Origin of the sequence: Catellatospora bangladeshensis, assembly GCF_016862575.1 — a bacterium.
Lineage (GTDB): Bacteria > Actinomycetota > Actinomycetes > Mycobacteriales > Micromonosporaceae > Catellatospora > Catellatospora bangladeshensis.
The window spans coordinates 55,634-113,127 of sequence record NZ_BONF01000038.1; the positions used below are offsets into that span (position 1 = coordinate 55,634).

Sequence of the window (57,494 nt, forward strand, 5' to 3'; positions counted from 1 at the left end):
ACGCCCGGTCCGGGGCCGTGGCACGCGTGGTACGCCGAGCGGCGGCTGGCCGCGTACCTGCGGCTCTCCGTGGACCGCGGCGCGCTGGAGCAGGCCGATATCGCCCGCGTCGAGCGGGTGATCGCAGGCGTGGACCGGGTCGGCGGTGACGAGGCGCCCGCGCGCATCCACGGCGACCTGTGGACGGGCAACCTGCTGTGGGGTGCCGACGGGCGCTGCTGGCTGGTGGACCCGGCGGCGCACGGCGGCCACCGCGAGACCGACCTGGCCTACCTGGGCCTGTGGGGCGGGGCGCCGCACCTGGAGCGGATCCTGTCGGCGTACGCCGAGGCCTGGCCCCCCGCCGACGGCTGGCGCGAGCGCACCCCGCTGCACCAGCTCTCCATGTACCTCCTGCACACGGCCCTCTTCGGCGCCGCCTTCGCCCCCGGCGTCCGCGACACCACCGCCGCCTGCCTCCCCCTCATCACCTGACCCGTGCAGGCAGCAGTTTCGGGGAAAGTGCGGCTTCCGGGAGGCCGGTAGGTGCAGTTTCCCCGAAACTGCCGAGCCGCCTCTAGAGGCGGGGGTCGGTGGGTTCGGATTCGCTCGCGAGGATCGCGAAGACGAGTTCGTGTACGCGCCAGAGCGGCCCGTCGCGGCCGACCGTGTCCAGGGCGGCGAGGCCCAGGCCGTGCTCGCGCAGGGCGAGCGCGCGCTTGCGGCCGAGCTTGCGCTGGCGGAGGCGGGCGAGCTGGTCCGGCTCGGTGTAGGAGGGCCCGTAGATGATGCGCAGGTACTCCCGGCCGCGGCACTTCACGCCGGGCTGCACCAGGCCTTTCGCGCCGCGCACGGAGAGCCCGGCGTACGGCTTCACCACCATGCCCTCGCCGCCCGCGCCGGTCAGCGCGAGCCACCAGTCCGTCGCCTCGGCGATCGCGCCGTCGGAGGCGTCCCCGGTCAGGTCGAGCACCAGGCGGCGGGTCGGGGTGAACGCCGCCGGATCGGCCGCGACCAGCCGGTCGGCCACGGACAGGTGCCAGCCGTGGTCGGCGTCGGTGAACGACCGGCCCTCCGCCGCGAGCACCGCGAACGGGGCGAGCGTGATCCCGTCGACCCCTTCGACGGGGGCGACGTACCGGCGGTAGGCGTCGGTGAAGGCGTGCACGTCACGCAGGACGCCGCCGAGCCGCTCACGCTGGGCGGCCACGTCCAGCCCGCGGGCGGCGGCCACGTCGAGCACCTCCAGGGCGGCGGGCAGTGCGGCCCGGCCGGCGGCGCCGACCGCGGCGTACTGGTGGATCAGCGGCTGCGCCTTGGCCGACCAGGGCAGCAGCTCGCAGTCGAGCAGCAGCCAGTCGGTGTCCAGCTCGTCCCACAGCCCGGCCGCGGTGACCGCGGCGCGCACCTTGGCCAGCAGCTGCTCGGTGCGGTCCGGGTCGAAGAAGGGCCGCCCGGTGCGCGTGTAGATCACGCCGGTGGCGCCGTCGTCGACGAAGCGCTTGGCGGCGACGGCCGCGTCCTTGCAGACCAGCACGACCGCGCGGGAACCCATGTGCTTCTCCTCGCAGACCACCCGGTCCACCCCGGCGGCGCGCAGGTCGGCCAGCGCCTCGGCCGGGTGCTCCAGGTAGCCGTCCACGGCCGAGGTCGAGGACGGGGCCATGGTCGGCGGCAGCCAGAGCAGCCAGCGCGGGTCGACCGCGAACCGGCTCATCACCTCCAGCGCCGCCGCGGAGTGCTCGGCGGGCACGGTAACGGTGCCGTACGGCGTCTGCACGTGCCGGCGCCCGGTGACCTCGGACAGCCACAGCGCCCCCGCCGCACGATCGGGCACCGGGGCGGCCCGCAGCGGGCGGGCCGGCTCGTAGTACCGCTCGGTGGCGGTGACCTCGACCAGCTCCCGCTCGGGGTAGCGCAGCGCGGTCAGCTTGCCGCCGAACACGGCTCCGGTGTCCAGGCAGATGGTGTTGTTGACCCACTCCGGGACGACCGTGGGCGTGTGACCGTAGACGACCATGGCACGGCCGCGGTACTCCTGCGCCCACGGGTAGCGCACGGGCAGGCCGAACTCGTCGGTCTCGCCGGTGGTGTCGCCGTACATGGCGAAGGAGCGCACCCGGCCCGACGCCCGGCCGTGGTAGGCCTCCTTCAGCCCGGCGTGCGCGACCACCAGCCGGCCGCCGTCCAGCACGTAGTGGCTGATCAGGCCGTCCAGGAACGGAGCCAGGCCGTCGACCGGGTCGGCCGCCAGCTGCGCGACGGTCTCGGCGAGACCGTGGGTGAGCTGCACCTGCCGCCCGCGCAGGTGGCGCAGCAGCTTGTTCTCGTGGTTGCCGGCCACGCACAGCGCCCGGCCTCCCGCGATCATGTTCATGACCAGGCGCAGCACGCCGGGCGAGTCCGGCCCGCGGTCCACCAGGTCGCCGACGAACACGGCGGTACGCCCCGCGGGGTGGCTCGCGTCCACCGCCCGCCCGGACGCGTCCCGGGTCAGCTCCCAGCCGAGCGCGGTGAGCAGCCGCTCCAGCTCGGCCCGGCAGCCGTGCACGTCGCCGACCAGGTCGAACGGGCCGGTCAGCTCGGTGCGGTCGTTGAACAGCTTCTCGTAGCGCAGCTCGACGGCGTCGGGATCCTTCACCACGTACACCTTGCGGAAGCCCTCGCGGGCCAGCCGGTTCAGTGAGTGCCGCAGGTCGCGGTGCTGGCGGCGCAGCACCTCGCGGCCGAACGCCCGGTCGGGCCGGGCCTGCGTGCGCTCCCAGCACAGCGGCTCGGGCGTGTCCACGACGATCGCCACCGGCAGGACGTCGTGCGCTTTGGCGACCTCGACCAGGGCGGTGCGGGCGTGCTGCTGCACGTTCGTCGCGTCGACCACGGTGAGCCGCCCGGCCCGCAGCCGCTTGCCCGCGACCAGGTGCAGCACCTCGAAGGCGTCCTTCGTGACCGACTGGTCGTTCTCGTCGTCGGCGAGCAGCCCCCGGAACGCGTCACTGGACAGCACCTGGGTGGGCAGGAAGTGCCGGCGCGCGAAGGTGGACTTGCCCGATCCGGAGATGCCGACCAGCACGACCAGCGACAGCTCGGGCAGCGTGACGACGGTGGGATCACCAGCCCGGCCCGTCCGCTCGGCGAAGGTGCCGGCGGCGGCCGGCTCGGTCGTGGTGGGTTCGTCGTGCTCGGTCATGCGGGCACCTCCTCGGCGACGGCGGTCTCGGTCTTCGTGAACAGGGCCAGCTGGGTCGGCGGGCCGACCTCGGGATCGGCGTCGCCGACGTCGCGCAGCGCATACGCGTAGCCGTAGTCGGCGGCGACCCGGTCGCACCAGGCGGTGAACTCGGCGCGGGTCCACTCGAAGCGGTGGTCGTCGTGCCGGTGGCCGCCCTCGGCCAGGCCCTCGTAGCGCACGTTGTACTCGACGTTGGGCGTGGTCACCACGACCGCGCCCGGCTTGGCGTCGCCGAACACCGCGGCGCACAGCGCGGGCAGCCGGGGTGCGTCCAGGTGCTCGATGACCTCCATCAGCACGGCGGCGTCGTACCCGCGCAGCCGCTCGTCGACGTAGGTCAGCGCGGACTGGATCAGCTTGATCCGGGCGCGCTGCCGGTCGGGCAGCCGCTTGAGCCGCAGCCGCCGCTCGGCGATCTCCAGCACCTTCGGCGACACGTCCGCGCCGACGATCTCGGTGTAGCGCCGGTCCCGGATCAGGTCACCCAGCAGCGCGCCCCCGCCGCAGCCCAGGTCGAGGACCCGGGTCGCGCCGGTGTCGGCCAGCGCGGCGAGCACGGCGGCGCGCCGGCGTACGTTCAGCGGCTTGGTCTTCTCCACCGCGGGGCCCTCGGCGACGGAGTCGTCGGCGGGCGCCTCCTCCAGCGGAGCCAGCGCCGCGTCCGCCTTCGCGGCCAGCGCCCGGCTGTGCGCCAGGTAGCGCCGGATGATCAGCGCCCGTTCCGGGTGCCCGGCCAGCCAGCCGTCGCCGGCGCGCAGCAGCTTCTCGATCTCGTCGGGCGCGACCCAGTAGTGCTTGGCGTCGTCCAGCACGGGCAGCAGCACGTAGAGGTGGTTCAGCGCGTCGGCCAGGCGCAGCTCGCCGGTGAGCGTCAGGTCGACGTAACGGCTGTCGCCCCACTCCGGAAACGCCGGGTCGAGTGGCAGCACGGTGCCCCGCACCGTCCAGCCGAGCGGCGTGAACAGGCGCTCGGCCAGCTTCAGCCCGCCCTTGGCGCGCAGCGACGGCACGCCGATCTCCAGCGGGATCGCGGTCGCGGCCAGCTCGGGCCGGTCCTTGGAGACACCGCGCGCGGCGGTGCGGAAGACGCGGTTCAGCGCGGCGGCGAGCAGGCTGGACGCCGCGTACGGCCGGTCGTTGACGTACTGGTTGAGCTGCTGCCCGTCGGCGCGGGTGTCGGCCAGCCGTTGCGGGTCGATCTCGACGAGCAGCGCGGCGGTGCAGCGCTGCTCGCTCGCCTCCGGGTACAGCACGGTGGCCGTACCGCTGCTGAGGTCGAAGGTGTGCACCCGGTCCGGGTGCTTCACCAGCAGGAAGCCGAGGTCGGTGGCGGGACGGTGCGTGGTCGAGAGGGTCAGCAACACGGCCGGGATCCTGCCAGGTGGCCAGGGACCGCGCATGCCGTTAACGGCGCGGTAGGTTCGTAAGGTGACCTCCGCGCACCCTGGACTGATCGACCGGTACGGCCGTCGCGCCGTCGATCTGCGGGTCTCGCTGACGGATCGGTGCAACCTGCGCTGTTCGTACTGTATGCCCCCGGAAGGCCTCCCCTGGCTGCCGAAGGCCGAGATCCTCACCGACGGCGAGGTGCTCCGGCTGATCACGATCGCGGTGACCCGGCTCGGCGTCGAGGAGGTGCGCTTCACCGGCGGGGAGCCGCTGCTGCGCCCCGGCATCGTGGACATCGTGGCCGGTTCGGCGGCGCTGTCGCCCCGGCCCCGGCTCTCGGTCACCACGAACGGCATCGGCCTGGCCCGCCTCGCCGTGCCGCTGCGCGACGCCGGGCTGGACCGGGTCAACGTCTCGCTGGACACCATCGACCCGGAGCGCTTCGCCGCGATCGCGCTGCGCCGCCGCTTCCAGGACGTGATCGACGGGCTGTCCGGCGCCGCCGCGGCCGGGCTGACCCCGGTGAAGCTCAACGCGGTGCTGCTGCGCGGCGTGAACGACGACGAGGCCCCCGCGCTGCTGCGATTCGCCCTTAAGCACGGGTACGAGCTGCGTTTCATCGAGCAGATGCCGCTGGACGCCCAGCACGGGTGGAGCCGCGACAAGATGGTCACCGCGGACGAGATCCTGGCGTCGCTGACCACGGAGTTCGACCTCACCCCCGACCCCGCCGAGCGGGGCGGCGCACCGGCCGAGACGTGGCTGGTCGACGGTGGTCCGGCGAAGGTCGGCGTGATCGCCTCGGTGACCCGGCCGTTCTGCGGCGACTGCGACCGGACCCGGCTGACCGCCGACGGGCAGGTGCGCAACTGCCTGTTCGCCCGGGGCGAGACCGACCTGCGCGGGCTGCTGCGCGGCGGGGCCGAGGACGAGGAGATCGCGCAGCGCTGGCGGGACGCGATGTGGGGCAAGATGCCCGGTCACGGCATCGACAACCCGCGCTTCCTGCAGCCCACCCGGCCCATGTCCGCCATCGGGGGATGAACGTGATCACGATCCGCTACTACGCGGGCGCGCGCGCCGCAGCCGGGGTCGGCGAGGAGCGCCTGCCCGCGGGGCTGGACCTGACCCAGCTGGTCAAGGAGCTGAGCACCGCGCACGGGGACCGGCTGGGGCGGGTGCTCCTTTCAGCCAGCTTTCTGGTTGACGGGCTAGCCTGGCACGACCGCCGCGCGCCCATTCCGTCCGGCGCGACCGTGGACGTGCTTCCGCCCTTCGCCGGCGGGTGAAAGGACACCCCGTGCTGCAAGCAGTGCTGTTCCTCAGCATGGTGCTGGTCGTCGTCGGCCCGATCCACTGGTATCTGTGGAAGCGGCTGGTCAAGGACACCACCACCACGCGGCGCGGGCGCCGGATCGGCACCGCGGCGATCGTCGCGCTGGCGGTGGCGCTGCTGGCGGCGTTCATCGTGCCCCGGGTGATCGGCGCGAAGGCGTCCTGGATCATCCCGCTGGTCGGCTACATGTGGCTGGCCGTGCTGTTCTACCTGCTGGTCGTCCTGCTCGTGCTGGAGATCCCCCGGCTGGTCGCCAACCGCATCTGGGCCCGCGGCCCGATGCGGGCGGTTGCTCCGGACGCGGTCGGCACCGCACAGGCCGAGCCGGTGCGCGTAGCGGCCACCTCCGCGGAGGCCGCCCTGGCCGAGCCGGGCCTGCCTGAGGCAGCCGCGCGACCGGCGGACGGTCCGCCCGCGAACGGCCCCCTTCCCCCGGCTGCCGGGCCGGTCGATCCGTCGCGGCGGCTGCTCATCGCCCGCGGGGCGGCGATCTTCGCGGGGCTGACCGCGGTCGGCATCACCGGGTACGGCGTCCGGACGGCACTCGGTGACCCGGTGCTGAAGCGGGTGCAGATCCCGCTCGCGAAGCTGCCGCGCGGCCTGGACGGCTACAAGATCGCCCTGGTCAGCGACATCCACCTGGGCCCGCTGACCGGCGTCGAGCACAGCCGCCGCATCGTGCGCTCGATCAACGGCATGAACGCCGACCTGATCGCGGTGGTCGGCGACCTGGTCGACGGCAGCGTCGCCGAGCTGGCCGACGAGGCGGCGCCGCTGCGTGAGCTGAGCTCCCGCGACGGGGCCTACTTCGTCACCGGCAACCACGAGTACTTCTCCGGCGCCGAGGAGTGGCTGGTCGAGGTGGACCGGCTCGGCATGCGGCCGCTGCAGAACGAGCGGCTGGAGATCCGCGGCCTGACCCTGGCCGGCGTCAACGACCTGAGCGGCGGCGACCTGGGCGAGGGCGGGCCGGACTTCGGCAAGGCGCTGGACGGCCGCGACCCGGCCAAGCCCGTCGTGCTGCTCGCGCACCAGCCGATCCAGGCGTTCGAGGCGGCGAAGCACGGCGTCGACCTGCAGCTGTCGGGGCACACCCACGGCGGGCAGATGGTGCCGTTCAACCTGATCGCGGGGCTACAGCAGCCGGTGATCTCCGGCCTCGGCGAGGTGGACGGCACGCAGGTGTACGTCACCAACGGCGCCGGCTTCTGGGGCCCGCCGGTGCGGGTCGGCGCGCCGCCGGACATCACCCTGATCGAGCTGCGTTCGCAGGCCTGACCTGCGGCGCCGCGCGCGGTCGCGGTGCCGCGTGAGGTAACAACTCTCACTGAAGCGCGTGGCGGTTGCCAATGGACCCGCCACACATGTCAGGATGCGACGTGCCCCCCGTCTGGACCGCTGATCTGCATATCCACTCGCGGTATTCGCGTGCGTGCAGCAAGGACCTCGAGCTGCCCACGCTGGCGTGGTGGGCGCGGCGCAAGGGCGTGGCACTGCTCGGCACCGGCGACGTCACCCACCCGGCCTGGTACGAGCACCTGCGCGAGCAGCTGCGCGAGGCCGAGCCCGGCCTGTACCGGCTGTCCCCCGAAGCGGAGCGGGACGTGGCGCAGCGGCTGCCCGCCCGGCTGGCCGCGGGCGAGCCCGCCCGGTTCATGCTCAGCGCGGAGATCTCCACGATCTACAAGCGCGGCGAGCGCACCCGCAAGGTGCACCACCTGATCTACCTGCCCGACCTGGAGGCCGCGCAGCGCTTCCGCGACCGGCTGGGCCGGGTCGGCAACCTGGCCAGCGACGGCCGCCCGATCCTGGGCCTGGACTCGCGGGACCTGCTGGAGATCACCCTGGAGGCGAGCCCGGACGCGTACCTGGTCCCGGCGCACATCTGGACGCCCTGGTTCTCGGCGCTGGGCTCCAAGTCGGGCTTCGACGCGATCGCCGACTGCTACGCCGACCTGGCCGGGCACATCACGGCCGTGGAGACCGGCCTGTCCAGCGACCCCGCAATGAACCACCGGGTGTCCAGCCTGGATGGATACGCCCTGGTCTCGAACTCCGACGCCCACTCGCCGCAGGCGCTGGCCCGGGAGGCCACCCGCTTCGACTGCGCGCTGGACTACCACGCGCTCAAGGCCGCGCTGGCGGGCGCGCCGGGCCTGGCCGGGACGATCGAGTTCTTCCCCGAGGAAGGCAAGTACCACGGCGACGGGCACCGCGACTGCGGCGTGAACTGGACCCCCGCCCAGTCGAAGGCCACCGGCGGGATCTGCCCGGTGTGCCACCGGCCGCTGACCATCGGCGTGCTGGCCCGGGTCGAGGCGCTGGCCGACCGGCCCGAGGGCGCGCCCGCGCCGAACGCCCGCCCGGTCACCCACCTGGTGCAGCTGCCGGAGATCGTCGGCGAGCTGGAGGGCGTCGGCCCGAAGACCCGCACCGTCGAGGGCAGGGTGAACGCCCTGGTCGCGGCGCTGGGCTCGGAGCTGGACATCCTCCTGGACGCCCCGCTGGACGAGGTGACCGCCGCCGGCGGCGAGCTGCTGGGCGAGGCCCTGCGCCGCCTGCGCGCCGGCCGGGTGACCCGGGTGCCCGGCTACGACGGCGAGTACGGCGTGATCCGCCTGTTCGAGCCGGCCGAGCTGCGCCCGGCCGCCGCCGCGGACACCCTGTTCGACCTGCCCGCGCCGGTCGCGCCCACCGCACCGCGCAAGCCGCGTGCGCCGAAGGCAGCCCCGAGCAAGCCCGCGGTACGCCGTACCAAGCCGGTCTCCGCGCCGCCGCTGCCGCCGCCGCCCTCGCCGCACGAGCCGTTCGAGCCGATGCTGGCCGGGATGGAGGAGGTCGGCACCGGCCTGCTGGACCGCCTCGACGCGATGCAGCGGGTGGCCGCGTCCGCGCCGGGCGGCCCGCTGCTGATCGTGGCCGGTCCGGGCACCGGCAAGACCCGCACGCTGACCCACCGCCTGGCGTACCTGTGCGCCGAGATGAACGTCTACCCCGAGGACTGCCTGGCCATCACGTTCACCCGGCGGGCCGCCGAGGAGCTGCGGCACCGGCTGGGCGGCCTGCTCGGGCCGGTCGCCGAGGACGTCACCGTAGCCACGTTCCACTCGCTGGCGCTGTCGGTACTGCGCGAGCAGGAGCCCGACCTGGTGGTCACCGACGAGCCGGGCGGCGAGGGGGTCGCGCTGGACGAGCTGATCCCGCGCCTGGTCGCGCTGCTCAAGGCGCAGCCGTCGCTGGCGGACAAGCTGCGCTCGCGCTGGCCGTGGGTGTTCGTCGACGAGTACCAGGACGTTGACGCCGACCAGTACGCGCTGCTGCGGCTGCTGGTGCCCAGCGACGGCAACCTGTGCGCGATCGGCGACCCGGACCAGGCGATCTACTCGTTCCGGGGCGCGGACGTCTCGTTCTTCCTCCAGTTCTCCCGCGACTTCGTCGACGCCCGGGTGGTGCGCCTGACCCGCAACTACCGCTCGTCGGCGCCGATCCTGGCCGCCGCGACGCAGGCCATCGCGCCCAGCTCGCTGGTGCCGGGGCGGCGGCTGGACCCGGCCAAGGTCGACCTGGAGGCGCCGCTCATCGGCGTCTACCCGGCGAGCAGCCCGGCCGACGAGGCGGCGTTCATCGCCCGCAAGGTCGACGAGCTGGTCGGCGGCGTGTCCCACCGCACCCGCGCGGACGTACGCGGGGTGACCGGCACGACGGTGTCCTTCTCCGACATCGCGGTGCTCTACCGCACCGACGCGCAGGCCGCGGCGATCGTGGACGCGCTGTCCCGGGCCGGGGTGCCGGTGCAGAAGCGCTCGCACGACCGGCTGCGCAGCCGGGCCGGGGTCAACACGCTGCTCGCGGAGCTGCGCCTCGCGAACGGGCTGACCGGCTCGGTCGCGGCCCGGCTGAAGCTGACCGCGAAGGTGCTCATCGAGCGCCCGGCCCTGGGCGGCGGCTCGCCCGAGCCGGACGAGGTCTGGGCCGCGGTCGACCTGCTCACCCCGCTGGCCCTGCGCTGCGGCCAGGACCTGCAGCGTTTCCTGGGCGAGGTGGCCACCGGCGCGGAGGTCGACGCGCTCGACCCGCGGGCCGAGGCCGTCACCCTGCTCACCCTGCACGCCGCGAAGGGCCTGGAGTTCCCGGTCGTCTTCCTGGCCGGGTGCGAGGACGGGCTGCTGCCGCTGCGGCTGCCCGGCTCGGCGCCCACCGAGGCCGAGGTGGCCGAGGAGCGGCGGCTGTTCTTCGTCGGGCTGACCCGGGCGCAGCGGCGGCTCTACCTGAGCCACGCCGCCCGGCGGGTGCGCTACGGCAGCGAGCGCGACTGCCGCCCGACCCCGTTCCTGGCGCCGGTCGACGCCGGGCTGCTGGAGCAGCTCGGCGACCAGGCTCCACGTCGACCCCGTGACCAGCAACTACGCCTGATCTGACGAATCGTGGGACCCGAACGGCTGAGTTCGGTGACATGACAGTGACACCGACGGGGGCGGCGGCGCTGAGTAGGACAAGAGTGTCCCCAGCGTCACAAGGAGCGTCCCTTGTCGGTCAAGCTTGTCGCGGTCGACCCCGTCACGCTGGTGCGCCTCGGGTACAGCGCCGCCTGCGCGTCCCATCCCGATATCGACCTGGTGGGCCAGGCCGCGACCGGCGAGGAGACGATCAACCTCATCAGCGACCTGGATCCGGACGTGGTCACCATCGACGCGTCCATCCCGGGCCAGGGTGGCCTGCAGCTCGCGGCCGAGCTGCGCACGCAGCGCCCGCAGCTGGGCCTGGTGCTGACCGGCCCCGCCGAGGACGGCCTGCTGCTGCAGGCCCTGCAGGCCGGGCTCTCGGCGTACCTGCCGCGCACCGCGCCGGTCGAGCTGCTGCTGTCCGCGGTGCGCCACGCGGCGGTGGCTCCGGCCTCGTTCACCGCGCCGAACCTGGCCGAGGCGATGGCCCGCCGGCGCACCCGTTCCACCACCCTCAGCCCGCGCGAGGAGCAGATCCTGCGGCAGCTGCACGACGGCGGCAGCCTGGCCGCGATCGCGTCGCGCATGCGGCTGACCGAGTCGACGGTGCGCACCTACGTCGCCCGGCTCTACGACAAGCTCGGTGTGCACAACCGGACCCAGGCCCTGCAGGCCGCGGCCCGGCTGTACCTGATCTGACCCTCGGCCCGGATACGGCTGAAGCTCCGTTCACGCCTGCCGGAGCGGCGCGAACGGAGCTTCGACCAGCCGTGTCAGCGGGCCGCGAAGTTCTCGACGATCTTGACCGCGCCCGGTCCGATCACCACGATGAACACCGCCGGGAACAGGCAGAGGATCAGCGGGAAGATGATCTTCACGGGAAGCTTGCGGGCCTGCTCCTCGGCGCGCTGGCGGCGCTTGATCCGCATCTGCCGGGCCTGCTCGCGCAGCACGCCTGCGATCGGGATACCCAGCTCACCCGCCTGCACCAGCGACGTCGCGATGGTTTTCAGCTCGGGCACGCTGGTGCGGGCGGCCAGGTCGCGCAGCGCCTCGGCGCGGCGCCGGCCCATCTGCATCTCCTGCAGCACCCGCGCGAACTCCCGCGACAGTGCACCCGGCATCGTCTGGGCCACCTGTACGAGCGCCGAGTCGAAGCCCAGACCCGCCTCCACGGAGAGCGTGAGCAGGTCGAGCGCGTCCGGCAGCTGACGGCGGATCTCCTGCTGGCGGCGCAGAGCCCGGTCGTAGACCGCGATGAACGGCACCCAGAACCCGAACGCGGCGGCGAGCACCACAGTGAGCACGAGCGTCGTGCCGGCGAAGTCCAGCACGAACCCGAACGCGCCGCCGACGAAGGCGAAGAGCAGCAGCGAGATGCCCTGCATCTCCATGATCCGCTCTGGCGGCCAGGCCACCGGGTTGCCCGCCAGGTCCAGCCAGACCTGCAGCCGCGCCGTCGCGCCCCGCGGGGTCAGCACCCGGCCGAGCGCGGAGACCTGCCGCGCGGCGGGCTTGAGCCGGTCGCCGAGGCTCTCCTCGGCGACCGCCGCGCTGCCGGGGGCATACACGGTGTCGATGGTCTCCAGTGCCTTGGCCACGCCGGCGCGGCCCACGCTCGCCGAGGCCAGCGTGACCACGGCGACCAGGATGGCCAGGAAGATCGCGCCGATCCCGACGTTGAGGAGGATCTGCTGGTTCACGGTCACACCTCGATTCGGATCATCCGCGACAGCCAGAAGCCGCCGACCGAGATCAGGACAACCCCGACGATGCTCATCATGATGCCGAGCGGGTGGGTGTACAGCGGGCGGATGTAGTCCCCACGCAGGAAGATCATGAACAGCGCCAGCCCGATCGGCAGCCCCAGCAGCACCCACGCGCTGAGCCGGCCCTCGGCCGACAGCGAGCGGACCTCGCGGTACAGCTCCTCGCGCTCACGCATGGACTCGACCGTGGTGGTCAGCACCTCGGCGAGATTGCCGCCGACCTCGCGCTGCACGCGGACCGCCACCACCGCCCACGACAGCTCTTGGCTGCGCATCCGGGTGGCGACGCGGTCCAGTGCATCCTCGATGTCGACACCCAGCCGGGTCTCGCCGAGCGCCCGGCCGAACTCCGCGGCGATGGGGTTCGGCAGCTCCCGGGACATCGCCTCCACGGCCTGCGTCAGCGAGAAGCCCGACCGCAGGGAGCCGACCACCAGTTGCAGCGCGTCGGGCAGCAGCTCACGGAACGCCGAGACCCGCTTCGCCGCCCGGTTGCGGTGGTAGAGGGCGGTCAGCGCCCAGCCGAACACCGGGCCGAGCAGCAACGCCGGCACGGGTCCCAGCAGCAGGCCGAGCAGCAGCGCGACGACGAGGCTGACCGCGGCTCGCAGCAGCAGCCACTCGTGCGGGCGCAGCCGCATCCCCGCCCGGTCCAGCTGCAGCGCCAGCCGCCCCTCGGCGTTGGCCGACTTGACGACCTGCTCGGACAGCGCCAGTGCGGCGGCCGCGACCTGGCTGTTGGCGTCACCGGCCGGTCCGCTGCGGCGGACCGGCATGGTGAACTGCTCCACCTGCGCCAGCCGGCGGCGTCGCTCCGAGGCGGACATGACCGGGGTCACCACCAACAGGGCCACCCCGAGCAGCGCAAGGAACACGAGCCCGGCCACGGCCCACAGCCACCACGGGGCGGGGGGTGCGGCGGGCTTGCCCACCAGCGGACCGGCCGCTTTGGTGTCGACGGCGAAGGTCACCGGCACCTCCGTGGTCACGCCCCCGGCGGTCACCGCAAGCCGCGTCTGGCGGCCGGACAGCGCCGCCGGGACGTCGACCCGCACCAGCAGGTTGGCGCTGAACGAGCCGGAGGCCTCGGCGAACGCAGCGCTGAGCGCGGCCGCGTCGGCGGCCGTACGCGCCGTGCCGCCGGTGCCCGTGGCCAGTCCGGCCAGCACGTTGGCGGTCGTGTCGGGGGTCTTGAAGGCGATGGTGTCGACGGGGATCGTGCCGACGGCCTTCTGCACCGCGGCCAGGTTCGAGGTGGACGCGGTGTCGGCGCCGTCGGACAGCGCGACGATCCGGCGCTGCCCCCACTTTCCGCCGCCAAGCATCACCGAAGCCAGCCGGACGCCGTCGTAGAGGGCGGTCTCCCCCTTGGCGGCCAGCCCGTCCACCGCGCGCAGCGCGGCGGTGCGGTCCTTGGTCGCCTTCTGCAGCACGGCCGCCGGAGCACCGGCGGTGATCACGCCGATCTCCACATCGGCGGGCACGGTGCGCAGGAAACCGCGGGCGGCCTCCTGGGCCGCCTTGATCGGCTCGCCGGCCATGGATCCCGAAGTGTCGAGGACCAGCACCACACCGCGGCGCGGCGTCGCGGCGGTGGCCGTCGCGACCACCTCCTGCGCGGCGACTCGCAGGTCCTGGCCGTCGGCGGACACGCTCACCTGGCCCAGGGACCGGCCGGCCGGCAGGTCGACCGCGGACAGGTAGAACTCCACCAGGCCGGCCTCCTGGCGCAGCCCGGACACGGTCAGCGCGGGCGCGGCAGCGACGGCCGGTGCGCCCACGCCCAGCAGCAGGGCGGCTGCCGCGGCGGGCAGCACGGTCAGCATCCGGCGCATCACATACCCCTGCCGTAGAGCTCGGGGGCGATGGTGATGCCGTGGTCGGCGAGCTGGTCCACGAAGCGCGGCCGCAGCCCGGTGCTGACCAGCGCGCCCTGGTGGCGGCCAAACTGGTCCTGGCCCGCGCGGAAGTCGAAGGTGTACAGGTCCTGCATGGTGAGCACATCGCCCTCCATGCCGGTGACCTCGGTGATGTGCGTGATCCGGCGCGAGCCGTCGCGGAGCCGGGACAGCTGGACGATGATGTCGACCGCGCTGGCGATCTGCTCGCGGACCGCGCGTATCGGCAGGTCCATGCCCGCCATCAACACCATCGTCTCCAGTCGGGCGACCGAGTCGCGCGGGGAGTTCGCGTGCACGGTGGTCAGCGAGCCGTCGTGGCCGGTGTTCATCGCCTGCAGCATGTCGAGCGCGGCGCCGTCGCGGACCTCGCCGACGACGATCCGGTCCGGGCGCATGCGAAGCGCGTTGCGCACCAGGTCGCGGATGGTCACCTCGCCCCGGCCCTCGACGTTCGGCGGGCGGTACTCCAGGCGCAGCACGTGCTCCTGGGCCAGCCGCAGCTCGGCGGAGTCCTCGATGGTGATGATGCGCTCATCCGCGGGCAGGAACGAGGAGACCACGTTGAGCAGCGTGGTCTTGCCGGTGCCGGTGCCGCCCGAGATCAGGATGTCCAGGCGACCCTGGACGCAAGCGCGCAGCAGGTCGGCGACGCGTGGCGACATGGTGCCGAAGCTGATCAGATCGTCGACGGTGAACGGGTCGGCGGCGAACTTGCGCACGGTCAGCGCGGCGCCGTCGAGCGCGATCGGGGGCACCACCGCGTTGACCCGGCTGCCGTCGGGCAGGCGGGCGTCGACCATGGGGGACGACTCGTCGATGCGGCGCCCGATCCGGGAAACGATCTTGTCGATGACCCGGCGCAGGTGCGTCTCGTCCATGAACGCCGCGTCCACGGCGTGGATGTGGCCAAACCGCTCGACGTAGATGCGGTCCCAGGCGTTCACCATGATCTCGGTGACCTCGGGGTCGCGCAGCAGCGGCTCGATCGGGCCGTGCCCCAGGATCTCGTCGAGGATCTGGCGGTACGCCGTGGACCGGTCGCCGGCGGTGAGGTTGGCCTCCTCGTTCGCGAGCACCTCGGGCAGGCTCTCGCGCACCCGGCGCTCCAGCTCGGCGTCGTCCGAGACGGTGTCGTAGAGCTGCGGTCCGAGCAGCTCCAGCAGCGCCTGGTGCGCTCGCTTGCGTACGGCCGCGAGCGGGTCGTACGCCCGCCGGGTGTTGCGCCGGCCGAACTGGATCGCGCTGACCGGCACGGCGGAGACGGGCATGGTGTGTGAACCCGCGACCGGCATGCCGCCGGCCGCGCCGGAGGCCTCGTTCACGCTGCCGAGGCGCTCGCTGAGCACGCCCGGGCTCGCCGGGGCGGGGGTGCGCCGGCCGAGTCGATCCTGCAGTGACATCGGTGTCAGCCCTTCTTCCGTGCGAAGATCCCGCGCTTGACGGGGGCGGTGCCCAGGAACCGCTTCTCGGCCAGCTCGCGGATCGCGCCGCTGACCGGGTGCTGCGGCTGCCCGGTGGCGAGCGGCACGCCGCGGTTGGCCGACAGCGGCACGTCACGGCTGCTCGGCACGAAGCCGGCGATCGGCACCCGGATGACCTTCTCGATCTCCGTCATGGTCAGCCCGACCTTGGAGTCGGCCCGGTTGAGCACGACGGTGCGGGCCTCGCGCCGGTAGTCGAGCAGGTCGAACATGTCGAGGGTGACCCGCAGGTTCTTGAGGGAGGGCAGCTCCGGCGTGGCCACCAGCACGTAGTGGTGGGTGGCGTCCAGGGCGGCCAGCATCTGCTCGGTGAACGCGCTCGCGGTGTCGATCACCACGAAGTCGTACATGCCGCGAGCCAGGTGGATGACTTCCGTGATCAGATCACGGGTCACCTCCTCCGCCTGGGCCGGCTGCACCGGGGCCAGCAGGACGTCCACCGACACCCCGGCGCTCGGCTCGTAGCGCGTCAGCAGGGTGCGCAGCCCGGTCTCGTCGATCCGGTCCGCGACCGGGACGGCGTCGGCGATGGTCCGCTGCGGCGAGAGCTGCAGCATGATGGCGACATCGCCGAAGGCCAGGTCGAGGTCGATCAGGCAGACCCGGCGGCGCCCCGTCGCCTTGGTGCCCTGCGCCAGGGTGATCGCCAGGTTGGTGGCGATGGTGCTCTTCCCGCAGCCGCCCTTGGCCGAGAAGACCGTGATGACCTGGGCCTCCGCCATCTCCTCGAAGTCGGCGGCGGCCGGTGCCGGGCCGCCCGGCACCGAGGCCCGGCCGGTCGGCCGGGCCTGCTTCTGCACGAGCTGCCGGGACAGGTCCCGGGACCGGGCGCTAGCGGCGAGCAGCGCGGCGTGGTCGGACGGATCCACCACCTCGCGCACGCCCGCCTTGAGCGCGTCGGCCAGCACCTGCACGTCGAGCTCCGGACGGAGCAGGATCACCCCGAGTTCCGGGCGGCGCAGGCGGCACTGACCGGCGAACTCCACCGCGTCGGCGAGCGGCGCGCCCGGGCCGAACAGCACCAGCTGCTCGTCCCGGTCGGTGTTCACCTGCTCGACCAGCGCCTGCGCCGACTCCACGACCACCGCCTCACCCAGCAACGTGGCCAGGTGATGGGCGTAGCGGCGGTCGGCCTCGTAGATGATCGTCATGTCGTTGCCTCAGCGCAGCAGGGTGCGGTTGTCCACACCGGCCCCGAGGCGCGCCTCGGAGGTGTCGGTGAGCAGGGACAGGTAGAGCTCTCCGATGCGCAGCGAGTGGATGACCTTCTCCGCGTCGGCCTGCGTGACCGAGATGGTGACCAGTAGCGTCACCTTGCCGGTCTCCGCCGCCTCGCCGCTGGCCTGCTGCGCCGAGGTGACGCCGTCCGCGCCGTATGCGCCGACGGCCAGCACCTCGACCCGCGGCAGCAGCAGCCGGGTGCTGTAGTTGGACTCGCCGGTGGCCTCCTTGTAGGCCTTGTCGGCCAGCTTGAAGGTGCCGAAGACGGCGATCTGGGAGCCGGGCCGGACGAACCCGCCCACCTCCTCCTCGGCGGCGAGCTTCAGGCTGACCGCCATCATCTTCTCCGGCACGGCGACGCCGCCGGACAGCTTGGTCGCGGCCCCGAACATGCCCTTGAGCATCAGCTGGCGCGGCTGCACATCGTGCGTGAGCACCAGCTCGTCCAGCTCTGCCGGGATCTCGACCAGGCTGTCGGCCGGCAGCGCGCCGGCCGGCATGACCATCGGCTCCAGCAGTTCGCGCGCCCGCACCGAGGCGCCGGTGGTGCCGGCCGGGATGCGCTGCTTCGCGACGAGCACCGTCACCGCGGTCTGCCCCGCGGCGACCGAGTTGCGGGTCTTGCTCACGTAGAGCAGGACGGCGGCCGTGCCGACCACCGCCAGGACGAGGGCGAGCACCACGCCGAGAATGCGCCGGGTCATGTCTGATTCCTTCTTTGGTACGCGGTCAGCCGATGGTCTTGATGACGGTCGCGCCGTAGTTCGTCGTGCTGCTGAACCCGCCGCTCCACGGCAGGAGGGCATTGGTGAAGTAGCCGAAGACACACACGTCGCCCGACGGGCACAGCGACTTGGCCGACTTCGAGGTCAGGGTCGAGTCGGCGTCCTTGACGCCGGGGAACAGGTTGCCCCAGCCGGTGATCACGAAGGCGGCGAAGCCCTCGAGCCGGTAGACGCCCTTGCTTCCGGTGCCCGTGGCCTCGTTGTAGATCGGCACGATGATCGGGGTGCGGTTCGTCCGCGCCGCCACGAACACGGCCTCGCAGGACTTGACCACGTCGTTGCCGGGATCGACGTCGTACATCCCGGCCGACGAGATGAGCGTCTGGCACGTCGCCGCGTCCGGGGTGTCGGTCCAGCCGAAGTCGCCGGGCAGGTCGGCGCCGGACTTCTTCTTCTCGCACGGATCCGCCGGTCCGCCGCCCTTGCCGCCACCGGGCGACTTGGTCCTGAGGACGACCTCGTAGGAGCCGGCCGGGACGGCCGGGGGCGCGGGTGCGAGGTTGCCGCCGCTGCCGGTGGCGTCGTTCCACTCCGTGAGGCAGAAGGTGAGCGCGACGCCGACACCGGGCGAGCCCCAGCCCACCCGGGAGCAGGCACCCACGGTGGTGCCGCTGTAGCCGTCGACCAGCGTCTGCGCGAAGGACGCCGGGTAGATGTAGTCGCCGCCGTTCGTCTCGGTCTTGGTGCGCACCTCGACGTACGTGGCGCCGGCCGGAATCGTGCCGATGCAGTCGGCGAGGCTGCCGCCCGGGACGGACGAGCAGGGCGCCAGCCGGCTGTCCGAGCCGCAGACCCGCACGATCGCCGAGTCGCCGTCCCGCGCGTTGCGGTCGGCGTAGCCGGGCACCGTGCTCGCCGCGGCGAGGCACTCGTTGCCGCGGGTCACGTCGCCGCGCTGGGCGCAGTCGAGGGCGACGGCCATCGCCGCCGCGTCCGCGCCGGACTGCAGTTCCTCGCGCTCGGCGTAGAGCTGGCCGATGTCGACGACCAGGGCGGTCATCCCCAGCAGCACGCCGCCGGCGAGCAGGATGGCGACGATGGTGGCGACCGCGCCGGCATCTCTGCGGCGGCCCCGGATCCTCAGGCGCGACACGGCATGACTCCCTTGCCCGTGATGGTGATGTCGTCGCCGAAGGAGGCCCCGCCGAACATGCTGGCGATGCCGCCGACCGGCGTGATCCATTCGAAGGTGTACGTGACGACCACCGTGGCGTCCGAGCCCGCGGTCGGGCTCGCCGGGCAGAACGTGCTCGCGCCGGTGTCGACGGTGTACTCGGTGTTGACCTTGTTGACGCGCGTCTGCGCCGCGCCGGCCACCGAACTGATGGTGGCGGCCCGGGCACCTTCCCGGGCCGCCTCCGTGACGCTGATCTGAGCGTTCAGCATCCGGCCGAAGTCGATGATGCCGAGCACGAGCAGCAGGAGCAGCGGGAGAACGAACGCCATCTCCACTGCGGCCGCCCCGCGGTCGGCTCTCTCATTCATCACGAGACCTCAGCGATTCAGGACTCGATCAGCAGGTGCCCGCGTCGGCGACACAGTCCGAGGCGTCCTGGAACATGGCGGCCAGGTTGTCGCCGAGGGTCACGACGACCACCACGATGACCATGGCGATCAGGGCGACCATCAGGCCGTACTCGACGGCGGTGGCGCCGCGGTCACGGTTCGCCCAGGCGGCCTGAGCCTTGGTGATGAGCTTGAGCATGTGCAAAGCACCCCCAGCAACGGCCGAACCGCATCAGGCGGCCGGTCCACGACAGATGACGACCGAGCGGCCGCCAGGAGGCAGCCTGCCCAGTCAGCCACAACCCGTCACTCCGTTGTCACGGCACGGTCACGCCGCGATCGAGGCGGGCCCAGGATGCTTTCAGTTGAACACTCAACGTGATCGGCGCGTATCGGGTCCACCCGACGGTGACGTACGCCCTGTGACGCGCCTGGGACGTTCGGCCGATGCCATAGGGCTTCGGCAAGGGTCAAATCGGGCAGGCTGTCCGCGGCCGGGACGACGGCCCGGGCACCGCCGTTGTCGCGGACACCCGCCTGTCGTCTAGCCGACAGAGTTCGGGATCATCACCCCTGCGGGTGACCCGGCTCACCCGGCCGCGGGCAGCAGCAACCCCACCACGACCAGCGCGAGCAGCGCCCCGGCCAGCAGCGACGGGCCCATCGGCAGCGAACCACGCCAGCCGACCCGGCGCAGCGCCAGCAGCACCACCGCGACGAGGCCGTTCAGCAGCACCGCGAGCAGCGCCCCGAACACCACGAGCGGCCAGCCGAACCAGCCCAGCGGCATGCCCAGCACCCCGGCCAGCTTGGCGTCGCCGAGCCCGAGCTGCCCGCCGGTCAGCAGCGACATCAGCCCGAACACGCCGAGCAGCGCCGCCCCGGCGCCCAGCGCGCGGCCGTACGCCGCCCAGCCGCCCCCGGTCGCGGCCGCCAGGGCCAGCAGCGCCGCGACGGCCACCGCCAGCCGCCACACGATCGGGTCGGGCAGCCGCCGCACGGCGAGGTCGATCGCGGTCAGCAGCACCCCGGCCACGCTCAGCAGCAGCGCGGCGGCCAGCACCCAGCCCTGCCCGGACAGCGCCGCCGCGGTGAGCCCCGCCGACACCGCCCCCACGGGCACCGTCCACCATGGACTCGGCCCCAGGCGTACCCCACAGGAGACGCACCGGGCGGAGAACCGCAGCCAGCCGGCCGGCCCGGCGGGCAGCGGAGCTTCGCACGAGGCGCAGCCGGCCCGGGCGGGCTCGCCCCACGGCACCGACAGGCGGTACGCCACCAGCGGGGTCAGCGCGCCGAAGATGGCACCCACGGCGGGTGACAACATCGTGACGGAGGAGTCGAGGGACATGGCGCGCACGGTACCTTGGCTGGCACCCCGATCTCGTCCCCGCGGAGCACGGTTTTGCACACCCCCGACGACCGCCCCCCTGCCGACCCCCTGGAGCAGAAGACCGAGCTGCTGCCCATCGTCCAGGCCCCACCCCGGCCCCGGATGGGCGGACGCGGACCCGCCGTCATCGGCATCGGCCTGCTCGCCGCCTCACTCGTGATCTTCGCCGGTGTGCTGATCGCGCTGAAGCTGGTGCCCAACCCGTTCGCCGAGGAGGCGCCGCCGATCCCGGTGACCACGGCGTCGCCGTCCGGGCCGCCGCGTACGGCACGGTTCGCGCAGCCCGGCGACTGCGTCGCCAACCACGGCACCGAGCAGGACCCGGACCTGGTGCTCACCGAGTGCGCGCCGGGTGCGCTGGAGGTGCTGGCCCGGTTCGACGCGACCAACGACACCGGCGAGTGCACCGGCGTGCAGGGCTACCGCTACCACTACTTCTACGACAGCGAGCTGACGGGTTTGGATTTCGTCCTTTGCATGGGGGAACGTCCTTGATAATGGCGGTATGAGACCAGTACGGGGGGTCGCTCGCGCCCTGCTCGGAGGACTGTTCGTCGCCGCCGGTGCGAAGGCGCTTATGAAACCCGACCGGTACGCCGTGCAGGCCGAGCCCCTCGCGGAGCAGGTCGCGCCGCTGCTGGAGTCCGTCGACCCGCGGCTGCCCACCGAGCCGCGCACCCTCGTCCGGGTGAACGCGGGAGTGCAGGTGATCGCCGGGGCGATGCTGGCCACGGGCACCGCGCCGCGCCCCGCCGCGGCCGTGCTGGCCGGCACGCTCATCCCCGCCACGATCGTGGGCCATCCGTTCTGGCAGATCCAGAATCCGGCCGTGCGCAACAACGAGATGGTGCACTTCGCCAAGAACCTGGGCCTGCTGGCCGGTCTGCTGCTGGCCGCGGCCGACACCGCCGGCTCGCCGAGCCTGGGCTGGCGGGCCAACCGGGCCATCCATGACGCGCAGAAGTCCGCCCACAAGTCCATCCGCAAGGCGCAGCAGAAGGCATCGACTCAGCTCCATCTGGGCTGAGCGGTCGCGCATAAGTACACCGTCACCGGGTACCTCCAGGCAGAGCCTTCCGCGAGCCCGTTTCTTCGTTCCGGTCGGTGCCGTTGCGACATACGGAGAGTGGTGTTCGCCCAGCGTGGCGGGCTGGTGTGACGCCAATCACGCTATCTTCGCAGGCTGCGTTAACCAGCTAGAAATGTCGCAAAGGCGTGTGGGATCGGACACGGTCGGGTAACACGGGAGGTACTGGAGTGGTGCGCCGTTCTAGGCTGCTCGGCAGACACGAACGGGATACCGAAACCCCGAACCTTGAAGGAGGTGGCGACGCCATGCCGGCACTCGGCGTGCGCCGTCTGCCCCGCCTGTCGCAGAGCCACCGCATTGTCCGTGAGCTGAGATCCCTGAACTGGGATCGTCGCACCTTCGTCCGGTTCGGCATCGTCGCCGCCGTCTGCTACGTCGCCTGGGTGACCGAGCAGAACTTCGGACGGTGGTACGACTTCTTCGACATGAAGATCTATCACGGCGCGGTGGTGTGGTGGAGCGGCGGCGGAGAGCTGTACGAGTACATCGCACCTGACACGACGCTCGGGTTCACCTACCCGCCCTTCGCCGCGTTGCTGATGCTGCCCATGGCCGCGCTCACCCCGTCCGCCGCAGGGCTGTTCAACCTCCTGTTCGGGCTGACCGCGCTCGGCTTCGTGCTGACCGCGCTGCTGGTGCCGGTGGCCGACCGGTGCGGCTGGCCGCGCTGGATGACGGTCGCCGTCGCGCTGCCGCTGTTCGCCGCGATCGAGCCGGTGCGCGAGACGCTCGGCTTCGGGCAGGTCAACCTGCTCCTCTTCGCACTGATCATGGCGGACATGGTGGCGCTGCGCCGGGGCTGGCGCTGGGCCGGCGTGGGCATCGGCATCGCCACCGCGATCAAGCTGACGCCCGCCCTGTTCATCGTGTACTTCCTGGTCAGCCGGCAGTGGCGGGCCGCGCTCACCGCGGTCGGCGCGACGCTGGCCGCCTGGGCCGCGGCCTACGTGATCGTGCCGCACGAGTCCACCGCCTACTTCGGCAGCGTGCTCTGGCAGACCGAGCGCGTCGGCGCCGCCGACATGACCCCGAACCAGTCGCTGGCGGGCCTGCTGTCCCGGCTGTACGACACCACGACCGCGCCCAGCCTGCTGTGGATCGCGTTCACGCTGGTGCTGCTCGCGGTCGGGCTGACCCGCGCCGCCGCGGCACACGCCGAGGGCGACGAGCTGATCGCGTTCACCCTGGTCGGCCTCACCGCGAACGTGGTCAGCCCGATCTCGTGGACGCACCACCTGGTCTGGGTCGTGCCGGCCGTCATCGCGCTGGGCGACCAGGCGCTGCGCCGCCGCGCGGCCGGCCGCGGCCTGGCCGCCCGGGGCAGGTCCACCCCGGGCCTGCGCGAGCCGATCTGGTTCCCGGCCCTGGTCGGCACCCGGCACGGCGGCGCGGCGGTGGCCCTCTACCTGCTGTTCCTGATCTCGCCGATCTGGCCGTACGAGCACCAGCTGCCGGGCGTCTCGCACTACGCCGACGGCCTGTTCGGCATGCTGGCCGAGAACTCGCTCGCGATCGCCCTGATCGCCCTGGTCGCGGCGCTGCCGTCGCGGCCCGGCGCGGAGCCCGCGTTCGGCAACCTCACCACGGCCCGCATCCCGCTGGCCCGCCCCGCCGCCGCGGCCCCGCGCCGCGACACCCCAACCCCGGTCGCCGCGAACGCCGACCACTGACCTCCGCCGCGGGCTCGGCCCCGCAACTTCAGGGAAACTGCTGTCATCGGGTACGCCGAGACAGCAGTTTCCCTGTTTCTGCGGCCATCCGCAGGAGCGCTCAGGGGCAGTTGACCCACTCGTCGGTGCCGTCGGAGAAGACCTGGTGCTTCCAGATGGGGAGGCGTTCCTTGACGCGGTCGACCAGGCGGGCGCACACGGTGAAGGCGGCGGCGCGGTGCGCGGTGGAGACCGCGCAGGCCAGTGCCACGTCGCCGATGGCCAGCGGGCCGTAGCGGTGGGAGACCGCGACGGCGTACACGTCCGGATCGCCCGCCAGCTCGGCCGCGACCTCCCGCAGCACCTCGGCCGCGTTCGGGTGCGCCTCGTAGGTGAGGGCGTCCACGGAACGGCCGTGGTCGTGGTCGCGGACCACCCCGGCGAAGCTCACCACCGCGCCCGCGCGGGGGTCGGCGACGGCGCGCTCGTGCGCCGCCACGTCCAGCGGCTCGACGGTCACCTCGGCCAGCACGACGCGGTTCACGGCACCTCCACCAGCTCGACGGCGTCCCCGGCGCGGCCGGTGGCGCCCGGCGGGATGACGGCGAACCCCCGCGCGCCCGCCAGGCCGCGCAGCATCGCCGAGCCCACGTGCGAAACGGGCCGGGCCAGGCCGTCCACCGGATCGACGCGGACCAGGGCCAGATGCGTGAAGTCACCGCGCCCCGGCACCGGCTCGCCGAGGGTGACCCGCGGCAGCACCGGCTCGGGTCGCCCGGTCAGCCCCGCGAGCAGCGGGATCACCAGCGACACCAGGGCGACCACGGCCGACTGCGGGTTGCCGGGCAGCCCCGCCACGAACCGGGTACGCCCGCCGTGCGGTACGGCAGCGACCAGCATCGGGAAGCCGGGGCGCACGGCGACGGTGTTGACCACGTACTGCGCGCCGAGTTCGGCCAGGGCCGGGTGCAGGTGGTCGACCGGTCCGTGCATGGTGCCGCCGGTGGTGCAGATCAGGTCGGCGCCGCCGTCGAGGGCGGCCCGCAGCGCCGCCACGTGCGCGCCGAGCGTGTCCTGGATCGGGGCGACCGGGTTCTCGCAGGTCACCCCGAGCCGGCGCAGGTAGGCCGGGATGGACGGCCCGAGCGAGTCGCGGATGCGCCCGTCGGCGGGCGGCCCGGCGGTCAGCAGCTCGTCACCGAAGATCAGCATGGCCGCCCGGGGCGCGGGCCGGACCTGCAGCGCGTCCAGCCCGCACGAGGCGGCCAGCCCGATCACGCCCGGCGTGACCGGCGTGCCGACCGGCAGCAGCGGCTCGCCCGCGTGGGCCTCCTCGCCGGGCACCCGCCACTCGCGCTCGCTCTTTGGGGTGCCGTCGACCAGGTCGCCGCTGCGGGTGGCGTGCTCGACGCGCAGGATCGCCTCGGTGCCCTCGGGCACCATCGCACCGGTGGCGATCTCGACACCGGTGCCGTCTGCGGCCAGCGGAGCGGGCACGCTGCCCGCCAGCACCTGCCCGTGCACCCGCCACGGCCCCCGGCCGCGCAGCGCGAAGCCGTCCACGCTCGCGGTGGGGAAGGCGGGCAGGTCGGTGACCGGCGCCAGCGGGGCGGCCAGGGTCAGCCCGTCCGCGTCGGCGAGCGGCACGGCGACCGGCGGGAGCTGCGCCCGCCAGCCGGCCGCGTGCACCGTGCGCCGCGCGGACGCCCAGTCCTCAGGTGCGCTCACGCGTCCTCCTCGAAGCTATCGGCGGCGGCTCGGTGGCGGCGGTCCGCTGCCCCGCCGGGGCGGTGACGAGCCCGGCGCGGCCGCGGTGCGCCTCCGGCGCCCCCCTCAAGGTTCGACCCTAGTCGTGGCTGTTTCCACCCGATGACGCCGGATGGTCCCCGCCGCGCAGTTGGTCGACGGCGTGCGGGAGCACCTTCGCGAGCACGGCCAGGCCGTCGCGTACGCCGCCGGTGGAGCCGGGCAGGTTGACGATGAGGGTGCGCCCGGCCACGCCCACCACGCCGCGGGACAGCGCGGCCAGGGGAGTGGCCCCGGCGGAGCGCACCGCGTCGGCGATGCCGGGCACCTCGTAGTCGAGCAGTGACCTGGTCACGTCGGGGGTGCGGTCGGTCGGGCTGATGCCGGTGCCGCCGGTGGTGACGATCGCGTCCGGCCGCTCGGCCAGCGCGTCGCGCAGCGCCCGCCGCACGGGCTCACCGTCGGGCACCACGACGACGTCGGCCACCTCGCAGCCGAATTCGCGCAGGCCGGCGGCGAGCAGCGGGCCGCCGGTGTCGGCGTACACCCCGGTGGCGGCGCGGGTCGACGCGACGATGACGCGGACCTTGGGCGCGCCGCTGTTTGGCCGCGGCTTCTCCTGGGAAATCGCGGTCATGGCTCCGCGCTCCCAGAGGCCGGTCTTGCCGCCCTCCTTGCGCAGCACCCGCACGTCCTGGATGGACGCCGCGGGATCCACCGCCTTGATCATGTCGATGAGCGCGAGCCCGGCCGCCGCGACGCAGGTCAGCGCCTCCATCTCGACGCCGGTGCGGTCGGCGGTGCGCACGGTCGCCGTCATCTCCACGCCGTCGGCAGTGACGGTCAGGTCCACGGCGACGCCATGGATGGCGATGGGGTGGCACAGCGGAACGAGTTCCGGGGTGCGCTTGGCGGCCATGATGCCGGCGAGGCGGGCCACTCCGAGCGCGTCGCCCTTCGGCACGCCCTCGCCGAGCAGCAGGTCCAGGACCTCACGCGTGGTGACCACGCGTCCCGCGGCCACCGCTGTACGCAGCGTGATCTCTTTGCCCGCCACATCGACCATCCGGGCTTGCCCGCGTTCGTCCACATGCGTCAGGTGAGGTGAGGTAGGAGCTGTTCCTTCTGTCACGACATGAGCCTAGTTGCTTCGCGGGAGACGATGGGAGGCGAACACAGCGCGTAGGCGATCCACCACCAACTGTGATAAATCGCCTTGAATATTTGAAATGTGAATGCATCCCTAGAATTCGACCGTCAAGAAACTACGCTCTGCAGCAGAGCTTGACAAGCAGCGGGCGAGACGGAGGACTGGCAGATGCGAACCCACGACTGGCACTGAGAATCGCTTAGGCTGTTGGCGACTCACGACCATCTGTCTCTGACGGAAGAGGTCCGACGTGGCCGCCCAGACCGCACCCTCGCAGCAGACCGATCGGCAGCTCCGGCTGCTCGTCGGTCTAGTTGCGTTCGTGGCCCTCGGGGTCCTGGTCGCCGCCCTCGTCGGCGTGGCCTACACGGAGTTCGGCTCCGGCCTCGCGGTGCGGGTCGGCGCCCTGGCGCTGATCATCGCGATCGCCGGCGTGACCTACGTCCGCGTCCGGATCCGGTCCACCAACCACGACATCTCCTGGACCGACTCGGCGATGCTGGTCGCCGTGGTGATGCTGCCCCTGCCGTGGGCCGTGCTGGCCACCGCCGTGGCCGTCACCATCGCCAAGTCGATCCACAAGCTGCGCGGCATCAAGTTCGTCTTCGGCGTGGCCAAGGAGTCGATCACCTGCGGGATCGCCGGGCTGATCCTCACCGCCGCCGGGGGAGTCACCGACAAGCCGCTGGACAGCCTCGGCCCGCTGGCGCTCGCGTACGCCGGGCTCGTCCTGGCCGACGACCTGATCGCGATCCCGGTGCTCGCGCTGGCCACCGGCACCAGCGTCAAGGACCGGTTCCTCTCGAACCTCGACCTGACCTGGGGCTCGGCGTTCGTGCGCTTCGCCGTCGCGGTGCTCGCCCTGGCGGTGCTGGCCGAGGAGCCCGGCCTGCTGGTGGCGATCCCGCTGATCGTGCTGAGCCTCCAGCTGACCTACCGCGGCAAGCTGCGCGCCCGCGCGGAGCGGCTGGCCTGGCAGCAGCTGGCCGAGGCGACCGACGCCATGAACGTGGTGCAGATGGAGACGGTGCTGCACACCGCGGTCCGCAACGGGGCGCGGCTGTTCTCCGCCGAGACGGTCGAGATCGACGTATCCCTGGACGGCGCGCAGCAGCTGGTCCGCGGCACGCATCAGGAGATCACCTACCACGGCGCGCCCGACGAGGCCGCCGTGGACGCGCGCACCACGGCGGTCGTGCCGCTGATCGGTGAGCCGGACGGCGAGCGCGTCGGCGAGCTGCGGCTGTGCTTCCACGTGCCGGTCGCGCTGTCCGAGCGGGAGCAGTTCACGCTGCGGGCGTTCGCCGGGGCGCTGTGCACCGCGATCCGCAACGCGACGTCGTACGCCCAGCTGGAGCAGCTGGCCGGGCAGCATCAGCACGACGCCACCCACGACCTGCTCACCGGCCTGCCCAACCGGCGCCGGCTCCAGCTGGAGGCCGAGGACGCGCTCGACCGGCGGCAGCGCGGCCGGGGTGTCACCGCGCTGCTGGTGCTGGACCTCAACCACTTCAAGGACGTCAACGACGCGCTCGGCCACACCGCCGGTGACCAGGTCCTCATCACCGTGGCCCGCCGCCTGGAAGCGGCCGCGGGGCCCGAGGCCCTGGTGACCCGGCTCGGCGGCGACGAGTTCGCGGTCCTCTACCGCGGCCTGCCCGCCCCCGCGCTGGCCCTGCACCGCGCGGAGAACCTGCTGTCCGTCCTGCACGAGCCGGTCGACGTCGACGGCATGCCACTGGTCGTCAGCGCGGGCGCGGGCGTGTCCGTCGCCCCGTCCCGGGGCGGCTTCGTCGAGCTGCTGCGCCGCGCCGACATCGCCATGTACCAGGCCAAGCGCACCGGCCGCGCGGTCGCGGTGTACGCCCGCGAGGACGACACCGCCGACCGCGGCCGCCTCGTCGTCGGCGGCATGCTGCCCCGCGCGGTCGCCGAGAAGGAGTTCACCCTCCAGTTCCAGCCCATCGTCGACCTCGCCGGGGGCGAGGTGATCGGCGCCGAGGCGCTGGCCCGCTGGCAGCACCCCGACAAGGGCATGGTCGACCCGCGCAGCTTCCTTGAACCCATCGAGCGCTCCGGGCTGCTCACCGCGTTCACCGACGCGGTGCTCGACCAGGCGCTGGCCGGGGCCGCCCGCTGGCGCGAGCTGGGCTGCCGGTGGCCGGTCGCGGTCAACATCTCCCCGCGCAGCCTGCTCGACCGCCGCCTGCCCGCCCTGGTCACCCGCCGCCTGGACGACCACGGCCTGCCCGGCGACGCCCTGGTGCTGGAGCTGACCGAGTCGCACACCGTCAGCCAGCTGGACATCGTGGACAAGGTGCTGGCCGAGCTGATGGAGCTGGGCTGCGCGATCGCCCTCGACGACTTCGGCACCGGCTACTCCTCCCTGTCCGTGCTGCCCCGGGTGCCCGCCACCGAGCTGAAGATCGACCGCTCGTTCGTCATGCAGATGGAGAACACCCCCAGCTCCGCCGCGGTCGTCCGGTCCACCGTCGAGCTGGGCCGCCACCTCGACCTGCTCGTCGTCGCGGAGGGCGTGGAGCGCGACAGCCAGCGCCGCCTGCTGTGGGATCTGGGCTGCACGGCCGGGCAGGGGCACCTGTTCGCCAAGCCGATGCCGCTGGCCGAGATCCTCGACCTGGTCCGCGCGGGCGACGGCACGGTCCGGCTGGCCGAGCCGCTGCACGACCCCAAGGCCGTGGTGCGCCTGCCCGCCAAGCGCGGCTCCGGCCGCGGCGCCCGCCAGTCCGGGCCCACGGGTGCCGCCGGCGGCGGGCGGGTGTCAGACTCCACGGCGTGAGCCGACCCGCCGACACCACCCAGGACGCACCCTCGTCTGACGTGCCGCGCCCCGGTGCGGCCGGCCGGCTCTGGCGCCGCGTCGACGGCGCCGCGGGCGGCCTGGCCGCCGATCTCGGCCTGTACGCGCTGTCGGCCCTGTTCGCCTGGTCCACCGCGAGCGGCTCCACCCTCGCCTCGCACCGCGCCTGGGGCGCCGTCGCCGTCTGGGGCTACCTCGCCGCCACCGTCCTCACCCTGGCCCTCCTCGCCCTCCGTCTCCGCCCCGCCCCACCCCACCCCGCCCCACCCCACGCCGCCGCGCCCCGCGCCGCCCGCCAAGATCGTTCGACTTGCCTGGCACATGGGCGAAAGTGCGCGCAAGATACGCCCGATTGCCAGGCAAGTCGAACGATCACGGACGGGTCCGGCGGGTCCGGCGGGGTCGGGGCCGTCGCCGGGGTGGCCGGCCGGGCGTGGACGACCGCGGGGGTATGGGTCGCGGTGGCGGTGGTGCCGCTGGTCGTGCAGGCGGTGCAGCGGGCCGGCGGGGCGCTCGGGCGGGCGCAGGAGGAGGTGCTCGTCGTCGAGGAGTCGGCGCGGCGGCTGCTCGACTCCGGCACGCCGTACCTCGGGCGCGACGGGATCGCCGCGCTGCCGGAGCCGCTGCTCGGGTACACGCCGTACCAGCCGGGCATGGCGGTGTTCGGGCTGCCCCGGGCGTTGTTCGGCACGGCCTGGTGGACCGACGCGCGAGTGTGGTTCGCGATGGCGACCGCCGCGGCCCTGCTGCTCGCCGCGCGGCTCCTGCGCGACGGCACCCCGTCCCGCGACGCGCTGCTGGTACGCGCCGTGCAGGCCGCCACCGTGCTGCCGCTGTGCGCGCTCACCCTCGCCACCGGCGGCGACGACCTGCCCGTGCTCGCGCTGTGCCTGCTCGCCTTCGCGCTCGCCGCGCGCGCCCGCTTCGGCTGGTCCGGGATCGCCATGGGCGCCGCCGCCGCGATGAAGCTGCTGGCCTGGCCGGTCGCGCTGGTCCTCGGGGCGTACGCCGTGGTCCGCCGCTCCGGCGGCCGTTACGCCGCGGGCGCCGCCGGGCTGCCCGTGCTGGCCCTGATCCCGGCCCTGCTGGCGGACAGCGCCGCGTTCGTGGAGAACGTGATCCGCTTCCCGACCGGCCACGGCCTGGTCACCAGCCCCGCCGCCTCACCGCTGCTCGGCTGGCTGATCGCCCGGCACGTGCCCGGCGGGCGCACCGTTGCGCTGCTCCTGCTGCTGCTCGCGGGCCTGGCCATCGGCCTCTGGCTGCTGCGCCGCCCGCCCCACGACGCCGGCGCCGCCGCCCTCATCAGCGCCACCGGCCTGCTCACCGCCATCGTCCTCATGCCCTCCACCCGCTTCGGCTACCTCCTCTACCCGGTGGCCTTCGCCCTCTGGGCCCTCCCCCTCCGCCCACCCCCTCCGCGTTGATCATGAACTTATGGACGTGTTCGACGGCGTGTCACCACCCTGCCACCGTGATCACCGCAGCACGCCGCGCCGACCGCGCGGGCCGGACGAGCCGCGCGGGCCGGACGAGCCGCGCGGGCCGGACGAACCGCGCGGGCCGGACGAACCGCGCGGGCCGGGCGAGGCGCGCGAGGACCGCTGGCCGGGCGAGGCTCGCGAGCGGAGCGGGGCGCGAGGGAAGCGGCGGGCAGGCGACGGGCCCGGGGTGATCAGGAAGCGAGCAGGTAGCCGGCTGCGGCGGCGCCCAGTCCGAGGGTGGCGCTGACCGCGACGTTGAGGACGGCGAGGCCCGCCGCACCGGTCTCGGCCAGGCGGAGAGTCTCGTAGCCGAAGGTCGAGTACGTGGTGAGCGCGCCGCAGAAGCCGGTGCCCAGCAGGAACATCAGCGACCCGGGCACCGCCCCGGCGACCGTACCCCCAGCCAGCAGGCCCAGCACGAACGAGCCCGCCACGTTCACGACCAGGGTCCCCCACGGGAACACCGAGTCGTGCCGGGACTGCACCGCCCGGTCGGCGAGGTAGCGCAGCGGCGCCCCCACCGCCGCGCCGAGCGCCACCAGCAGCACCGTCACCGGATCACCTCAACCGGGTCCAGCATGACCAGCCCTTCCAGGCCCAGCTCGGCGAGCTGCGGCAGGAACGCGCGGATGCGCTCCTCCGCGTCCACGATGAGCACCATCATCGGCAGCTCCTCGGCCAGCGACAGCAGCCGGTCGGTATGGATGCGCGAGTGCGTGCCGAAGCCCTCGACCCCGCGCAGCACCGTGGCCCCGGCCAGCCCGGCCGCGTGCGCCCGGTGCACGAGTTCGGTGTACATCGGCCGGTGCCGCCACCGGTCGTCCTCGCCGACCAGGACCGTCAGCCGCAGGCCCTTCACCGCCGCACCAGCCACCGGGTCACCACCGTTCCGCAGTACACCGCCGCCAGCGCCGCCGGCACCGTGCCCACCAGGTACGCCACCGCGACCGCGGGCGCACCGGAATCGATCAACCGCACGATGTCGACGGTATAGGTGGAGAAGGTGGTAAACCCGCCAAGCACGCCGGTGCCCAGAAACGGCCGCAGCAGCCGGTGCCCCGGCCACACCTCGTTGACCAGCACCATCAGCACGCCGATGAGCGCGCAGCCGGTCACGTTGACCCAGAAGATCCCCCACGGGAACCCGGTGGGGGAGCCCGGCACCGCCAGGCTCACCGCGTAGCGGCCCAGCGCGCCCAGCACCCCGCCCGCGGAGATCACCGCGAGCACGTCCCACTGCCGGCGCATGACGCCGAACCTATCGGTCCCCGTATCCCGGCCCGGTCACAGGGCCATGTCGACGAAGCGGGAGAAGTGCAGCTGCGCGGCGACGGTGATGGTGTCCGTCGGGCCGTTACGGTGCTTGGCCACGATGAAGTCCGCCTCGCCCGCGCGCGGCGACTCCTTGTCGTAGTAGTCGTCGCGGTGCAGCAGGATCACGACGTCGGCGTCCTGCTCGATCGAGCCGGACTCACGCAGGTCGGACAGCTGCGGCCGCTTGTCGGTGCGCTGCTCGGGACCACGGTTCAGCTGGCTGACCGCGATCACCGGGCACTCGACCTCCTTGGCCAGCAGCTTGAGGCCACGGGACAGCTCGGAGACCTCCTGCTGGCGGCTCTCCGTCTTCTTCGGCGAGCTCATCAGCTGGAGGTAGTCGACCACGATGAGCTTCAGGTCGTGGCGCTGCTTGAGCCGCCGGGCCTTGGCGCGGATCTCCATCAGGTTCATGTTGGGCGTGTCGTCGACGAAGACCGGCGCCTCGGAGATCTCGCCCATGCAGCGGGCGAGCTTGGTCCAGTCGTCGTCGGACAGCTGGCCGGAGCGCAGCACGTGCAGCGGCACGCGGGCCTCGGCGGACAGCAACCGCATCACGATCTCGGTCTTCGACATTTCCAGCGAGAAGATGGCACTGGCCATGTTGGCCCGAACCGCAGCGTGACGGGCAAAATCCATTGACGCCGTTGACTTTCCAAGACCGGGTCGGCCAGCGACGATGATGAGCTGCCCCGGCTGTAGGCCGCTGAGCAGGCGGTCCAGGTCGCTGAAGCCGGTGGGCACGCCGCGCATGCTGCCGTCGGCGGCGCCGACCGCCTCGATCTCGTCCAGCGTCGGCTGGATCATGTCGGCCAGGATGGCGAAGTCCTCACTGGCGCGGCGCTCGGTCACGTCGTAGATGGCCTGCTGGGCCATGTCGACGACGTCGTCCACGTCGCGGCCGGATCCGGCGGCCGAGCCGTAGCCGAGCTGCACGATCTTCGTGCCGGCCTCGACCAGGCGGCGCAGCACGGCGCGCTCGCCGACGATACGGGCGTAGTAGGAGGCGTTGGCCGCGGTCGGCACCGCGGAGATGAGGGTGTGCAGGTACGGCGCGCCACCGATGCGGCCCAGGTCGCCGGCGCTCTCCAGGGTCGCCGCGACGGTGATGGCGTCGGCGGGCTCGCCGCGGCCGTAGAGGCCGAGGATCGCCTCGAAGACGGTGGAGTGCGTGGGCTTGTAGAAGTCGTTCGCGCGCAGGATCTCGACCACGTCCGCGATCGCGTCCTTCGAGAGCATCATGCCGCCGAGCACGCACTGCTCGGCAGCGACGTCCTGCGGCGGGGTCTTCTCGAACGGCACCTGCTCGGCGGCCGGGGTCGCCGGTTGGACAGCGGTGAACTGTCCTCGCACGCCGTCACCGACTGACGTCACGGCGCCACCCCCCTCACGAACCGATTCGATTGACCCTAGGCGCGGGGTGAACGCTGCACAAACACCCGCGTGGACAGGGTTGGGGGCAACCTGTGGACAACCCGGTACAGGCTGTGGGGGACCCTGTGCACAGGGTGTGGACAACCCAACCCCACAGCCTGTGGATAAACCTCTGACCTGCTGTTTCGCGATGCACAGGGTGTGCACAGAAGAATCTTGCCAAGATTTTCCGACGGCGTGGCGTACGTCATAAGATCGCTACTTGCCTATTCTCGCCGGTTCGGGGGATTGCCCGCGATATCGGTCTCCGCCACGCTCCCATCCGTGGGATATCCGGATTGGCCGGCGACTGGTGACGGCCGGGGAACGCCCCAGCACACGCCCAACACCCGGGCGGGCGGCTGGCCGCACCCGGCGGACCCCGCCGTGCCCCGCCAGCGCTCCGCCGCCGACCGCTACGGCGTGCCCGACGACTACGGCACCCCCGCCGACGCCGGGTTCCACACGTACGTCAGCAGCGACAGCCACGACGGCTACGACGACCGCTGGCCCGACAACCTCGCCGACCACCATCCGCAGGAGAGCTACGCCGGCCTGCCCGTGCCGTACGACGAGCCGGGCCGCGGCGACCGTGACTACGGTGCGGCACTGCTGTGGGCGGCGGGCTTCTACGCCGTGCCGCTGCTGGTCCTGATCGTCCGGGCGCTGGTGCTGTCGGGCGAGCCGGACGCCGCCTGCGTGGCCGCCGGGCTCGGCGGCTGCGACTCGGCGCGTTCGGCCGCGCTGGCCGACCTCATCAGCGGCTCCCCGCGCTGGGCGCTGGCGCTGGCCGGCGCGCTCGGCATGGCGGCGGTGCTGCGCTGGGCCAGCGACACCTGGCGCGCGGCGACCATCGGCTTCTGCGCCGCGGTCGTCGCCGGTGCGGGTACGACGGTGCTGCTCAGCATCATCTGACCGGTCTCCCGGCCGGGGTCGCCACATCACGGCTGATGCACGGATCGGTCACGTTTGATTCCGCTTTCGTCTCAGCTGTGCCACGGATGCGGTAAACGATCATCATCTTGCGTCCCATGAAGACCAGTCCCGTCCCGGGCCGCCCCGGCGGCGCGGACGGCTTCACGGGAGGTCCTGATGAGACTCAGCATTCCCGCGGTGGCACTCAGCGCCGTGCTCGCGCTCACCGCCTGCGGTTCGAGCGACCGCGGCGAGCCCACCGCCCCGGCCGGTGACAACGGGTTCAGCCAGAACGAGGGCCGCCCGCAGCGTCCCGAGCGTGACGACCTGTCCACCTTCGCCCTCGACATCGACACCGCGTCGTACGGCTACGCGGCCGGCCGCATCAACGACGGGCGCCGGCCCGACCCGGACACGGTCCGCCCCGAGGAGTTCGTGAACTCCTTCGACCAGCACTACCCCCAGCCGCGCGGTGACGGCTTCGCGGTGCACGTCGACGGCGCGCGGCTGCCCGCCTCGCACGAGGCGCCGGGCGACACCCGCCTGCTGCGCGTCGGCCTGCAGACCCGGGCCGAGGAGAACGAGCAGCGCCGCGACGCCGCGCTGACCTTCGTCATCGACGTGTCCGGCTCCATGGACGACCCGGACCGGCTCGGCCTCGTCCAGGACGCGCTGCACTACCTCGTGGACCAGCTGCGCCCGACCGACGCGGTGGCGATCGTGACGTTCAACGACCGGGCCAAGGTGGTACGCGAGATGACCCGGGTGTCGGAGAAGGCGGCGCTGCGCGAAGCGATCGACTCGCTGCGCGCCGGTGGCAGCACCAACCTGGGCGACGGCCTGGTCACCGGGTACGAGGTGGCGCGGGACGGGTTCCGCAAGGGTGCCAGCAACCGGGTCATCCTGCTCTCCGACGGTCTCGCCAACACGGGCACCACCGACGCCGACCGCATGCTGCGCCAGGTCCGCGAGGAGGCGGACAAGGAGATCGCGCTGCTGGGCGTGGGCGTCGGCAGCGACTACGGCGACGCGCTGATGGAGCGGCTGGCCGACCGCGGCGACGGGTTCGTCGTGTACGTCTCCGAGCGGCGACAGGCGCGCGACATCTTCGTCCGGCGTCTTCCCGCCACCCTGTCCCTGCGCGCGCTGGACGCCAAGGCACAGGTGCAGTTCGACCCGAAGACCGTGGCGTCCTACCAGCTCATCGGGTACGAGAACCGCCAGGTCGAGGACAGCGACTTCCGCAACGACCGGGTCGACGGCGGCGAGATCGGTCCCGGGCACTCGGTGACCGCGCTCTACCTGGTGCGGCTCAAGCCCGAGGCGAGCGGCCGGGTCGCCGAGGTGCGGGTGCGCTGGCTGGACCCGAAGACCCGCCAGGCGTCCGAGACGTACGAGTCGATCGCCGCGGCCGACCTGTCCGGCGACTTCGCCGCGGCCGACCCCCGGCTGCGCGTCTGCTACGCCGCCGCCTTCTTCGCCGTGTCACTGCGCGGCGGCGACGGTGCCCGCGACGTGAACCTCCCCGACCTCGCCCGCATCGCCGACGACGCCGCAGCCCGCCTCGACGACCGCCAAACCGACGACCTAGCCGACCTGATCCACAAAGCCACCCGCCTGACCTGACCCGCCCCGCGCCCACTGCACCAAGATCACGTCGATCTTGCACGAAGTGTTAGGGATTTGACCGGTTCGCCCGTGTCGCACCCACAGTTCGCGCAAGATCGGCGCGGCGGGGGGGTGGCGCGGGGGGGGTGGGGTGGGGTGGGGTGGAAAGGCCGAGGCCCCCGGGTCGCTGCAGCGGTCCGGGGGCCTCGGGCTTGGTGTTACTTGGCGGCGACCACGTTCAGGTTGAACTTGGCGGTCACGTCGGGGTGCAGCTTGATCTGCACCGTGTAACCACCCGTCGACTTGATGTGGGCCGGCAGCTCGATCTTGCGCTTGTCGAGCACGGGACCGCCGGCGGTCTTGACCGCGTCGGCGACCTCGTTCGGGGTGACCGAGCCGAACAGGCGGCCGCCCTGGCCGGCACGCGCCGTCAGGGTGACCTTCAGGCCCTCGAGCTGCGCCTTGATCTCGTTGGCGTGGCCCAGGTCCCGGACCTCACGGGCCGCGCGGGCCCGCTTGATCGAGGAGACCTGCTTCTCGGCACCCTTGGTCCACAGGATCGCGAAACCCTGGGGCAGCAGGTAGTTACGGCCGAAGCCGTCCTTCACCTCAACGATGTCACCGGGGCCGCCGAGGCCGGACACCTCGTGGGTCAGAATGATCTTCATCAGGTGTCCTCCTCTCAGCGACCGGTGGTGGTGTACGGCAGGAGCGCCATCTCGCGCGCGTTCTTCACCGCGCGCGCGATCTGCCGCTGCTGCTGCGTGGTCACGCCGGTCACCCGCCGAGCGCGGATCTTGCCGCGGTCGGAGATGAACTTGCGCAGCAGCGCGGTGTCCTTGTAGTCGATGTAGGTGATCCCCTCCTTGTCGAGCGGGTTCACCTTCTTCTTGGGCTTGCGCAGGGCCGCAGCCTTCGCCATGATCCTCTACCTCAGTTTTTGTCCACTGACGGGACGGCCTGCCGGCCGCCGTGCATCCGTCAGAACGGTGGCTCGTCGTCGAAGTTGCCACCCGAACCGCCGGCCGGAGCCGCCGTGGCCCACGGGTCGTCGGCGGCGTAACCGCCACCGCCACCCGAGTTGCCACCGCCGCCACCACCGGAGCTGGCGCCGAAACCGCCGCCCCCACCGGAACGAGTCATCCGCTGCACCTTCGCCGTGGCGTTACGGAGCGAGGGGCCGATCTCGTCGACCTCGAGCTCGTAGACGGTGCGCTTCTCACCCTCGCGCGTCTCGTACGAGCGCTGGCGCAGCCGGCCCGAGACGATGACGCGGGTGCCCCGGGTCAGCGACTCGGCGACGTTCTCCGCGGCCTGGCGCCACACCGAGCAGTTCAGGAACAGCGTCTCGCCGTCCTTCCACTCGTTGGTCGCGCGGTCCAGGGTGCGCGGCGTCGACGCGACGCTGAACTTCGCCACGGCCGCACCCGACGGGGTGAAGCGCAGCTCCGGGTCACCGGTCAGGTTGCCGATGACCGTGATGGTGGTTTCTCCAGCCATGACCTTCTCCTCGAATCACATTTGTTCTGCCGCAAAGGTTCCCACAGGGATGCGACAGCACACGTGAAGCGGTCCGAGTTGCGGATTACCGCGGGAAGCTCAGCGAACTTCCGGACGGATGACCTTGGTGCGCAGCACGGACTCGTTGAGTCGCAGCTGCCGGTCCAGCTCGGCCACGGCCGCAGGCGTGGCCTGCAGGTCGATGACGGCGTAGATCCCCTCGGCCTTCTTGTTGATCTCGAAGGAGAGCCGGCGGCGGCCCCACACGTCGAGCTTCTCGACCGAGCCACCCGACGTACGGATCACGTTGAGGTACGTGTCGAGCGACGGGGCGACGGTGCGCTCCTCGAGACTGGGGTCGAGGATCACCATGACTTCGTAGTGACGCAAGACGTACTCACCTCCTATGGGCTGACGGCTACGGACTGTCCGTAGCAGGAGGTCTGCGTCGTCCGTGCGAATGCCGCGGGATAGGCCCGCGGCACACGGAACCCGGTTATGTTACCTGCTCCTCCGCGTGGACCCGGCGTCGCGGTCCTCGATGGCGTGGTGTGCCCGCCCACAGTCGGCATGCGGACACAGCACGGCGGGGTCACCGTTTCCGGTGACCCCGCCTGTGAGGAGGACCGCGGGACGCTCTGTCCGACTGCTGGGTGGGACCTGGGGAGGAACGACCACACCGACGATGTTGGAGAGAAGCGCCCCGCGGAGACTATTGAGTTTACGCGAACTCTGGCCGAGTTGCCCGCTGAGCGATAATAGCGCGGATTGCCCCGGCTGACACACCAACGACACACACTGTGGCGATAATTGCCAGAAGTCCGATTGGCCCCTTGTCGGGCGAGGAGGTGCTGGCCGCCGGGTCCATCTTCTGCTCGTCGGGGCCGAGCACCACGGCAGCCGAAGGCTCGACCGCGGGCTCTTCGCCCTCGTCCGACGGTGTCGGGAACAGCGTCTCCTCGGGCTCCTCGGGAAGCTGCCCGTTCGTGCTGCTCGTCTCCTGGCCACTGCCCTGCCCGGCCTGCGGGCTCTGCCCCGCCTGGCTCGGCACCTTGGGGCTGGGCTTGGTCGACGGCTTGCGGCTCGGCGTGGCGCTCGGGCTCTGGCCGCCGGTCGGCCGGCTCGGGGCCGCCGTGGCCTTGTTCACCACCTCGACGGTCAGCGGCTCGAACGTCGGGTTGAGGTTAAGCAGGCACTCGGGCACCATCGCGACCTTGACCGGGCCGCGGTGGAACTGGACCTCGACCGTCTCGCCGTCGGGGACCGCGGCGCTGTCCTTGCCGTCGATCTGGAGCGTCGCGCCCTGGCCGAGCCCGTTGGTGAGCCGGACCTTGGCCTCGGCGGCCACGGTGATCTTCGCGGTGGCCGGCTTCGAGCCGCAGAGCAGCAGACCCAGCCCGCCGCCGCTGAAGCTCACCCCTGGCGCCGCCTCGGGCTCCGCGGCCGTGGCCGGGTGCGCGCCCAGCAGCGGCAGGCCCGCGAGCAGGCCGGCCGCCGCGAAGGCGGCGGCTCGCCGTCGGATGGCGTACGACATAGCACTGTCTCCCCCTGGGGCGTGCGCCCCGGAATCCGGTCGCCTCGCGGGGGGCGAGGAGGCACGCCCGCAGGTCCCCGGCCGGGGCAGCACGGTGCGGCATTGGAATCAACGCGAGAAGTTCGCTCCGGTTGCGGATGCACGGCGCGCAACTCGGCGCGCGGAGCGGTAATACTGGTCGAATGCTTATCGGGGCCCACGTCGATTTTGAAGATCCACTAGCCGAGGCGGCGGCGCGCAACGCCGATGTCGTCCAGTTCTTCCTGGCCGATCCGCAGGGCTGGAAGGCGCCGGAGGCGCGCCCGGACGCCGCCGTGTTGCGCGACAGCGCGGTGCAGATCTTCATCCACGCGCCGTACGTGATCAATCTCGCCTCGACCAACAACCGGATCCGCATCCCCAGCCGCAAGCTGCTCGGCCAGCACGCCGCGGCGGCGGCCACGGTGGGCGCGAGCGGTCTGATCGTGCACGGCGGCCACGTCAACAAGGGCGAGGACGTGGCGACCGGCATCGAGAACTGGCGCAAGGCGCTGCAGCAGGCGAGGGACAACGGCGGCCTGCCGGTCCAGGTGCTCATCGAGAACACGGCCGGCGGCGACAACGCCTGCGCGCGCCGCTTCGACGAGCTGGCCCGGCTCTGGGACGCGGTCGGCGACTTCGGGGTCGGCTTCTGCCTCGACACCTGCCACGCCCACGCGGGCGGCGAGGAGCTGCTCGACATCGTCGACCGGGTGAAGGGCATCACCGGCCGGATCGATCTCGTGCATGCGAACGGATCACGAGATGGATTCGACTCCGGCCGCGATCGGCACGACAATCTGACGGTCAAGAACTCAGAGCCCGGAATGATCGACCCCGAGCTGGTGGCCGCAGTGGTACGGGCCGCCGGTGCGCCCGCCGTGGTGGAGACGCCAGGTGGCGCGCAGGGGCAGTCCGCCGACATCGCGTACCTGCGCGCACACCAGTAGAGGGGAACCTGTGAACGGGACCGACGCCGCGCCCGCCAAGGAGCCGACCACCGTGAAGGAACCGGGCGCCCCTCGCCACGCCGCGCCCGAACCGGAGCCGGCCGCGGAGGACGCCTTCGCCCGGTTCAGCCCGGCGCCCGAGGAGAACCCGACCGGGTTCCGCCGGGTGCTGCGCGGCACCCGGCTCGCGCTGCTGCACGAGTGGGCGCTGGCCGCGTACGCCTCGGTGGCGCTGGCCGTCCTGATGACCTGGCCGACCATGCGCTACCCGCAGTACACGATCCCGCAGGACACCGGCGACCCGACGCTGCAGGCGTGGCAGATGGCGTGGTCCGGGCACGTGCTGAAGACCGACTGGTCCCAGCTGTGGCACTCGAACAGCTTCTACCCGGAGAAGTACAGCTTCGCCTTCTCCGACACCCTGCTCGGGTACGCCCCGGCCGGCCTGTTCGGCACCGGCCTGGAGGCGGCCCTCGTCCGCTACAACGTGATGTACGTCCTGCTGCACGCGCTCGCCTTCTTCGGCGCGTACGTGCTCGTCCGCCAGCTCGGCTCGGGCAAGACCGGCGCGGCCGTGGCGGGCGCCGCGTTCGCGTACGCGCCGTGGCGGCTGGCGCAGGCCGGGCACATGCACGTGATGTCCGTCGGCGGCATCGCGCTGGCGCTGGCCATGCTCGCCCGCGGCCACGGCTACTCGCTGCGCCACGGCTACCGGCCGGACCAGCGCAAGCCCGGCTGGGCGCTGGCCGGCTGGCTGGTGGCGGCCTGGCAGATCAGCCTCGGCTTCGGCATCGGCCTGCCGTTCGCGTACGTGCTGGCCACGATCGTGCTGGTGTGCCTGGTGTCGTACCTGGTCCACCGGAAGTGGATCTGGAGCGAGCCCAAGCCGTTCGGCTGGAGGCTGCTGTCCTTCGACGCGATCGGCGGCCTGATCTTCGCCGCGGTCGGCGGCCTGATGGCGCTGGCCTACTTCAAGGTCATCGAGCTGCACCCGTACGCGGAGCGCTCGGACGTCGAGGTGGGCTGGTACTCGCCGCCGCTGCTGGGCTTCTTCACCAGCCCGGCCCAGTCGATGCCGTGGGGCGAGGCGCACACCGGCGCCCGCGAGACGCTGGGCTGGGCGGCGGGGGAGACCAGCCTGCTGCCCGGCTTCGTGCTCTACGGCCTGGCCTTCGCGGGCCTCGTGATGTCGGTGTGGAAGGTGCGCCAGCGCCTGCTGCTGTTCGGCGGCGTGGTGCTGACCATCGTGCTGGCCATGGGCACCAAGTTCTTCGGCGGCCGCCCCGGCTACATGACGCTGTACGACATCCTGCCCGGCTGGAGCGGCATCCGGACCCCGGGCCGCCTGGTCATCTGGACCACGCTGCTGCTGGCGATCCTGGCCGCGGGCGCGGTGACCGCGTTCGTGGAGCAGGCCCGGACCGTCTCGGAGGACCGGGTGCCCTCCCGGCCCCACCCGCTGCTGCGCCTGGCCACCCTCATCCCGGTGGTGCTGGTGCTGATGGAGGGCCTGAACGTCACCGAGCACCCGGTGGTGCCGCTGCAGCCCGCCTCGATGGCGACCGCCCAGGGGCCCATGCTGGTGCTGCCGAGCGACCCGCTGATGGACATGAAGGTCATGGTCTGGTCGACGGACCGGATGACCCCGATCGTCAACGGCAACAGCGGCTTCACGCCGGCCACGCTCGGCGAGATCCGGGAGCTGTGCAAGACGTTCCCGGATCAGGCGAGCGTGGACCGGCTGCGCGCGCTGGGCGTGAAGACGGTGTTGGTGCTCCGCGAGGAGGTCAAGGGCACGCCGTACGAGGCGGCGCTGACCGCGCCCGCCGACGGCCTGGGCCTGCAGCGCACCGAGGCCCAGGACGCCGTGGTGTTCACACTGAACTGACCGCCGCCGGACGATCCGGGGTGAACTCCGTGGACGGCCCGTTCCCATCGAGGAGCGGGCCGTCCGTCTTGTGTACGGGCAGCGGGCCGCTGGGCAGCAGGTGGCTGAACGGGCCGCCGTCCGGGTCGCCGACCTCGGGGTAGGCCTGGCGCACCGCGTCCTGCTCGGGCCGCAGGATGTCCCGGATCACGAGCACGACCAGCGCGATCACGGTGCCGAGGCGCAGCAGCGAGGCGAAGACGAACACGCCCTCCGGGAACACCGACTTGCCGGACGCCCCCATCAGCTCGCCGTAGAACGCGACGAAGTAGCAGATCTCCGCGAGCTGCCAGGCCAGGAACGCGCCCCACTTGGGCCGGGCGAGCACCAGCAGCGGCAGCAGCCACAGCGTGAACTGCTGCGACCACACCTTGTTGGTGATCAGGAACAGCGCCACCACCAGGAAGGCGAGCTGGGCCAGGCGCGGCGGGGTCTTCACCCGCAGGCCCAGGATCACCAGCCCCACGCAGCAGAGGGCGAAGACCCCGAGCGACAGGTTGGTGACCGTCGGCACGTCGTTCCACAGCTGCAGGCCGAACGGGTCGAAGTGCCGGGCGACGTACCAGGACGTGCCCCAGTCGATGATGCGCTCGGAGTTGAGGTCGAGGAAGCGGCGCCAGTTGTCGAAGTTGATCAGCATGACCGGCACGTTGACGGCCAGCCAGGCGGCGGCGCCGGCCGCGATCGACGTCAGCATCGGGGCGTACTTGCGCGAGCGCAGGCCCAGGATCAGGATCGGCAGGAACAGGAAGCCCGGCCAGAGTTTCGCCGCCATGCCCAGGCCCAGCAGCACCCCGGCGGCCACCGGATAGCGCCTGCCCCACAGCCACAGCCCGGCCGTCGCCAGCACGATGGCCAGCAGGTCCCAGTTCACCGTCGCGGTCACCAGCAGCACGGGGGACAGGGCGAACAGCGCCGCGTCCCAGGGTCTGCGCCGCCGCATCGAGATGATCATCGCCACCGTGGCCAGCGCGAACAGGCCCAGCACGAACGCGTTCGCGTCGTAGAACAGCTGCGCCTGGTTGATCGCCGGGTTCTTCTCCCCGAGCGCGTGCACCGGCAGGCCCAGGGCGCCCATGAAGGCGCCGGTCAGCACCGGGTACTCCACCGGGAAGTCGACGTAGGGCACGGCGCCCTCGTTGAGGTGCTCGGCGTAGTACAGCGCCAGCACGTCGGTGTAGCAGAAGTGGGTGTACTGCTTGTAGTCCGCCCAGGCACCGTCGCGGCAGGGGGACTTCTGCACCCAGTGCAGCGCCAGCATCAGGCAGGTGAGCGCGAGCACGATCCGCGCGGCGGTCCAGAAGCGCCCACCCCGCGACGGGGTCTCCGGCACGGCGTGCTCGCCGCGGGGTCCGCCGATCGCCTCGCTCAGCCCGCGGACGAACCCGTCCTCGCGGGCCGGCGACACCACGTGCTCACGAACATCACTCATAGCCCGACATCCTGCCTCACGAATCCCGGTTGTGCAGCATGGCGCACGTTTCCGCACTACCGCATATAGAACGAGGGGCCTCCCGTCCGGGAGGCCCCTCGTGTCGTGTCGTCAGCCGTTACACGGCTTTCCTGTGCCGAAGCCACATGACTTGCTCGGTGCCGGTGCCGGTGATGGCGAGTTATCCGGATTACCCGGATTCCCGGGGTTACCCGGGTTGCCGGGGTTGTTCGGGTCGTACCCGGGGCAGCCCGGCTGGTTCGGGTTGAAGACGCACTGGCCGAGGTCGAACGTCGGGCTCGGGATGACGCCGTCGCCCACGCCCTCGATCTCGCCGATGTTGCCACCGGTGCCGTCCGGGAGCGACTCCTTCTTCATGCCCGAGTGGGCCGCGTTCATGAACTTTTCCCAGATGTCGCCGGGCAGGCCGGAGCTGGTGATGTTGCCGCCGCCCTTGGACTTCGGCTTGTAGATCGGGTCGGAGGCGTTCTTCACGTTGCCCACCCAGATCGCCGTGGCGATCTGCGGCGTGTAGCCGACGGTCCAGACGTTGGAGTTCGCGCCCTTCTTGACGAGGGACTCCCAGGTACCCGTCTTGGCCGCGGCCTGGCGCCCGCCGTCGAGCGAGTGGCCGTAGCTGCTCGGCATGTGCTTGAGCACGCCGGTGACCTCGTCGGCCACCTCCTGCCGGATCGTCCGCTTGCCCACGAGCTTCTCGCCGGTGTTCGGCACGATCTCGTACTTGCCGGTCTTCGTGTTCTTCTTCTCGACCTTGATCACGAAGTGCGGCTTGTTGTAGATGCCGCGGTTGGCGAAGGTCGCCATGCCGGAAGCGTGGTCCAGCACCGTGATCGGGTACTGGCCGAAGGCCACCTGGTAGTCGAACGGGTCGCGGGGACCCTTGATGACGCCGGGCTTGGTGAGGTCACGCGCCTTGCCGTCGTCGGTCGACCACATGGTGCGGATGCCAGCCGCTCGGGCCATCTCCAGGACCTTGTTCGCGCCGAGCTTCTTCGCGATCTTGAAGAACGGCACGTTCAGCGAGAGCCGGGTGACGTCCTCGAGGGTGCAGTTGGTGCCGCACTTGAGGTCGCCCGGGTCCCGGCCCGAGTTCTGCACCGGGGCCAGGCCGCACGTGTCGTACTTCTTGCAGTTCTTCGTCGTCAGCGGGGTCGGGTCCCACGTCGACTTGATGGAGATGCCGTTCTCGATCGCCGTCGCCAGCGTGTAGATCTTGAACGACGAGGCCGCGGGGTGACCGCCGTCCTCCCACTCGGTGCCCTCATTGATCTTGCCGGCGTAGTCGATGCCGGTACCGTCGGCGCCACCGTAGTAGGCCATCACCCGGCCGGTCTTCGGATCGATCGCCACACCCGCCGCGATCACGTTCTTCGGATAGCCGTTGATCAGCGTGCCCTTACGGTCGATCGCCTTGACCACGTCGTTGGTGCACTTCTTCTTGTCTCCCTCGCCGGTACAGGTCTGCTTCCACTCGAAGGTGCGGAAGAGCTGCGCCTCCAGTGCCTGCTGGGCCTTGAGGTTGATCGTGGTGGTGATCCGGTAACCCTTGTTGCGCCAGTCGGTGATGCCCCACGCGGCTAGCTCGCGGTCCACGTACTTCTGGATCACGAAGCCGGTGCCGGTGCCCTGGACGCCGGTCTCACCGGACTTCGCCGAGTAATCCTTGACCTTCGGGTACTCCATGGCGTCGCGCTTGGCCTTGTCCAGCCGGCCCATCTCGACCATGTTGTTCAGGACGTAGTTCCAGCGTTCCTTGTTGGCGTCCGGGTTGAAGTGCGGGTCGAAGCCCTTGGTGCCGTCGGTCTCGTTCGGCTCCGGCTGCTTGAGCACCGCGCCGAGCACCGCGGCCTGCTCGACCGTCAGCTTGTCGGCGGTCACGCCGAAGTAGGCCTTCGCGGCGGCGCCGACCCCGTTGGAGCCGCGGCCGAACCAGACCGTGTTGACGTAGTACCCGAGGATCTCGTCCTTGCTGTGCTCCTGCTCCAGGCGGCGCGCCATGACGGCCTCGCGCAGCTTACGGGCGTAGGTCACCTCGAGGTCCTTGGCGGCGTTACGCGCGTACTGCTGGGTGATGGTCGAGGCGCCCTGGGTCTCGCCGCCGGTGAGGTTGTTCCACGCGGCGCGGGCGATGCCCCACAGGTCGATGCCGTCGTGCTCGAAGAAGTTCTTGTCCTCACCCGCGATCAGCGCGACCTTCACCTCGTCGGAGAGGGTGGACATCGCGACGATCTCGCGGTTCTCGCCGCCGAGCTTGGCGATCTCCTTGCCGTCGGAGGACAGCACGAAGGTGTTCTCGTTCTGGCTGAAGTCCTCCGGCGCGGGCACCGAGTCGTAGAAGTAGGTGCCGCCGATCAGGCCGCCGCCGGCGAGCAGCACGGTGACCGCCACCGAGGCGAGCACGATGCTGCGGACCTTGTTCTTCTTGCCCTTCTTGCCGGGCGCCGTCTTGCCCGAGCCGCCGCCCTTGCCGGGGCGCGCGTCGTCCTCGTCCTCCAGGCCGGGCGGGCGCACCACGGCCCGGCCCGCGGGACCGCCCACGGTCGCGCGGCCCGCGGAGCCGCCGACGGTGGCCCGGCCCGCTGCTCCACCCACCGCTGCGGAGCCGACGGCCGCCGAGCCGACCGCCGCGGAGCCCACCGCGGCGCGTCCCGCGGAGGAGCCCACGCTGGCCCGCCCCGCGGCCGGGCTGACCGGCGGGCTCACCGGCGCCTGACCGTACCCCTGGTCGCCGTATCCGCCCTGGCCGCCGCCGTAGCCGGCCTGGCCGCCGCCGTAGCCCTGGTCGCCGTAGCCGGGCGCGCTCTGCCCGTAGCCGCCCTGGCCGCCGTACCCGCCTCCGTTACCGGATGACGGCTGCCCGTAGTCCGACGGGGCGCTCGACGAGTAGTCGTAGCCGTAGTCATCGGATGGCACCGAGGCGCGGCCCGAGTTCTGCGCCGGGGGCTGGTACGACTGACGGTAATACTCGTCGTCGTACCCGTTGCCGGCGTGAGGGTCGCCGTACGAAGTCATCTGTCACACCGTTCCGGTCGGGGATGTGGCGGTGGTGGCAGCCGCGGACGGCTGGGGGGCCGTCCTGTGTGCGCGTCCCAGAAGGTACTGCTCCACCAAGTGGTTCCAATCGCAGCCGCGGCACACCTCGACTACGTACACCTGAAACTCACCGAGCGTGTCGGCGAGAGCCGCCAGCTCCGCGCGCGAACGCGCCTGCCCGGCGGACTGCTTGAGCTGATCACCGTAGATGTAGTGCACGTTGATCATGTACTCGCGACGGCAGATGGGGCACCGCTGCTCGGTGGCCTCACCGTGGAACCGGGCCGCGCTCTTCAGGTAGGGGGAGGCGTCGCACACCTCTGACGTGCCGACCTTCCCCGTGTAAACGTCTCGCAGCAGCGCCTGCCGCTGCAGCGAGTAGTCAACGAACCCGCTCCGGCGGGGGGCACCCGCCGTAGACCCCCCGTTTGAGGGCACGGTGATCCGTTGCTGCGCGCGCATGAAAAGCAGGGTAACTCCTACTTCTCCCAGCCGCGACCGCCGTCACACAGCGTGACCAGCACATGAGCCGAGCGCGCAGAGATCTTGAGATGGCGTGACCGTACGCACCGCTGTATTGCCTCGACGTGTCCGGACGTTCTAACGTAACGATGTATCGGGCCGATACATCGTCCGTTCCACCGACCCGGTACCCGACCGCCAGACGCACCGCGAGACCGAACGAAGGGGGTGGCCGACGTGCTCGATCTGGCCATCCTCGGCCTGCTGCATGAATCCCCGATGCATGGGTATGAGCTGCGCAAGCAACTCAGCACCAAGCTGGGCGCGATCCGCGCGGCGATCAGCTACGGCTCTCTCTACCCCACACTGCGACGGCTGCAAACCGCCGGCTGGATCACCGAGGCGGGGGAGACCCCCGCCGACGACGCCGACGTGCCGCCGCTCACCAGCCGCCGGGGCAGGGTGGTCTACAAGATCACGGCCGAGGGCAAGGAGCGGTTCCAGGACCTGCTGGCGCAGGTCGGGCCGGAGGCGTACGAGGATGCCGCGTTCGGCGTGCACTTCGCCTTCTTCTCCCGCACCGAAGTCGACATCCGGCTGCGCATCCTGGAGGGCCGCCGCCGCAAGGTGGAGGAACGCCGGGAGGGCTTCCGGGAGGTGCTGCAGCGCGCCGCCGAGCGGCTCGACGCGTACACCCTGGAGCTGCAGCGACACGGCCTGGATGCGGCGGACCGCGAGGTCCGCTGGCTGGAGGAGCTCATCGCCAACGAGCGCTCCGGCCGCACTCCACCACCGCGCGGCAGCGAGGGCGAGCTGCGCCCTCCCACGCCGCGCAGCACAGATTCCGCACCACCGCTCACGGCCCGACCGGGCCCTGACGACTCCGCCGAGTGAGTTGGGCGATCCCGGCCGACCGGCCGGACGCCTGAAGATGAAGAAGGAGGCAGGAGCTATGGGCTCCGTCCGCGTTGCGATCGTCGGTGTCGGTAACTGCGCCTCGTCCCTGATCCAGGGCGTGGAGTACTACCGCGACGCCGACCCGTCCGAGCGTGTCCCCGGCCTGATGCACGTCGACTTCGGCGGGTATCACGTCCGCGACGTCGAGTTCGTCGCCGCGTTCGACGTCGACGCCAAGAAGGTCGGCCGGGATCTCGCCGAGGCCATCGTGGCCAGCGAGAACAACACCATCAAGCTGTGCGACGTGCCGCCCACCGGCGTCACCGTGCACCGCGGCCCGACCCTCGACGGCCTGGGCCAGTACTACCGCGAGATGGTCGAGGAGTCCGACGACGCCCCGGCCGACGTGGTCAAGGTCCTCAAGGACGCCAAGGTGGACGTGGTCGTCGCGTACCTGCCGGTCGGCTCGGAGGAGGCGGACAAGTTCTACGCCCAGGCCGCGATCGACGCCGGCTGCGCGTTCGTGAACGCCCTGCCCGTCTTCATCGCCTCCGACCCGGTGTGGGCCAAGAAGTTCGAGGACGCGGGCCTGCCCATCGTCGGCGACGACATCAAGAGCCAGGTCGGCGCCACCATCGTGCACCGCGCCCTGGCCAAGCTGTTCGAGGACCGCGGCGTCGAGCTGCTGCGCACGTATCAGCTCAACTTCGGCGGCAACATGGACTTCATGAACATGCTGGAGCGCAAGCGCCTGGTGTCGAAGAAGATCTCCAAGACCCAGTCGGTGACGTCCCAGATCCCGCACGAGATGACCAAGGGTGACGTGCACATCGGCCCGTCGGACCACGTGCCGTGGCTCGACGACCGCAAGTGGGCCTACATCCGCCTGGAGGGCCGCTCGTTCGGCGACACCCCGCTGAACGCGGAGCTGAAGCTCGAGGTGTGGGACTCTCCGAACTCGGCCGGTGTGATCATCGACGCGGTGCGTGCCGCGAAGATCGCGCTCGACCGGAAGATCGGCGGCCCGATCCTGTCCGCTTCGAGCTACTTCATGAAGTCGCCGCCGGTGCAGTACAGCGACCACGACGCCCACGAGGCCGTGGAGAACTTCATCAAGGGCGATGTAAATCGTTGATTTCGGGTGCCCGCCTGAAAAGTGTGAGCGGGTTAACTCATTCACTGATCGATGGCCTGTCTGCTGCGGAAATCGACTCACGTCGTGCAGTAGATAGGCCATCGTCTGTACAAATAGGGCGCTGACGCGCGGCTTTAAGGCACGCTCGGTGTATAGACCCCTGGCGCACAGTTATGCATAGTTGGCTTATGGCCAAGTCTGATTTGATGGATCGGGTGACCACGGATCTCTCCCGTGGCCATACCTACCCGGCGATCCAGCGTATGCACAGCCTGGTCGCCACCCACCCCACCGACCTCGATCTGCGGCGCAGGCTCGCCGCGATCTACCGGGCCACCGGCAACGGCGTAGAGGCCGGCCGCTGGTCCTACCTGGACGACACCGCCGAGCCCGACGAGCTCGCCGCCTTCGAGACCAGCTTCCCCCCGCACCGCCGCCTGGAAGCCCTGCGCTGGCCGGTCGGGGTGCCCGCACCCACCGACGTCTCCCGGGAGCGGCTCGCGCCGCTGCTGGCCCTCGCCACGGCGGCGAAGGCCCCGGTGCCCATGGCGCCCAGGGGATCCGGGCGACTGCAGACCGCCGCGGCCGTCACGACGCTCGGCGCGCTCGCCGGGCTCGCGGTCATCGGGGTACGCACCGTCGCCGAATGGATCTTCTGACGCCGAGACGACTGATTATCTGTGACCCGGCCGTTATAAATGCCACTGGCGTGGTGACCACCTCTCCATAAGGATCAGTGCGTGGCAAAGGCGGACGTACTCGCCCGGGTGCGCGCCGATCTCGCGGCCGGGCATACCCACATGGCGGTGCAGCGCCTGCGAACGCTGCTGGCCGCCCTCCCTGACGACATAGAGATCCGCGAGCTGCTGACCTCCATCTACCGGCAGACCGGTAACCCGGTGGAGGCCGGCCGCTGGGGTTTCCTCACCGACGTGGTACGCGACGCGGAGCTCGCCGCGTTCGCCAAGGCCAATCCGGATCCGTGGCAGCGGCTGCGGCTGCTGCACTTCCAGGGCGACACCGTCCACCTCTCCGAGGGCGCCGCGCAGCGGCTGGTGCAGCTCGCCGACGAGGCCGAGCGCTCCGGCCCGCCGACCGCCTGGTCCGGCTCCTATCGCGCGCCCAGCCGCAAGCGCGGCGTGGTGCTGCCCTGCCTGTTCACCCTGCTCGTGCTCGGCGTCGCGCTGTTCTTCGCATCGGTGGGGGCCATCAAGGTCCTCGGCTGGATCACCGAGTGAGGCCGTGACGGCCCGCTGTTGCCCGAGGTCGCTACCTTTCGCGGCGTGGGTACGGCGACACTGATCTTCCTGATCATCGGGGCACTGGGCGTTCTCATCGCGGCCGTCGCCGTGCTCGGCGGTGATCTGCTCGACATGGGCGACGGCTTCGTCTCCACGGAGCTCGTGGCGGGACTCGTCGGCGGCTTCGGCTTCAGCGCCGCCGTGCTCAACGAACTGTTCGGCGAAGACATCGGGCTGGCCGTGGTGCTCGCCCTCGGTGTGATCACCGCCATACCCCTCGGCCTGCTGTCCGGTCTGCTCGTCGACCGGATGTCGAACATGCGCACCGACGCCACCCCCACCCGCGCCGATCTGGTCGGCACCCGGGGAGTGGTGGTGACCCCGATCCCCGCCGGGGGATTCGGCGAGGTCCGGGTGCGCATCGGCGGCCAGCCTGTGAAACTCTCCGCCCGTGCCGAGCGCCCGGTGCCGCTGGGCACCAAGGTCGCCGTCATCACCGCGGTCAGCGACACCAGCGTGATCGTTCAGGAAGTCCCGGAGCAGTAGCTCCCTACAAGAAGGAAGGTTGATGACACCCCTCGCCATCGCCATCGCGGGCGGCGTACTGCTCGCACTCCTGCTCGTGCTGTTCGTGCTCTCCCGGATCAAGGTGGCCGGCCCCAACGAGGCCTTCATCGTGACCGGCCGCAAGGGCCGCTCCTTCGAGACCGCCGACGGGGCCCGCTCCACCGACCTGTCCGGCCAGAAGGTCGTCATGGGCGCGTCCGTGTTCGTGCTGCCCGTCGTGCAGAAGCTGCAGGTCCTCGACCTGTCCAGCCGCCGCATCCACGTGGAGATCACCGGTGCGGTGAGCAAGCAGGGCATCCGGGCCAACCTGCAGGGCGTCGCGATCGTGAAGGTCGGCGGCACCGAGGACGCCATCCGGGCCGCCGCCCAGCGCTTCCTGCACCAGCAGTCCGAGATCGAGGAGTTCACCCGCGAGGTGCTCGCCGGTGCGCTGCGCTCGATCGTGGGACGGCTCACCATCGAGGAGATCATCAGGGACCGGGCCGCGTTCGCCTCCGCCGTCGCGGAGGAGGCGGAGCACTCGATGACCAACCAGGGCCTGGTGCTCGACACGTTCCAGCTGCAGGACATCCTCGCCGAGGGCTCCTACCTGCAGGACCTCGGCCGGCCCGAGGCCGCCCGGGTGCTCAAGGACGCCGCCATCGCCGAGGCCGAGGCCCGGCAGCTCGCCGAGCAGGCCAGGCTGAAGTCCGAGGAGTCGATCGCCGAGGCGCAGCGCAACCTGGCCCTCAAGCAGGCCGCCATCCAGGCCGAGATCGACGCGGCCAAGGCCGTCTCGGCCGCGGCGGGCCCGCTCGCCGAGGCCGAGCGCCAGCAGATCATCATCGCCGAGCAGCGCAAGGTCGCCGAGCAGAACGCCGAGCTGAAGCAGCGCCAGCTCGACACCGAGGTGCGCAAGCCCGCCGACGCGGCGCGATACAAGGTCGAGCAGGAGGCCGAGGCCGACCGCAACGCCCGGGTGCTCGCCGCCGACGCGGCCCGCCAGGCCACCATCGCCGCCGCGCAGGCGTCCGCCGAGCAGGCCCGCCTGACCGGTGAGGGCGAGCGGGCCCGCCGGGCCGCGCTGGCCGAGGCCAACGCGATCGAGGGCGCCAAGGAGGGAGAGGCCGAGCAGCGCCGGCGTACCGCCATCGCGGACGCGGTCGAGCGCGAGGGCACCGCCGACGCGGCCGCGATCCTGGCCAAGGGCCAGTCCGAGGCCGAGGCGATGCGCCTGAAGGCCGAGGCGTTCGCACAGTACGGCGAGGCCGCCGTGCTCGACCTGCTGGTGAAGGTGCTGCCGCAGGTGGTCGCCGCCGCGTCCGCCCCGATGGGCGCGATCGACAAGATGACCGTGATCTCGACGGACGGCGCCAGCTCGCTGACCAAGTCCGTGGCCACCAACGTGGCGCAGGGCCTGCAGCTCGGCAACGACCTGACCGGCATCGACCTGCCCGCGCTGCTGGCGCGGGTGACCGGCGCCGCCACTCCCAAGGAGTGATCCCGCGCTGCGGACGTTCCCGCCTTCGCCGGTGGGAACGTCCGCAGCGTTCCCCTGCGGGCCACGCGCGCCACGTAGGGTGGTGACGTGCCCCACCCCGTGATCCCGAACGCGACCGAGAGCCGGCGGGTCGCCGCCACCTCCCGCGCGATCCTGGCCGGCGCGCCCTTCCGGCGCCTGCTCGGGGTGCGGCTCACCAGCCAGATCGCCGACGGCTGGTTCCAGGCCGGCCTGGCCGGGTCGCTGCTGTTCAACCCCGACCGCCAGTCCAGCCCGGTCGCCATCGCCGCCGGGTTCGCCATCCTGCTGCTGCCGTACTCGCTGATGGGGCCGTACGTCGGCGTGCTGCTGGACCGCTGGGACCGGCGGGCGTCGCTGTCCACCGCCAACCTGGCGCGCGCCGCGATGGTGCTGCCCGCGGCCGCGCTGCTGTGGTCCGGCCTGCAAGGGCTCGGGTTCGCGGTGTGCGCCCTGATCGTCATCGCGATCAACCGGTTCTTCCTGGCGGGCCTGTCCGCGTCGCTGCCGCACGTGGTCGAGGAGCGCAAGCTGGTCCCCGCGAACGCGCTCGCGTCCACGCTCGGCACCATCTGCTACTCGATCGGCCTGTTCACCGCCGCGTCGGTGGTCGCGCTGCAGCTGGTCGGCACCGACCGGCACGGGTACGGCCTCATCGCCGCCACCGCCGCCCTGGGCTACCTCGCCTCCGGCCTGCTGGCCCGGCGCTTCTTCCGGCGCGACGAGCTGGGCCCCGACGCGCACGAGCGGGCCACCGACAGCATCCGGGCGGCCGTGGTCGTGGTGTTCCGGGGCATGGTCAGCGGCGCACGCCACCTCGCCTCACGCGGCAAGGCCGCCCGGATCATGATCCTGCAGTCGGCGTACCGCTTCCTCTACGGCGTGCTCACGCTCGCCGTGCTCCTGCTCTACAGCCGTTACTTCGGCAAGGCCGCCGAGCGGACCGCGACGGAGCTGTCCGGCGCGGCCCAGTCGATGGGGCAGCTGGGGCTCGTGGTCCTGTTCGGGGCGGCGGGCGCCGCGGTGGCCGCGGTGCTCACCCCGCTCGCGGTGCGCTGGTGGGACGCCCGCCGCTGGCTGACCGGCTCGGTCGCCGCCGTCGGCGTCGTGGTGCTGGTCTGCGGGCTGCCGTTCGTCGCGCCGCTGCTGCTGGTCGCGGTGTTCCTGGTGAACGTCGCCTCGCAGAGCATGAAGATCCTGGTCGACGCGACCATCCAGCACGAGTGCGCGGACGTCTACCGGGGGCGGGTGTTCAGCGTCAACGACACCGCGTTCAACCTGTGCTTCGTGGGCGGCCTGTTCACGGCCGCGCTCACCCTGCCCGGCAACGGCAAGTCCGCGATCGCCCTGGTGATCACCTCGACGGCCTTCGTCCTGCTGGCCGCCTGGTACTGGACCACCACCGCCCGCCTGGCCACCACCCCGCCCGACCCGGACGCCACCCCCACCGTCTACAAGTCCTGACCCGCCGCGCGCCCGCCAAGATCACTCGACTTGCCAGGCACTTGGGCGTATGCGGCCGCAAGATACGCCCGAGTGCCAGGCAAGTTGGACGATCTTGACGGGCGCGCCCGCCCGGCCGCGCGCGCCGCACGGCCCGAAGGCGGGGAGGGTCAGGGGAGGAGGCCCTCGGCGCGGGCCCAGCGCTGGAGTTCGGCCTCGGCCTCGTCGCGGTCGAGGGGGCCGCGTTCCAGGCGCAGCTCCTTGAGGTGCTTCCAGGCGCGGCCGACGACGGGGCCGGCGGGGACGCCGAGCAGCTCCATGATCGCGTTGCCGTCGAGGTCGGGGCGCACCCGGGCCAGGTCCTCCTCGGCCTGGATGCGGGTGATGCGCTGCTCCAGCGCGTCGTAGTCGGCGGCGAGCAGCGCCGCCTTGCGCTTGTTGCGGGTGGTGCAGTCGGAACGGGTGAGCTTGTGGAGGCGGGCGAGCTGGTCGCCTGCGTCGGTGACGTACCGCCGCACGGCCGAGTCGGTCCACTCGCCCCGGCCGTACCCGTAGAAGCGCAGGTGCAGCCCCACCAGCGCGACGACGGGCCCGATCACGTCCTTGGGGTACTTCAGCGCCTTGAGCCGGGTCTTGGCCATGCGGGCGCCGACCATCTCGTGATGGTGGAAGCTGACCCCGCCGTCGGCGCCGACCGCCTTGGTGGCCGGCTTGCCGATGTCGTGCAGCAGCGCGGCCAGGCGCAGGACCAGGTCGGGGCCGCCGTCGGCGGTGTCGTACCCGGCGGCGTTGCTGACCACCTTGAGGGTGTGCTCGTACACGTCCTTGTGCTGGGCGTGCTCGTCGATCTCCAGCTTCAGCCCGGCCAGCTCGGGCAGGAAGCGGTCGGCCAGGCCGGTGTCGACCAGCAGCCGCAGCCCGGTCACCGGGTCGGCGCCGAGCAGCAGTTTGGAGACCTCGTCGCGGATCCGCTCGGCAGTGATCCGGTCCAGGTCGGCGGCCATGTGCTCCATCGCCGTACGCACCGCGGGGTCGAGGTCGAAGCGCAGCTGCGCGGCGAACCGGGCGGCGCGCAGCATGCGCAGCGGGTCGTCGCCGAACGACTGCGCCGGGGTGCCCGGCGTCCGGATCACCCGCGCGGCCAGGTCCTGCAGCCCGCCGAACGGGTCGGCGAACTCGTGGCCGGGCAGGCTGACCGCCATCGCGTTGATCGTGAAGTCGCGCCGGACGAGGTCGTCGTGCAGGTTGTCGCCGTACTGCACGAGCGGGTTGCGGCTGACGCCGTCGTACGACTCCGCCCGGTAGGTGGTGATCTCCAGCCGGAGCCCGCCGCGCTGCAGCCCGATGGTGCCGAACTCGCGTCCCGTCTCCCAGGTCGCCTCGGCCCAGCCCTTGATGATCTTCAGGGTGTCCTCGGGACGGGCGTCGGTGCAGAAGTCGAGGTCGTCGCCGAGCCGGCCGAGCAGCGCGTCCCGGACGGACCCGCCGACGAGGTGCAGCTCGTAGCCGGCCTTGGCGAAGCGGCGGCCCAGTTCGTCGGCGACGGGTGAGACGCGCAACAGCTCGGTGACGGCGTTGCGCTGGGCGGCGGAGAGTTCAGGTGAGGGCGACATCGATCATCCAGCCTACTGGGGAGGCTGGTCATGGCTGTTCGCAGGTATGGTGCATCCCATGACAGCCCCCGATCGCACCCCCCCGATCGACTCCGAGAACACCACCGTCATGCCGAGGGTGGTGTCTGCCGGGCTGCCCGCCGAAGAGCTGGAGGCCTCGGCCGAGCCCAGCTTCGAGGAGGAGCACAAGGGGGCGGCCGGCAACTCGGCCATGATGGCGGTCGGGTCGCTGGTCAGCCGGGGCACCGGCTTCCTGCGTACGGCGGTCATGGCGGCGGCGCTCGGCGGTGGGCTGGTCGGCAACGCGTACACCACCGCGCAGATCTTCCCGGGGATGATCTACGAGCTGCTGCTCGGCGGCATCCTGTCCAGCGTGCTGGTGCCGATGCTGGTCCGCGCGCGCAAGAGCGACCCGGACCGCGGCCAGGCCTACACGCAGCGGCTGCTCACCCTCGCGGTGATCGTGCTGGGCATCACCACGGTGCTCGCGGTGATCTGCGCCCCGCTGCTGACCATCGCGTACGCCAGCGACGAGGCCACCGACGCGCAGAAGCACCTGATCACCACGCTGTCGTACCTGATGCTGCCGACGATCTTCTTCTACGGCCTGACCGGCCTGTGCAGCGCGGTGCTCAACACCCGGGGCCAGTTCGCCGCCCCCATGTGGACCCCGATCCTGAACAACGCCGTGGTCATCGCGACCGGCGTCACCTACCTGGTGATCTTCGGCGACGCGCAGATCGACCCGGAGCAGATGACCCCGGCCCGCATCCTGGTGCTGGGCGGCGGCGTGCTGCTGGGCATCGTGGTGCAGGCGCTGGGCCTGTTGCCCGCGCTGCGCAAGGTCGGCTTCCGCTGGCGCGCCCGCTTCGACTTCCGCGAGCTGGGCCTGCGCCGGCTGGCCACGGTCGGCGGCTGGATGTTCTGCTATGTGATCGTCAACCAGCTCGCGCTGCTGGTGCTGACGAACCTGCTCAACCGGGCCGGTCACGTCGGCGGCGCCGGTCCGATGATCTACAACAACGTGTTCCTGCTGATGATGATGGCGCACGGCATCGTGGCGGTCTCGATCATCACGGCGCTGCTGCCGCGGATGAGCGCGGCCGCGTCCGAGGGCCGGGCCGGGGACATCGCGGCCGACCTCAGCAAGGGCATCCGCACCGTGGTGGTCATGCTCGCGCCGGTCGCGGTCACGTACGTGGTGCTGGCGCTGCCGATCTCGATCGCGCTGTTCGAGCGCGGGGCCTTCCACCGGGCGGACTCGATCCAGACCGCGCCGGTGCTGGCCATGGCCGGACTCGCGCTGCTGCCGTTCGCGATCAGCCAGCTGTTCAACTTCAGCTACTACTCGCTGCAGGACACGAAGACCCCGGCGCTGATCAACCTGCCGGTGATCACCATGCGGCTGGCGATCCAGCTCGGCTGGTGGGCGGCGTTCGCGGCGGCCACCACCGCGGTCGGCATGATGCTGGGCAACGCCGTCTCGTACGTGTTCGCCGCGCTGCTCTCGGCCGCCCTGCTCAAGCGGCGGATCGGCCTGATCGGCCTGCGCCGGATCTCGGTCACCGTGGCGAAGGTCGTGGTCGCCGGGCTCATCGCGGCGGCAGCCGGCTACGGCACGGTCCAGCTGCTGTTCATGGGCGCGACGCAGTCCGAGGTGAGCGGCTTCACCAGCTGGGTCACCCTGGCCACCGGCGGCATCGTGATCTGCGGCGTGTACGGCGCCGCCGCCCTCGCCCTCAAGATCGGCGAGGTCCAGGACGTCCTCGGCATGGTCCGCCGCAAGCTCGGCCGCTGATCGGCTCATTCCCACCGAGGCCGCGGTTTCCCCGAAACCGCGGCCTCGCTGCTTGCCATGATCAGTGTTTCGTGCCGGAAGACGTGGTCTGGCCTCACGTTCCGACACGAAACGCCGATCATCGCGACGTAGCCGGCCGCTGACGGCGGGACCCGTGCAGGCCGGGAGTTAAGAAGGTGCCCTTCCTCTACGGATAGCGTTAAGAAGGTGCCCTTCCTTGCGTCGGTCAGCGGCGGCGGGTGCCACCCGGGTCAGCGGCGGCGGGTGCCGAAGATGGAGCGGATGATGGCGGTGCCGGCGGCTGCGGCGGCGGTCGTGAGCAGGCGTTTGGTGGTCTTGGAGCCGAGGATCTGGGTGGCGAGGTTCGGCTCGGGCTTGGCCTGCGGCGGGGGAGCGGGGGCCGGGGTGGACGCGGGCGGTGTGGGGGCCGGCGGCGGGGCCAGGCGGGCGGCGAGCATCTCGTATGCCGACTCGCGGTCCACCGGCTGGTTGTACTTCGCGCCCAGCGGCGAGCCCGCCGTGATCGCGGCCAGCACGGCCGGGTCGGCGGCGGCCATCAGCGACTGGGGCGCGCGCAGCCGGGTCCACGCGACCGGGGTCGGCGCCCCCTTCTCGTTCAGCACGGTCACGATCGCCTCGCCGGTGCCGAGCTGCGTCAGCACCTCCTCCAGGTCGTAGCCCGACCTCGGGAACGTGGACGCGGTCGCCTTGAGCGCCTTCGCGTCGTCGGGCGTGTACGCCCGCAGCGCGTGCTGCACCCGGCTGCCGAGCTGGGCGAGCACGTCGGCGTGCACGTCCTTGGGG

51 protein-coding genes (2 of these 51 running past the window's edge) are annotated in these 57,494 nt (G+C 71.8%); 23 read left to right on the forward strand and 28 right to left on the reverse strand.

Annotation, left to right across the window (positions count from 1 at the left end):
- A protein-coding gene (locus Cba03nite_RS29025) for a fructosamine kinase family protein (protein ID WP_203752851.1) crosses the window boundary here: on the forward strand, positions 1-474 show its 3' portion. It extends 420 nt beyond the left edge of the window; only the last 474 of its 894 coding nucleotides appear in the window; its start codon lies beyond the left edge, outside the window; the stop codon is at positions 472-474.
- An 82-nt stretch (positions 475-556) separates the two neighbouring features.
- Here Cba03nite_RS29025 and Cba03nite_RS29030 read toward each other — a convergent pair whose 3' ends face one another.
- The gene (locus tag Cba03nite_RS29030) at positions 557-3,166 is read right to left on the reverse strand and encodes a polynucleotide kinase-phosphatase (RefSeq protein ID WP_203752854.1); all 2,610 of its coding nucleotides are present in this window, start codon (positions 3,164-3,166) and stop codon (positions 557-559) included.
- Complete coding sequence (locus Cba03nite_RS29035) at positions 3,163-4,572, reverse strand: 3' terminal RNA ribose 2'-O-methyltransferase Hen1 (protein ID WP_203752857.1); 1,410 nt, start codon at positions 4,570-4,572, stop codon at positions 3,163-3,165. The genes Cba03nite_RS29030 and Cba03nite_RS29035 overlap by 4 nt, the downstream gene beginning before the upstream one ends.
- Before the next feature lie 64 nt (positions 4,573-4,636).
- Between Cba03nite_RS29035 and moaA the strand changes: the two genes are divergently transcribed.
- From moaA to Cba03nite_RS29060, 5 genes are all read left to right on the forward strand, one after another.
- On the forward strand, positions 4,637-5,641 hold the full coding sequence (moaA, locus tag Cba03nite_RS29040; RefSeq protein ID WP_203752860.1) for a GTP 3',8-cyclase MoaA: 1,005 nt from the start codon (positions 4,637-4,639) through the stop codon (positions 5,639-5,641).
- On the forward strand, positions 5,638-5,886 hold the full coding sequence (locus Cba03nite_RS29045) for a ubiquitin family protein (RefSeq protein WP_203752863.1): 249 nt from the start codon (positions 5,638-5,640) through the stop codon (positions 5,884-5,886). Before moaA ends, Cba03nite_RS29045 begins: the two co-directional genes overlap by 4 nt.
- A 38-nt stretch (positions 5,887-5,924) precedes the next feature.
- A complete protein-coding gene (locus Cba03nite_RS29050) occupies positions 5,925-7,211 on the forward strand; it encodes a metallophosphoesterase (protein WP_203753012.1) in 1,287 nt (428 codons plus the stop codon).
- Between the two features lie 71 nt (positions 7,212-7,282).
- Positions 7,283-10,351 (forward strand): UvrD-helicase domain-containing protein, encoded by a 3,069-nt coding sequence (locus tag Cba03nite_RS29055; RefSeq protein ID WP_203752865.1) that lies wholly within the window; start codon positions 7,283-7,285, stop codon positions 10,349-10,351.
- A gap of 108 nt (positions 10,352-10,459) precedes the next feature.
- On the forward strand, positions 10,460-11,074 hold the full coding sequence (locus Cba03nite_RS29060; RefSeq protein ID WP_203752867.1) for a response regulator transcription factor: 615 nt from the start codon (positions 10,460-10,462) through the stop codon (positions 11,072-11,074).
- A 74-nt stretch (positions 11,075-11,148) separates the two neighbouring features.
- Here the strand turns inward: Cba03nite_RS29060 and Cba03nite_RS29065 are convergent, their stop codons facing one another.
- The 9 genes from Cba03nite_RS29065 to Cba03nite_RS29105 all read right to left on the reverse strand — a co-directional run bounded on the left by Cba03nite_RS29065 (position 11,149) and on the right by Cba03nite_RS29105 (position 20,389).
- Positions 11,149-12,078 carry a type II secretion system F family protein gene (locus tag Cba03nite_RS29065; RefSeq protein ID WP_203752869.1) on the reverse strand — a complete coding sequence of 310 codons (930 nt, stop codon included), beginning with the start codon at positions 12,076-12,078 and terminating at the stop codon, positions 11,149-11,151.
- Positions 12,079-12,080: 2 nt separating this feature from the next.
- Entirely contained in the window at positions 12,081-13,979 is a 1,899-nt protein-coding gene (locus Cba03nite_RS29070; RefSeq protein WP_203752871.1) for a type II secretion system F family protein, read from the reverse strand.
- A complete protein-coding gene (locus Cba03nite_RS29075) occupies positions 13,979-15,445 on the reverse strand; it encodes a TadA family conjugal transfer-associated ATPase (protein WP_239126076.1) in 1,467 nt (488 codons plus the stop codon). The genes Cba03nite_RS29070 and Cba03nite_RS29075 overlap by 1 nt, the downstream gene beginning before the upstream one ends.
- A gap of 5 nt (positions 15,446-15,450) precedes the next feature.
- A complete protein-coding gene (locus tag Cba03nite_RS29080; protein ID WP_203752877.1) occupies positions 15,451-16,677 on the reverse strand; it encodes a CpaE/TadZ family protein in 1,227 nt (408 codons plus the stop codon).
- Positions 16,678-16,686: 9 nt separating this feature from the next.
- Positions 16,687-17,451 (reverse strand): Flp pilus assembly protein CpaB, encoded by a 765-nt coding sequence (cpaB, locus tag Cba03nite_RS29085; RefSeq protein ID WP_203752880.1) that lies wholly within the window; start codon positions 17,449-17,451, stop codon positions 16,687-16,689.
- A 25-nt stretch (positions 17,452-17,476) separates the two neighbouring features.
- Positions 17,477-18,625 carry a pilus assembly protein TadG-related protein gene (locus Cba03nite_RS29090; RefSeq protein WP_203752883.1) on the reverse strand — a complete coding sequence of 383 codons (1,149 nt, stop codon included), beginning with the start codon at positions 18,623-18,625 and terminating at the stop codon, positions 17,477-17,479.
- Positions 18,613-19,017, reverse strand: a complete 405-nt coding sequence (locus tag Cba03nite_RS29095; protein WP_203752887.1) for a TadE/TadG family type IV pilus assembly protein — start codon at positions 19,015-19,017, stop codon at positions 18,613-18,615. The genes Cba03nite_RS29090 and Cba03nite_RS29095 overlap by 13 nt, the downstream gene beginning before the upstream one ends.
- A 28-nt stretch (positions 19,018-19,045) precedes the next feature.
- Positions 19,046-19,237: a Flp family type IVb pilin gene (locus Cba03nite_RS29100; RefSeq protein ID WP_203752890.1), complete on the reverse strand. Its 192-nt coding sequence runs from the start codon at positions 19,235-19,237 to the stop codon at positions 19,046-19,048.
- A 390-nt stretch (positions 19,238-19,627) separates the two neighbouring features.
- Positions 19,628-20,389, reverse strand: coding sequence for a prepilin peptidase (locus Cba03nite_RS29105; protein ID WP_203752892.1), 762 nt, complete (start codon positions 20,387-20,389; stop codon positions 19,628-19,630).
- A 54-nt stretch (positions 20,390-20,443) separates the two neighbouring features.
- On the opposite strand from Cba03nite_RS29105, the gene Cba03nite_RS29110 reads away from it, so the two are divergent.
- The 3 genes from Cba03nite_RS29110 (at position 20,444) to Cba03nite_RS29120 (ending at position 23,191) form a co-directional block, all read left to right on the forward strand.
- A complete protein-coding gene (locus tag Cba03nite_RS29110) occupies positions 20,444-20,926 on the forward strand; it encodes an LppU/SCO3897 family protein (RefSeq protein ID WP_203752894.1) in 483 nt (160 codons plus the stop codon).
- Between the two features lie 10 nt (positions 20,927-20,936).
- Positions 20,937-21,458 (forward strand): DoxX family protein, encoded by a 522-nt coding sequence (locus Cba03nite_RS29115; protein ID WP_203752896.1) that lies wholly within the window; start codon positions 20,937-20,939, stop codon positions 21,456-21,458.
- 308 nt (positions 21,459-21,766) lie between these two features.
- A complete protein-coding gene (locus tag Cba03nite_RS29120) occupies positions 21,767-23,191 on the forward strand; it encodes a glycosyltransferase 87 family protein (protein ID WP_203752898.1) in 1,425 nt (474 codons plus the stop codon).
- Between the two features lie 100 nt (positions 23,192-23,291).
- On the opposite strand, the gene Cba03nite_RS29125 is transcribed toward Cba03nite_RS29120, so the two are convergent.
- From Cba03nite_RS29125 to moaCB, 3 genes are all read right to left on the reverse strand, one after another.
- Entirely contained in the window at positions 23,292-23,714 is a 423-nt protein-coding gene (locus Cba03nite_RS29125; RefSeq protein WP_203752901.1) for a molybdenum cofactor biosynthesis protein MoaE, read from the reverse strand.
- Positions 23,711-24,898: a molybdopterin molybdotransferase MoeA gene (locus Cba03nite_RS29130; protein WP_239126077.1), complete on the reverse strand. Its 1,188-nt coding sequence runs from the start codon at positions 24,896-24,898 to the stop codon at positions 23,711-23,713. The genes Cba03nite_RS29125 and Cba03nite_RS29130 overlap by 4 nt, the downstream gene beginning before the upstream one ends.
- A gap of 118 nt (positions 24,899-25,016) precedes the next feature.
- Complete coding sequence (moaCB, locus tag Cba03nite_RS29135) at positions 25,017-26,015, reverse strand: bifunctional molybdenum cofactor biosynthesis protein MoaC/MoaB (RefSeq protein WP_275411626.1); 999 nt, start codon at positions 26,013-26,015, stop codon at positions 25,017-25,019.
- Positions 26,016-26,316: 301 nt separating this feature from the next.
- Here moaCB and Cba03nite_RS29140 point away from each other — a divergent pair, with 301 nt between their 5' ends.
- Positions 26,317-28,866, forward strand: a complete 2,550-nt coding sequence (locus tag Cba03nite_RS29140) for a putative bifunctional diguanylate cyclase/phosphodiesterase (RefSeq protein WP_203752907.1) — start codon at positions 26,317-26,319, stop codon at positions 28,864-28,866.
- A 41-nt stretch (positions 28,867-28,907) separates the two neighbouring features.
- Complete coding sequence (locus Cba03nite_RS29145) at positions 28,908-30,314, forward strand: glycosyltransferase 87 family protein (RefSeq protein ID WP_239126086.1); 1,407 nt, start codon at positions 28,908-28,910, stop codon at positions 30,312-30,314.
- A gap of 248 nt (positions 30,315-30,562) precedes the next feature.
- Here the strand turns inward: Cba03nite_RS29145 and crcB (Cba03nite_RS29150) are convergent, their stop codons facing one another.
- The 4 genes from crcB (Cba03nite_RS29150) to dnaB are packed head-to-tail and all read right to left on the reverse strand — an operon-like array spanning position 30,563 to position 33,038.
- Entirely contained in the window at positions 30,563-30,925 is a 363-nt protein-coding gene (gene crcB, locus Cba03nite_RS29150) for a fluoride efflux transporter CrcB (protein ID WP_203752910.1), read from the reverse strand.
- Positions 30,922-31,245, reverse strand: a complete 324-nt coding sequence (locus tag Cba03nite_RS29155; RefSeq protein WP_203752913.1) for a DUF190 domain-containing protein — start codon at positions 31,243-31,245, stop codon at positions 30,922-30,924. Before Cba03nite_RS29155 ends, crcB (Cba03nite_RS29150) begins: the two co-directional genes overlap by 4 nt.
- The gene (crcB, locus tag Cba03nite_RS29160) at positions 31,227-31,619 is read right to left on the reverse strand and encodes a fluoride efflux transporter CrcB (protein WP_203752916.1); all 393 of its coding nucleotides are present in this window, start codon (positions 31,617-31,619) and stop codon (positions 31,227-31,229) included. Before crcB (Cba03nite_RS29160) ends, Cba03nite_RS29155 begins: the two co-directional genes overlap by 19 nt.
- 36 nt (positions 31,620-31,655) lie before the next feature.
- On the reverse strand, positions 31,656-33,038 hold the full coding sequence (gene dnaB / locus Cba03nite_RS29165) for a replicative DNA helicase (protein WP_239126087.1): 1,383 nt from the start codon (positions 33,036-33,038) through the stop codon (positions 31,656-31,658).
- Between the two features lie 345 nt (positions 33,039-33,383).
- Between dnaB and Cba03nite_RS29170 the strand changes: the two genes are divergently transcribed.
- Complete coding sequence (locus Cba03nite_RS29170) at positions 33,384-34,013, forward strand: hypothetical protein (RefSeq protein ID WP_203752923.1); 630 nt, start codon at positions 33,384-33,386, stop codon at positions 34,011-34,013.
- 177 nt (positions 34,014-34,190) lie between these two features.
- Positions 34,191-35,639 (forward strand): vWA domain-containing protein, encoded by a 1,449-nt coding sequence (locus Cba03nite_RS29175; RefSeq protein WP_203752925.1) that lies wholly within the window; start codon positions 34,191-34,193, stop codon positions 35,637-35,639.
- Between the two features lie 200 nt (positions 35,640-35,839).
- Here Cba03nite_RS29175 and rplI read toward each other — a convergent pair whose 3' ends face one another.
- The 5 genes from rplI to Cba03nite_RS29200 form a co-directional block, all read right to left on the reverse strand.
- Positions 35,840-36,289 carry a 50S ribosomal protein L9 gene (gene rplI, locus Cba03nite_RS29180; RefSeq protein WP_203752927.1) on the reverse strand — a complete coding sequence of 150 codons (450 nt, stop codon included), beginning with the start codon at positions 36,287-36,289 and terminating at the stop codon, positions 35,840-35,842.
- 14 nt (positions 36,290-36,303) lie between these two features.
- Complete coding sequence (gene rpsR / locus Cba03nite_RS29185; RefSeq protein ID WP_120317647.1) at positions 36,304-36,543, reverse strand: 30S ribosomal protein S18; 240 nt, start codon at positions 36,541-36,543, stop codon at positions 36,304-36,306.
- A 59-nt stretch (positions 36,544-36,602) separates the two neighbouring features.
- The gene (locus Cba03nite_RS29190; RefSeq protein WP_203752929.1) at positions 36,603-37,121 is read right to left on the reverse strand and encodes a single-stranded DNA-binding protein; all 519 of its coding nucleotides are present in this window, start codon (positions 37,119-37,121) and stop codon (positions 36,603-36,605) included.
- 99 nt (positions 37,122-37,220) lie between these two features.
- Positions 37,221-37,511: a 30S ribosomal protein S6 gene (gene rpsF, locus Cba03nite_RS29195; protein ID WP_120317645.1), complete on the reverse strand. Its 291-nt coding sequence runs from the start codon at positions 37,509-37,511 to the stop codon at positions 37,221-37,223.
- A gap of 331 nt (positions 37,512-37,842) precedes the next feature.
- A complete protein-coding gene (locus Cba03nite_RS29200) occupies positions 37,843-38,655 on the reverse strand; it encodes a hypothetical protein (protein WP_203752931.1) in 813 nt (270 codons plus the stop codon).
- A gap of 182 nt (positions 38,656-38,837) precedes the next feature.
- On the opposite strand from Cba03nite_RS29200, the gene Cba03nite_RS29205 reads away from it, so the two are divergent.
- Both Cba03nite_RS29205 and Cba03nite_RS29210 read left to right on the forward strand, forming a co-directional pair.
- Entirely contained in the window at positions 38,838-39,623 is a 786-nt protein-coding gene (locus Cba03nite_RS29205) for a deoxyribonuclease IV (RefSeq protein ID WP_203752933.1), read from the forward strand.
- Positions 39,624-39,633: 10 nt separating this feature from the next.
- Positions 39,634-41,511 carry a hypothetical protein gene (locus Cba03nite_RS29210; protein WP_203752935.1) on the forward strand — a complete coding sequence of 626 codons (1,878 nt, stop codon included), beginning with the start codon at positions 39,634-39,636 and terminating at the stop codon, positions 41,509-41,511.
- On the opposite strand, the gene Cba03nite_RS29215 is transcribed toward Cba03nite_RS29210, so the two are convergent.
- From Cba03nite_RS29215 to Cba03nite_RS29225, 3 genes are all read right to left on the reverse strand, one after another.
- Entirely contained in the window at positions 41,498-42,982 is a 1,485-nt protein-coding gene (locus Cba03nite_RS29215) for a glycosyltransferase family 87 protein (RefSeq protein ID WP_203752938.1), read from the reverse strand. The two genes, Cba03nite_RS29210 and Cba03nite_RS29215, sit on opposite strands and share 14 nt — an antisense overlap.
- Positions 42,983-43,093: 111 nt before the next feature.
- Positions 43,094-46,015 carry a transglycosylase domain-containing protein gene (locus Cba03nite_RS29220; RefSeq protein WP_203752941.1) on the reverse strand — a complete coding sequence of 974 codons (2,922 nt, stop codon included), beginning with the start codon at positions 46,013-46,015 and terminating at the stop codon, positions 43,094-43,096.
- Positions 46,016-46,018: 3 nt separating this feature from the next.
- Positions 46,019-46,498, reverse strand: a complete 480-nt coding sequence (locus Cba03nite_RS29225; RefSeq protein ID WP_203752944.1) for a DUF5318 family protein — start codon at positions 46,496-46,498, stop codon at positions 46,019-46,021.
- 237 nt (positions 46,499-46,735) lie between these two features.
- Between Cba03nite_RS29225 and Cba03nite_RS29230 the strand changes: the two genes are divergently transcribed.
- The 7 genes from Cba03nite_RS29230 (at position 46,736) to Cba03nite_RS29260 (ending at position 53,300) form a co-directional block, all read left to right on the forward strand.
- On the forward strand, positions 46,736-47,392 hold the full coding sequence (locus Cba03nite_RS29230) for a PadR family transcriptional regulator (RefSeq protein ID WP_239126078.1): 657 nt from the start codon (positions 46,736-46,738) through the stop codon (positions 47,390-47,392).
- A 58-nt stretch (positions 47,393-47,450) separates the two neighbouring features.
- The gene (locus tag Cba03nite_RS29235) at positions 47,451-48,530 is read left to right on the forward strand and encodes an inositol-3-phosphate synthase (protein WP_203752946.1); all 1,080 of its coding nucleotides are present in this window, start codon (positions 47,451-47,453) and stop codon (positions 48,528-48,530) included.
- Positions 48,531-48,718: 188 nt separating this feature from the next.
- A complete protein-coding gene (locus Cba03nite_RS29240) occupies positions 48,719-49,189 on the forward strand; it encodes a DUF6584 family protein (protein ID WP_308442768.1) in 471 nt (156 codons plus the stop codon).
- An 81-nt stretch (positions 49,190-49,270) separates the two neighbouring features.
- Complete coding sequence (locus Cba03nite_RS29245) at positions 49,271-49,768, forward strand: DUF6584 family protein (RefSeq protein ID WP_203752950.1); 498 nt, start codon at positions 49,271-49,273, stop codon at positions 49,766-49,768.
- Between the two features lie 45 nt (positions 49,769-49,813).
- Positions 49,814-50,317, forward strand: coding sequence for an NfeD family protein (locus Cba03nite_RS29250; protein WP_239126079.1), 504 nt, complete (start codon positions 49,814-49,816; stop codon positions 50,315-50,317).
- A 22-nt stretch (positions 50,318-50,339) separates the two neighbouring features.
- Positions 50,340-51,818 (forward strand): flotillin family protein, encoded by a 1,479-nt coding sequence (locus tag Cba03nite_RS29255; protein WP_203752952.1) that lies wholly within the window; start codon positions 50,340-50,342, stop codon positions 51,816-51,818.
- An 87-nt stretch (positions 51,819-51,905) separates the two neighbouring features.
- Positions 51,906-53,300 (forward strand): MFS transporter, encoded by a 1,395-nt coding sequence (locus Cba03nite_RS29260; protein ID WP_203752954.1) that lies wholly within the window; start codon positions 51,906-51,908, stop codon positions 53,298-53,300.
- Positions 53,301-53,449: 149 nt separating this feature from the next.
- On the opposite strand, the gene Cba03nite_RS29265 is transcribed toward Cba03nite_RS29260, so the two are convergent.
- Complete coding sequence (locus tag Cba03nite_RS29265; RefSeq protein WP_203752955.1) at positions 53,450-54,892, reverse strand: CCA tRNA nucleotidyltransferase; 1,443 nt, start codon at positions 54,890-54,892, stop codon at positions 53,450-53,452.
- A 58-nt stretch (positions 54,893-54,950) separates the two neighbouring features.
- Between Cba03nite_RS29265 and murJ the strand changes: the two genes are divergently transcribed.
- Positions 54,951-56,690, forward strand: a complete 1,740-nt coding sequence (gene murJ / locus Cba03nite_RS29270) for a murein biosynthesis integral membrane protein MurJ (RefSeq protein WP_239126080.1) — start codon at positions 54,951-54,953, stop codon at positions 56,688-56,690.
- Positions 56,691-56,941: 251 nt separating this feature from the next.
- Here murJ and Cba03nite_RS29275 read toward each other — a convergent pair whose 3' ends face one another.
- Positions 56,942-57,494, reverse strand: the end of a protein-coding gene (locus Cba03nite_RS29275) for a helicase HerA-like domain-containing protein (protein WP_203752959.1). 974 nt of this gene lie beyond the right edge of the window; only the last 553 of its 1,527 coding nucleotides appear in the window; its start codon lies off the right edge, out of view; it ends in the stop codon at positions 56,942-56,944.

Bases quoted from the DNA above. Each gene is read 5' to 3' on its own strand.
- Cba03nite_RS29045 (WP_203752863.1), top strand. From the start codon at position 5,638: ATGAACGTGATCACGATCCGCTACTACGCGGGCGCGCGCGCCGCAGCC.
- rplI (WP_203752927.1), bottom strand. From the start codon at position 36,289: ATGAAGATCATTCTGACCCACGAGGTGTCCGGCCTCGGCGGCCCCGGT.
- Cba03nite_RS29055 (WP_203752865.1), top strand. From the start codon at position 7,283: ATGGACCCGCCACACATGTCAGGATGCGACGTGCCCCCCGTCTGGACC.
- Cba03nite_RS29105 (WP_203752892.1), bottom strand. From the start codon at position 20,389: ATGTCCCTCGACTCCTCCGTCACGATGTTGTCACCCGCCGTGGGTGCC.
- Cba03nite_RS29215 (WP_203752938.1), bottom strand. From the start codon at position 42,982: ATGAGTGATGTTCGTGAGCACGTGGTGTCGCCGGCCCGCGAGGACGGG.
- Cba03nite_RS29095 (WP_203752887.1), bottom strand. From the start codon at position 19,017: ATGAATGAGAGAGCCGACCGCGGGGCGGCCGCAGTGGAGATGGCGTTC.
- Cba03nite_RS29190 (WP_203752929.1), bottom strand. From the start codon at position 37,121: ATGGCTGGAGAAACCACCATCACGGTCATCGGCAACCTGACCGGTGAC.
- Cba03nite_RS29115 (WP_203752896.1), top strand. From the start codon at position 20,937: ATGAGACCAGTACGGGGGGTCGCTCGCGCCCTGCTCGGAGGACTGTTC.
- rpsR (WP_120317647.1), bottom strand. From the start codon at position 36,543: ATGGCGAAGGCTGCGGCCCTGCGCAAGCCCAAGAAGAAGGTGAACCCG.
- Cba03nite_RS29220 (WP_203752941.1), bottom strand. From the start codon at position 46,015: ATGACTTCGTACGGCGACCCTCACGCCGGCAACGGGTACGACGACGAG.
- crcB (WP_203752916.1), bottom strand. From the start codon at position 31,619: ATGCGCCGGCAGTGGGACGTGCTCGCGGTGATCTCCGCGGGCGGGGTG.
- murJ (WP_239126080.1), top strand. From the start codon at position 54,951: ATGACAGCCCCCGATCGCACCCCCCCGATCGACTCCGAGAACACCACC.
- Cba03nite_RS29175 (WP_203752925.1), top strand. From the start codon at position 34,191: ATGAGACTCAGCATTCCCGCGGTGGCACTCAGCGCCGTGCTCGCGCTC.
- Cba03nite_RS29120 (WP_203752898.1), top strand. From the start codon at position 21,767: ATGCCGGCACTCGGCGTGCGCCGTCTGCCCCGCCTGTCGCAGAGCCAC.
- Cba03nite_RS29200 (WP_203752931.1), bottom strand. From the start codon at position 38,655: ATGTCGTACGCCATCCGACGGCGAGCCGCCGCCTTCGCGGCGGCCGGC.
- Cba03nite_RS29205 (WP_203752933.1), top strand. From the start codon at position 38,838: ATGCTTATCGGGGCCCACGTCGATTTTGAAGATCCACTAGCCGAGGCG.
- Cba03nite_RS29225 (WP_203752944.1), bottom strand. From the start codon at position 46,498: ATGCGCGCGCAGCAACGGATCACCGTGCCCTCAAACGGGGGGTCTACG.
- Cba03nite_RS29240 (WP_308442768.1), top strand. From the start codon at position 48,719: ATGGCCAAGTCTGATTTGATGGATCGGGTGACCACGGATCTCTCCCGT.
- Cba03nite_RS29100 (WP_203752890.1), bottom strand. From the start codon at position 19,237: ATGCTCAAGCTCATCACCAAGGCTCAGGCCGCCTGGGCGAACCGTGAC.
- Cba03nite_RS29265 (WP_203752955.1), bottom strand. From the start codon at position 54,892: ATGTCGCCCTCACCTGAACTCTCCGCCGCCCAGCGCAACGCCGTCACC.
- Cba03nite_RS29050 (WP_203753012.1), top strand. From the start codon at position 5,925: ATGGTGCTGGTCGTCGTCGGCCCGATCCACTGGTATCTGTGGAAGCGG.
- cpaB (WP_203752880.1), bottom strand. From the start codon at position 17,451: ATGACCCGGCGCATTCTCGGCGTGGTGCTCGCCCTCGTCCTGGCGGTG.
- Cba03nite_RS29070 (WP_203752871.1), bottom strand. From the start codon at position 13,979: ATGCGCCGGATGCTGACCGTGCTGCCCGCCGCGGCAGCCGCCCTGCTG.
- Cba03nite_RS29075 (WP_239126076.1), bottom strand. From the start codon at position 15,445: ATGTCACTGCAGGATCGACTCGGCCGGCGCACCCCCGCCCCGGCGAGC.
- Cba03nite_RS29255 (WP_203752952.1), top strand. From the start codon at position 50,340: ATGACACCCCTCGCCATCGCCATCGCGGGCGGCGTACTGCTCGCACTC.
- Cba03nite_RS29030 (WP_203752854.1), bottom strand. From the start codon at position 3,166: ATGACCGAGCACGACGAACCCACCACGACCGAGCCGGCCGCCGCCGGC.
- Cba03nite_RS29080 (WP_203752877.1), bottom strand. From the start codon at position 16,677: ATGACGATCATCTACGAGGCCGACCGCCGCTACGCCCATCACCTGGCC.
- Cba03nite_RS29235 (WP_203752946.1), top strand. From the start codon at position 47,451: ATGGGCTCCGTCCGCGTTGCGATCGTCGGTGTCGGTAACTGCGCCTCG.